General features: G+C 37.5%; 55 protein-coding genes and 1 other RNA gene (2 of these 56 running past the window's edge). 41 read left to right on the top strand and 15 right to left on the bottom strand.

Annotated features, from left to right (window positions below):
- The 3 genes from ACQKNC_RS09090 to ACQKNC_RS09080 all read left to right on the top strand — a co-directional run.
- On the top strand, positions 1-1,650 hold the 3' portion of the coding sequence (locus ACQKNC_RS09090; protein WP_427424531.1) for a DEAD/DEAH box helicase. The gene continues 618 nt to the left of window position 1, outside the view; 1,650 of the gene's 2,268 nt are visible here — the last part of the coding sequence; its start codon lies beyond the left edge, outside the window; the stop codon is at positions 1,648-1,650.
- Positions 1,651-1,944: 294 nt separating this feature from the next.
- Positions 1,945-2,409: a GNAT family N-acetyltransferase gene (locus tag ACQKNC_RS09085; protein WP_427424530.1), complete on the top strand. Its 465-nt coding sequence runs from the start codon at positions 1,945-1,947 to the stop codon at positions 2,407-2,409.
- 130 nt (positions 2,410-2,539) lie between these two features.
- Positions 2,540-2,920: a hypothetical protein gene (locus tag ACQKNC_RS09080; protein ID WP_427424529.1), complete on the top strand. Its 381-nt coding sequence runs from the start codon at positions 2,540-2,542 to the stop codon at positions 2,918-2,920.
- Positions 2,921-3,243: 323 nt separating this feature from the next.
- Here ACQKNC_RS09080 and ACQKNC_RS09075 read toward each other — a convergent pair whose 3' ends face one another.
- Positions 3,244-3,435: a hypothetical protein gene (locus tag ACQKNC_RS09075; RefSeq protein ID WP_427424528.1), complete on the bottom strand. Its 192-nt coding sequence runs from the start codon at positions 3,433-3,435 to the stop codon at positions 3,244-3,246.
- Between the two features lie 333 nt (positions 3,436-3,768).
- Here ACQKNC_RS09075 and ACQKNC_RS09070 point away from each other — a divergent pair, with 333 nt between their 5' ends.
- The 18 genes from ACQKNC_RS09070 to ACQKNC_RS08985 all read left to right on the top strand — a co-directional run bounded on the left by ACQKNC_RS09070 (position 3,769) and on the right by ACQKNC_RS08985 (position 23,223).
- Positions 3,769-4,419 carry a 4'-phosphopantetheinyl transferase family protein gene (locus tag ACQKNC_RS09070; RefSeq protein ID WP_427424527.1) on the top strand — a complete coding sequence of 217 codons (651 nt, stop codon included), beginning with the start codon at positions 3,769-3,771 and terminating at the stop codon, positions 4,417-4,419.
- A gap of 520 nt (positions 4,420-4,939) precedes the next feature.
- Positions 4,940-6,196, top strand: a complete 1,257-nt coding sequence (locus ACQKNC_RS09065; RefSeq protein ID WP_427424526.1) for a ribonuclease H-like domain-containing protein — start codon at positions 4,940-4,942, stop codon at positions 6,194-6,196.
- Between the two features lie 118 nt (positions 6,197-6,314).
- Positions 6,315-6,611, top strand: a complete 297-nt coding sequence (gene gpsB, locus ACQKNC_RS09060) for a cell division regulator GpsB (RefSeq protein WP_427424525.1) — start codon at positions 6,315-6,317, stop codon at positions 6,609-6,611.
- 62 nt (positions 6,612-6,673) lie between these two features.
- Positions 6,674-7,053: RNase P RNA component class B (gene rnpB, locus ACQKNC_RS09055), an RNA gene on the top strand.
- Between the two features lie 295 nt (positions 7,054-7,348).
- Positions 7,349-9,088, top strand: coding sequence for an EAL domain-containing protein (locus tag ACQKNC_RS09050; protein ID WP_427424524.1), 1,740 nt, complete (start codon positions 7,349-7,351; stop codon positions 9,086-9,088).
- Between the two features lie 3 nt (positions 9,089-9,091).
- Positions 9,092-10,228: a THUMP domain-containing class I SAM-dependent RNA methyltransferase gene (locus ACQKNC_RS09045; protein WP_427424523.1), complete on the top strand. Its 1,137-nt coding sequence runs from the start codon at positions 9,092-9,094 to the stop codon at positions 10,226-10,228.
- Between the two features lie 85 nt (positions 10,229-10,313).
- Positions 10,314-12,221 carry an ATP-dependent DNA helicase gene (locus ACQKNC_RS09040; protein ID WP_427424522.1) on the top strand — a complete coding sequence of 636 codons (1,908 nt, stop codon included), beginning with the start codon at positions 10,314-10,316 and terminating at the stop codon, positions 12,219-12,221.
- 255 nt (positions 12,222-12,476) lie between these two features.
- Positions 12,477-13,907, top strand: coding sequence for a sensor histidine kinase (locus ACQKNC_RS09035; protein WP_427424521.1), 1,431 nt, complete (start codon positions 12,477-12,479; stop codon positions 13,905-13,907).
- Complete coding sequence (locus tag ACQKNC_RS09030) at positions 13,900-14,478, top strand: ANTAR domain-containing response regulator (RefSeq protein ID WP_427424520.1); 579 nt, start codon at positions 13,900-13,902, stop codon at positions 14,476-14,478. Before ACQKNC_RS09035 ends, ACQKNC_RS09030 begins: the two co-directional genes overlap by 8 nt.
- A 296-nt stretch (positions 14,479-14,774) precedes the next feature.
- Positions 14,775-16,022 carry an ethanolamine utilization protein EutH gene (gene eutH / locus ACQKNC_RS09025; RefSeq protein WP_427424519.1) on the top strand — a complete coding sequence of 416 codons (1,248 nt, stop codon included), beginning with the start codon at positions 14,775-14,777 and terminating at the stop codon, positions 16,020-16,022.
- A gap of 28 nt (positions 16,023-16,050) precedes the next feature.
- Positions 16,051-16,392, top strand: coding sequence for an ethanolamine utilization microcompartment protein EutS (gene eutS, locus ACQKNC_RS09020; protein ID WP_249071697.1), 342 nt, complete (start codon positions 16,051-16,053; stop codon positions 16,390-16,392).
- A 10-nt stretch (positions 16,393-16,402) separates the two neighbouring features.
- Positions 16,403-16,900, top strand: a complete 498-nt coding sequence (locus ACQKNC_RS09015) for a EutP/PduV family microcompartment system protein (protein ID WP_427424518.1) — start codon at positions 16,403-16,405, stop codon at positions 16,898-16,900.
- 20 nt (positions 16,901-16,920) lie between these two features.
- Positions 16,921-18,345, top strand: coding sequence for an ethanolamine ammonia-lyase reactivating factor EutA (locus ACQKNC_RS09010; RefSeq protein WP_427424517.1), 1,425 nt, complete (start codon positions 16,921-16,923; stop codon positions 18,343-18,345).
- A gap of 5 nt (positions 18,346-18,350) precedes the next feature.
- On the top strand, positions 18,351-19,721 hold the full coding sequence (locus ACQKNC_RS09005; protein WP_049666575.1) for an ethanolamine ammonia-lyase subunit EutB: 1,371 nt from the start codon (positions 18,351-18,353) through the stop codon (positions 19,719-19,721).
- A gap of 9 nt (positions 19,722-19,730) precedes the next feature.
- Positions 19,731-20,762: an ethanolamine ammonia-lyase subunit EutC gene (gene eutC, locus ACQKNC_RS09000; protein ID WP_427424516.1), complete on the top strand. Its 1,032-nt coding sequence runs from the start codon at positions 19,731-19,733 to the stop codon at positions 20,760-20,762.
- 10 nt (positions 20,763-20,772) lie between these two features.
- Entirely contained in the window at positions 20,773-21,423 is a 651-nt protein-coding gene (gene eutL / locus ACQKNC_RS08995) for an ethanolamine utilization microcompartment protein EutL (protein ID WP_427424515.1), read from the top strand.
- Between the two features lie 14 nt (positions 21,424-21,437).
- On the top strand, positions 21,438-22,928 hold the full coding sequence (locus ACQKNC_RS08990; RefSeq protein ID WP_427424514.1) for an aldehyde dehydrogenase family protein: 1,491 nt from the start codon (positions 21,438-21,440) through the stop codon (positions 22,926-22,928).
- Between the two features lie 16 nt (positions 22,929-22,944).
- Complete coding sequence (locus ACQKNC_RS08985; RefSeq protein ID WP_004269321.1) at positions 22,945-23,223, top strand: BMC domain-containing protein; 279 nt, start codon at positions 22,945-22,947, stop codon at positions 23,221-23,223.
- A gap of 37 nt (positions 23,224-23,260) precedes the next feature.
- Here the strand turns inward: ACQKNC_RS08985 and ACQKNC_RS08980 are convergent, their stop codons facing one another.
- Positions 23,261-23,851 (bottom strand): hypothetical protein, encoded by a 591-nt coding sequence (locus ACQKNC_RS08980; protein WP_427424513.1) that lies wholly within the window; start codon positions 23,849-23,851, stop codon positions 23,261-23,263.
- 51 nt (positions 23,852-23,902) lie between these two features.
- Here ACQKNC_RS08980 and pduL point away from each other — a divergent pair, with 51 nt between their 5' ends.
- Genes pduL through mdh form a run of 5 tightly spaced genes read left to right on the top strand, consistent with a single transcriptional unit; the run spans position 23,903 to position 26,998 of the window.
- Complete coding sequence (pduL, locus tag ACQKNC_RS08975) at positions 23,903-24,493, top strand: phosphate propanoyltransferase (protein WP_427424512.1); 591 nt, start codon at positions 23,903-23,905, stop codon at positions 24,491-24,493.
- Between the two features lie 12 nt (positions 24,494-24,505).
- Positions 24,506-25,372 (top strand): phosphate propanoyltransferase, encoded by an 867-nt coding sequence (locus tag ACQKNC_RS08970; RefSeq protein ID WP_427424511.1) that lies wholly within the window; start codon positions 24,506-24,508, stop codon positions 25,370-25,372.
- A 39-nt stretch (positions 25,373-25,411) separates the two neighbouring features.
- A complete protein-coding gene (locus ACQKNC_RS08965) occupies positions 25,412-25,696 on the top strand; it encodes a EutN/CcmL family microcompartment protein (RefSeq protein ID WP_427424510.1) in 285 nt (94 codons plus the stop codon).
- Positions 25,689-26,054 carry a BMC domain-containing protein gene (locus ACQKNC_RS08960; protein ID WP_427424509.1) on the top strand — a complete coding sequence of 122 codons (366 nt, stop codon included), beginning with the start codon at positions 25,689-25,691 and terminating at the stop codon, positions 26,052-26,054. The genes ACQKNC_RS08965 and ACQKNC_RS08960 overlap by 8 nt, the downstream gene beginning before the upstream one ends.
- Positions 26,054-26,998 (top strand): malate dehydrogenase, encoded by a 945-nt coding sequence (mdh, locus tag ACQKNC_RS08955; protein ID WP_427424508.1) that lies wholly within the window; start codon positions 26,054-26,056, stop codon positions 26,996-26,998. Before ACQKNC_RS08960 ends, mdh begins: the two co-directional genes overlap by 1 nt.
- A gap of 276 nt (positions 26,999-27,274) precedes the next feature.
- On the opposite strand, the gene ACQKNC_RS08950 is transcribed toward mdh, so the two are convergent.
- Entirely contained in the window at positions 27,275-28,417 is a 1,143-nt protein-coding gene (locus ACQKNC_RS08950) for an MFS transporter (protein WP_427424507.1), read from the bottom strand.
- Between the two features lie 63 nt (positions 28,418-28,480).
- Complete coding sequence (locus ACQKNC_RS08945) at positions 28,481-29,077, bottom strand: TetR/AcrR family transcriptional regulator (protein ID WP_427424506.1); 597 nt, start codon at positions 29,075-29,077, stop codon at positions 28,481-28,483.
- Between the two features lie 184 nt (positions 29,078-29,261).
- Here ACQKNC_RS08945 and ACQKNC_RS08940 point away from each other — a divergent pair, with 184 nt between their 5' ends.
- The 5 genes from ACQKNC_RS08940 (at position 29,262) to ACQKNC_RS08920 (ending at position 34,654) form a co-directional block, all read left to right on the top strand.
- Positions 29,262-30,086, top strand: a complete 825-nt coding sequence (locus ACQKNC_RS08940; RefSeq protein ID WP_427424505.1) for a MerR family transcriptional regulator — start codon at positions 29,262-29,264, stop codon at positions 30,084-30,086.
- A 35-nt stretch (positions 30,087-30,121) separates the two neighbouring features.
- Positions 30,122-31,126, top strand: coding sequence for a serine hydrolase domain-containing protein (locus ACQKNC_RS08935; RefSeq protein ID WP_427424504.1), 1,005 nt, complete (start codon positions 30,122-30,124; stop codon positions 31,124-31,126).
- 268 nt (positions 31,127-31,394) lie between these two features.
- Positions 31,395-32,891 carry a carboxypeptidase M32 gene (locus ACQKNC_RS08930; RefSeq protein ID WP_427424503.1) on the top strand — a complete coding sequence of 499 codons (1,497 nt, stop codon included), beginning with the start codon at positions 31,395-31,397 and terminating at the stop codon, positions 32,889-32,891.
- A 1,121-nt stretch (positions 32,892-34,012) separates the two neighbouring features.
- Entirely contained in the window at positions 34,013-34,357 is a 345-nt protein-coding gene (locus ACQKNC_RS08925; protein WP_427424502.1) for a hypothetical protein, read from the top strand.
- A 33-nt stretch (positions 34,358-34,390) separates the two neighbouring features.
- Positions 34,391-34,654 (top strand): ribosomal protein L7/L12, encoded by a 264-nt coding sequence (locus ACQKNC_RS08920; RefSeq protein ID WP_427424501.1) that lies wholly within the window; start codon positions 34,391-34,393, stop codon positions 34,652-34,654.
- 371 nt (positions 34,655-35,025) lie between these two features.
- Here the strand turns inward: ACQKNC_RS08920 and ACQKNC_RS08915 are convergent, their stop codons facing one another.
- From ACQKNC_RS08915 to ACQKNC_RS08900, 4 genes are all read right to left on the bottom strand, one after another.
- Positions 35,026-36,687, bottom strand: coding sequence for a b(o/a)3-type cytochrome-c oxidase subunit 1 (locus tag ACQKNC_RS08915; RefSeq protein WP_427424500.1), 1,662 nt, complete (start codon positions 36,685-36,687; stop codon positions 35,026-35,028).
- The gene (locus tag ACQKNC_RS08910) at positions 36,674-37,165 is read right to left on the bottom strand and encodes a cytochrome c oxidase subunit II (protein ID WP_427424499.1); all 492 of its coding nucleotides are present in this window, start codon (positions 37,163-37,165) and stop codon (positions 36,674-36,676) included. Before ACQKNC_RS08910 ends, ACQKNC_RS08915 begins: the two co-directional genes overlap by 14 nt.
- 269 nt (positions 37,166-37,434) lie before the next feature.
- Positions 37,435-37,557, bottom strand: coding sequence for a hypothetical protein (locus tag ACQKNC_RS08905; RefSeq protein WP_255349996.1), 123 nt, complete (start codon positions 37,555-37,557; stop codon positions 37,435-37,437).
- Positions 37,558-37,919: 362 nt separating this feature from the next.
- Positions 37,920-38,375, bottom strand: a complete 456-nt coding sequence (locus ACQKNC_RS08900; protein ID WP_427424498.1) for a chemotaxis protein CheX — start codon at positions 38,373-38,375, stop codon at positions 37,920-37,922.
- Positions 38,376-39,764: 1,389 nt separating this feature from the next.
- Here ACQKNC_RS08900 and ACQKNC_RS08895 point away from each other — a divergent pair.
- Positions 39,765-43,376, top strand: a complete 3,612-nt coding sequence (locus ACQKNC_RS08895) for a dynamin family protein (protein WP_427424497.1) — start codon at positions 39,765-39,767, stop codon at positions 43,374-43,376.
- A gap of 10 nt (positions 43,377-43,386) precedes the next feature.
- Positions 43,387-44,196, top strand: coding sequence for a sulfurtransferase (locus tag ACQKNC_RS08890; RefSeq protein WP_427424496.1), 810 nt, complete (start codon positions 43,387-43,389; stop codon positions 44,194-44,196).
- A 19-nt stretch (positions 44,197-44,215) separates the two neighbouring features.
- Here ACQKNC_RS08890 and ACQKNC_RS08885 read toward each other — a convergent pair whose 3' ends face one another.
- Positions 44,216-44,392, bottom strand: coding sequence for a hypothetical protein (locus tag ACQKNC_RS08885; RefSeq protein ID WP_427424495.1), 177 nt, complete (start codon positions 44,390-44,392; stop codon positions 44,216-44,218).
- Positions 44,393-44,486: 94 nt separating this feature from the next.
- On the opposite strand from ACQKNC_RS08885, the gene ACQKNC_RS08880 reads away from it, so the two are divergent.
- From ACQKNC_RS08880 to ACQKNC_RS08860, 5 genes are all read left to right on the top strand, one after another.
- The gene (locus ACQKNC_RS08880) at positions 44,487-45,002 is read left to right on the top strand and encodes a sigma-70 family RNA polymerase sigma factor (RefSeq protein ID WP_427424494.1); all 516 of its coding nucleotides are present in this window, start codon (positions 44,487-44,489) and stop codon (positions 45,000-45,002) included.
- A complete protein-coding gene (locus ACQKNC_RS08875) occupies positions 44,999-46,105 on the top strand; it encodes a hypothetical protein (RefSeq protein ID WP_427424493.1) in 1,107 nt (368 codons plus the stop codon). Before ACQKNC_RS08880 ends, ACQKNC_RS08875 begins: the two co-directional genes overlap by 4 nt.
- Positions 46,098-46,649 (top strand): hypothetical protein, encoded by a 552-nt coding sequence (locus ACQKNC_RS08870; RefSeq protein ID WP_427424492.1) that lies wholly within the window; start codon positions 46,098-46,100, stop codon positions 46,647-46,649. Before ACQKNC_RS08875 ends, ACQKNC_RS08870 begins: the two co-directional genes overlap by 8 nt.
- Before the next feature lie 59 nt (positions 46,650-46,708).
- A complete protein-coding gene (locus ACQKNC_RS08865; protein WP_427424491.1) occupies positions 46,709-47,539 on the top strand; it encodes an MBL fold metallo-hydrolase in 831 nt (276 codons plus the stop codon).
- A 430-nt stretch (positions 47,540-47,969) separates the two neighbouring features.
- Positions 47,970-49,172 (top strand): NAD(P)-dependent malic enzyme, encoded by a 1,203-nt coding sequence (locus tag ACQKNC_RS08860; protein WP_427424490.1) that lies wholly within the window; start codon positions 47,970-47,972, stop codon positions 49,170-49,172.
- Between the two features lie 64 nt (positions 49,173-49,236).
- On the opposite strand, the gene ACQKNC_RS08855 is transcribed toward ACQKNC_RS08860, so the two are convergent.
- The 3 genes from ACQKNC_RS08855 to gdhA form a co-directional block, all read right to left on the bottom strand.
- Positions 49,237-49,890 (bottom strand): YIP1 family protein, encoded by a 654-nt coding sequence (locus ACQKNC_RS08855; RefSeq protein ID WP_427424489.1) that lies wholly within the window; start codon positions 49,888-49,890, stop codon positions 49,237-49,239.
- 178 nt (positions 49,891-50,068) lie between these two features.
- Positions 50,069-50,755: a phosphoribosylaminoimidazolesuccinocarboxamide synthase gene (locus tag ACQKNC_RS08850; protein ID WP_427424488.1), complete on the bottom strand. Its 687-nt coding sequence runs from the start codon at positions 50,753-50,755 to the stop codon at positions 50,069-50,071.
- A gap of 178 nt (positions 50,756-50,933) precedes the next feature.
- Positions 50,934-52,307: an NADP-specific glutamate dehydrogenase gene (gene gdhA / locus ACQKNC_RS08845; protein ID WP_427424487.1), complete on the bottom strand. Its 1,374-nt coding sequence runs from the start codon at positions 52,305-52,307 to the stop codon at positions 50,934-50,936.
- Between the two features lie 187 nt (positions 52,308-52,494).
- Here gdhA and ACQKNC_RS08840 point away from each other — a divergent pair, with 187 nt between their 5' ends.
- Both ACQKNC_RS08840 and ACQKNC_RS08835 read left to right on the top strand, forming a co-directional pair.
- Complete coding sequence (locus ACQKNC_RS08840) at positions 52,495-52,968, top strand: YaiI/YqxD family protein (RefSeq protein ID WP_427424486.1); 474 nt, start codon at positions 52,495-52,497, stop codon at positions 52,966-52,968.
- Positions 52,958-54,298 (top strand): D-serine ammonia-lyase, encoded by a 1,341-nt coding sequence (locus tag ACQKNC_RS08835; protein ID WP_427424485.1) that lies wholly within the window; start codon positions 52,958-52,960, stop codon positions 54,296-54,298. Before ACQKNC_RS08840 ends, ACQKNC_RS08835 begins: the two co-directional genes overlap by 11 nt.
- A 78-nt stretch (positions 54,299-54,376) precedes the next feature.
- Here the strand turns inward: ACQKNC_RS08835 and ACQKNC_RS08830 are convergent, their stop codons facing one another.
- From ACQKNC_RS08830 to ACQKNC_RS08820, 3 genes are all read right to left on the bottom strand, one after another.
- Entirely contained in the window at positions 54,377-54,568 is a 192-nt protein-coding gene (locus ACQKNC_RS08830) for a hypothetical protein (RefSeq protein ID WP_337990887.1), read from the bottom strand.
- Positions 54,569-54,837: 269 nt separating this feature from the next.
- Entirely contained in the window at positions 54,838-55,911 is a 1,074-nt protein-coding gene (locus tag ACQKNC_RS08825) for an LLM class flavin-dependent oxidoreductase (RefSeq protein WP_427424484.1), read from the bottom strand.
- A 22-nt stretch (positions 55,912-55,933) separates the two neighbouring features.
- The gene (locus ACQKNC_RS08820; protein WP_427424483.1) at positions 55,934-57,169 is read right to left on the bottom strand and encodes an MFS transporter; all 1,236 of its coding nucleotides are present in this window, start codon (positions 57,167-57,169) and stop codon (positions 55,934-55,936) included.
- A gap of 232 nt (positions 57,170-57,401) precedes the next feature.
- Here ACQKNC_RS08820 and ACQKNC_RS08815 point away from each other — a divergent pair, with 232 nt between their 5' ends.
- Positions 57,402-57,671: the 5' end (the start) of a TetR/AcrR family transcriptional regulator gene (locus tag ACQKNC_RS08815; protein ID WP_427424482.1), read on the top strand. The gene runs 312 nt beyond the window's last position; only the first 270 of its 582 coding nucleotides appear in the window; the start codon lies at positions 57,402-57,404; its stop codon lies beyond the right edge, outside the window.

Genomic DNA, 57,671 nt, shown 5'->3' with positions numbered 1-57,671 from the left:
GTTATTCGGAGATTAAAGAGGATTTGTGAATTTTATGGCAGTAACCCGGTTTTCATTTGTACGTCAGCAACCATTAAAAACCCGAAAGAGTTAGCTGAAGTTCTAACGAATGAAAGCCATGCCTTAATCAGCGATTCTGGAGCGCCAGTTGGGAAAAAGACATTTCTTTTTTATAACCCGCCTATTGTTCATAAAACATTTGGCGTGCGTCGAAGTGCTGTTTTAGAGGTAAGTGATTTAGCCAAAAGACTTTATACTGCTGGAATTCAATCCATCATTTTTGCCAAAAGTCGTGTACGTGTAGAAATGATTGTGACCTATTTAAAGGAGCTTACCCGCAATAAGCTTCTGGATGAATCGGTGCGTGGTTATCGTGGGGGTTATTTACCATCTGAGCGACGTGTTATTGAAAAAGGTTTGCGTAATGGCACAATTCAAACAGTTGTGAGTACAAATGCGTTAGAATTAGGCGTCGATATAGGCCAATTACAAGCTTGTATCATGACAGGTTACCCGGGAAATATTGCAAGTGCTTGGCAGCAGGCGGGACGTGCGGGAAGACGGCAGGATGAGGCTTTAATTATTTATGTTGCGCAATCGACCGCACTAGATCAATACGTTGTGAATCATCCGCTGTTTCTCCTTGGCAGTAACCCTGAGGAGGCGCGTATTTATCCTGAAAATATGCTGATCTTAATGGATCATTTGAAATGTGCAGCTTTTGAGCTCCCATTTTCAACATTCGATACGTATGGAGAATATGACATTCAGGAATTGTTGGATTATTTAGCAGAAGAAGGGGTGGTCTTTAAGACAAGTGATAAATGGCATTGGATGAATGACCGTTTTCCTGCACATGACATTAGTCTTCGTTCGGCTTCACAAGAAAATGTTGTGATAATTAATATGACTGTCCCTGCACAAACAAAGGTTATTGGTGAAATGGATCGCCATAGTGCTATGACATTGCTACATGAAGAGGCTATTTATTTGCATCAAGGCATTCAATTTCAAGTAGAAAAGCTTGATTGGGAAGAAAAGAAAGCCTTTGTCCGTGAAGTAGATGTTGATTATTATACAGATGCTAATCTAGCAGTTGAGATGAAAGTGTTAGAGGAAGATCGAAGTCGAGATTATAAGAGTGGTATGATTAGTTTCGGTGATGTTGGTTTAGTTGCACAGGCAACGTTATTTAAAAAAATAAAGCTCCATGAAAAACATGACAATATCGGGTCAGGTCCAATTCATTTACCACCTGACGAAATGCATACAAGTGCATCATGGTTATCATTTAAGATGCCTCATGGATGGTCAGAATTAGATTTAGATGCTGCCATGATTGGGGCTGCTTATGCTATGAATGCCTTTATTCCAATCTTTATTCAATGTGATAGTAGTGATATTGCTGTCGTGCCTCAAATTAAGGCCACACATAATGAGCTGCCAACATTTTTTGTTTATGACAAATACCCTGGTGGTATTGGTCTTAGTGAAAAAGTTTATGACTTGTGGGAGGACTTATTAACAAAGACGCAGCAACATGTCGAGAGCTGTCCTTGTGAATCGGGTTGTCCATCTTGCATTGCTCCTCAAGACTCAATATTTAATGTAAAAAGTAAAATCGTCAAACTGCTTCAAATATTAAACTAACATTAGTAAAGAGGGTGAGAGGATATAGACTAAATCTTCAATCCCTTCTTTTTGATTATTTAATAAATCATTTTACGATTAATATGGGTTAATTCCTCTAATCTGCGACCACTAGCATTAGTGGGGATGGACATAAACGGTAAATCGAAGGGGACGAAAGAATGCAAGTGGCCGAAACAAATAGTGAGCTATTTATGAATTTAGGTGATAACACGGGAATACTCGTTCTAATCGATTTATTCGATTAGGTCGTTTTTATTTTAACGGATCAATTAACGGCAAAAGGTGAGTAGCATGAATATTGATTTTTTATCAAACCATACCGATAAAATAAAAGAAGTTTCTGAAATGATTTTTAAGGAATTTGTAGTAAAAAATGAAAGTGATATGCAATTTGAAGATGTTGTTAAACATTTTTCAAATACTAAGGATAATGAATTTCCGATAACACTTGTTGCTTTAGAGAATGGAGAATGTTTAGGAACCGTATCAATCTTTGAAAACGATTTAAAGATAAGAGATATGTATAAACCTTGGCTTGCATCGCTATACACGAATCCTGAGTATCGTGGCAGAGGTGTAGGACAAATGTTGGTTGCCAAAACCATAGATGTAGTCAAAGAACTAGGATTTAATGAACTTTATTTAAGAACAGAAGATGCATCTGACTATTATAGAAATAGAGGATGGACTTATCTTGAAACTGTTTCTGATGATAAATACGAAAAAATTGATGTATTTAAAATAAAGTGCATTTGATTTAATAAACCAACTACTTTGTGAAAAATTGTACTTAAAGTAACAAGGTGCTTTAGTAAATTATCATGGGATTGCCCTAGGTAATTCTAATTTCTTTTTCATACAAGGCAACAGTTTAAGGAGGAAGTGAATGACAATATCTATTCACGATGGTGTGTTAGTTGGGTACTCAGTAAATTTTCTAGAAAATGAATTGCTATTAGATATTGAAACGGCGGCAGATGAAATTGTAACTGTTACATTCGAGAATTATTTAGCACATTATTTCGATCATGTAATGGCAGGAAGTATTTTATTCGATATTGAAGAAATAGATTTGAATACATTTTTCGTAGAGAACAGAGAACAATTTGAATCACATAAATTATATGCTTGGCCGATTTGGTACGATGATACGAATGAACTCGAACAATACTTACAAAAAAATAACTATAAATGCTATGTTATTAGTGCATCACTAGGATTAACAGGTTATGTATTTGCTAAAACGCAGAAAATCAAAAGGAAATGATAAGTTTCTTTAATTAAAGATCATTGAGTTGCATAGGCAGTTCTTTTTTTTACGAAGTATTTAGAAATGAAAAGAATAAAAATTAAAAAAAGCATTCAGGGAACAGTTTACCCTTGAATGCTTTTTCACTTCTTTTATTTAGAGTGGATTTCCTGTATACGTCCAATCTGTCCACTGTTACCTGACTTTAATACAGTAGGAAGGGTGCCTGATTTGGTAAAAATATCTTAAATGATATCTTTGGTAATCTTCCCTTTTTCGATCTTTTTTAACAATATCAACAGCTTTGCCTGTTAATACGTCTTTCCGATATTGTCCGTAAATTAGACACCCATTTTTCTACGGGTATTGCTTGTTTTTTTCGTTTGCTGGCTTTTCATTTTTTTTGTTGAAAGGTCGGCATTCTTTTTTCCTTTATTAGCTGAGGAATGGTTCTTTTTGTTTTCAAGCTGCCGTTTCACTGCCTCTTGCAGGCTGATTTTTTTTGGTACTTCAGATTGAGTATTCTCGGTCATAGGAAATGCTCCTTTTTAAATATGATAGTTAGTCCAGTATAATCTATTTTTTATTATTTGTGAAACTCTCCACTTTAACTTACAACAAGTGAAGAAGCTTTTTAACTAACGGCGCAGTTTAGTTTAAGTAAGACTGCTGGTAAAATAATAGAAAAAATGTAGTTTAGAATATGGCAGAGGGTGAATAAGTTATCTTCTTTCATGTGTGTATAAATCATTTTACGATTACAATGTTCTGTTCTTAATTTTAGCAAAATTTATACGGTTTTAAAGAGGTAACCAAAGTACTCTAACGAAATAAAAATAAGAGCATGATTCTTGAGGGAGAGAAAGATGATATTTGTATACAACTTAGAATTAAAAAACACTGATTTCAGTCATCAGACAAAGCAACTATTGAATTATGTATCAATTGATAGAATAAAAAAGATCCAATCATACAAATTTAGTGTCGACCAACTTCTTTCATTATATGGGGAATTATTAGTTCGTAAAGGAATAATGGATTTAACCGGTATGAAAAATGAGGAAATCGATTTCAATATAGGGCTTTATGGGAAGCCATATGTGATGCGACTAGATGGAATATTTTTTAATATATCCCATACAAGAGATTGCGTGTGTTGCTGTTTATCAACAAAACATCAGATTGGCATTGATGTTGAAAGAATACAAAATCCACCATATGAAATAATGAGGGATTTCTTTCATTCTAACGAAATCAAAATGATTAATTCTCGAAAAAATGATGACAGAGATAATTTATTTTATGAAATGTGGACTAGAAAAGAAGCTTATTTGAAAAGAAAGGGAATTGGAATCAATCAGGAAATCACTAAATGTGACACTTTACAAGTTGAGGATTGTTTCCATACTCTGAGAATTAAGAATTATTTCTGTACTATTTGTAGCGAGGAATCTACGCTCCATTCTTTCACAGAATTATCCGAAAGAGAATTGCACAATTATTTTATAAAAGAATAAACAGTGAAATGTTGTGGAATCCATATATCAACATCGCTACATTTATTTTGTCTTAAAACTGAGCGTCGGTTTAGGAGGCAGAAATTCGGACCTTTTCGGTATACGACATAAGTAACCTTATATCAGATTTTTTAATCGAATATACGGCTTAGTTCGTTTGTTTAATATGGTCAAGGCAGTTTTCGAACTAAAATTTTCAAGCTTTTGATGGATGTCGAATTCGAAGTTTCTTCATATATACATTAAAATCCAAACTGATGCTTTCACCTTACTATTTTGTCTATCTTGTTCTATAGATCGATTATAACCAAAATAGTATATCTTCTTGTGCAAGCTAAAAGATGCGCTATGATTAATATAGTTTATACTTGTAGTAAAAAAACAATGACAATCCTCAATTAATCAAGTTGTAACAAGCGTTTTATCCATTGTGATTCAGTACTTCCATCAAGATAGTTTTCAGGAACCAAAAAATACTACAAGTTTTAGCAATCTTACATGCAGAAAATGAGTGAAGAAAATGTCTTACGAAAATAAAATTTTACAAATGAAAAAAATGCTCGGTAAAAAAACGACAACAACTATAAAAAAAGAGAATAAACCTGCCTATCAAAAACCTGTTGCTCCAAGCTATACTGAGCGGTGGGAAAAGGCGGGACTGACAGTTGTAGAAAATGAATTCGGTATTGTTTTTAAACGACAGGTGCGTTATTCGTTTAGTTATCAGCATGGTCATTATAAGTTGCAGTCATTTTTTGAAGCATTAGTAAAATGGCAAGAGGCAAAGTTCGTACATCCATATGCCCTAGAAATGAATGAAAGGGTATTGTTTTTTGATACGGAAACGACTGGCTTAAAGGGTGTAGGCACACAAATTTTTCTTTTAGGCTTTTTAGAAGTATCGGAGGAAGATGAAAGCTTTATTCTAACTCAGTATATTCTAGCAGATCCTGCTCATGAAGCAGCGTTACTTTTTGAATCAAAGCTTTGGCAAAAAACAGCGACGGTTATTACCTACAATGGAAAAAGCTTTGATTGGCAGCAACTTGAAACACGTTGGACGCTCCACCAAAAAGAATTACCTAAACTGTGTACACAGAGGCAAATCGATTTGCTGCATAGTTCAAAGCGTTTATGGAAAGATGATATGGAACGAATGAAATTAAAGGCTGTGGAAGAAGAGAAGCTTGGCTTTTTCCGCACTGGAGATATACCTGGATATCTTGCACCTATTATTTATTTAGATGCAGTCAAAAGTGGTGTTCCAGATGCACTTATGAAAGTCCTACTTCATAATGAATGGGATTTACTTTCACTGATTACGCTTTATGTCCATTCCACAAATTTGCTATTTGAAGAGACAAGTGAAGAATCAGCAAAAACGTTTACGAATATTGGGAAATGGTATGCTGATTTAAAAGAGAGTTCACAGAGCGTAAAGGTTTTAGAGAAAGTTACGACCCAATTTGATGCGCTTGAAGCAGGAAATGCACAATATTATTTAGCAATCCAACATAAAAGAAATAAAAAGTTTAGTGAAGCGATAGATGCATTTGTAGCTTCCTTACATTTTGTTGATCAACGAAAAAAGTTGCATGTATTAGAACAGCTAGCTATGATATATGAGCATCAAATGAAAGATTATAACCAGGCCCTTTATTACACACAAGAGGGCATAAAATTAATTGAAGAGAATGAGCAATGGAGAGTGGAACAAAAGCAAAAATGGGAAATTTCCTGGGATAAGCGGTTACTCAGGTTAGGAAATAAGAAATAATTTCCCGGGTAAGCGCAAGAAACGACAAGTTTAGCCTTACATTTGAGGTTTTCAGACGATATAATGTGATGAAGTGTGCTATAATGAAACGTATGTAGTGTGAGGAAGGGCGATGTGAATGGATATTAAATTAACGTCAAAAATGATCCTTGAAAAGGAATTTAAGAAAAATTTTAAAGGCTACAATGTAGAAGACGTCGATTCATTTCTTGATGAGATAATACAAGACTATGAAACGTTTGAAAAAGTGGTGGCCCAACTTCGTGAAGAAAATAAACAGTTAAGAGAAGATATTGATAATACTCCTAAGAGACAACCAGTCGCATCGGCAGCAGCTGGTACGACAAACTTTGATATTTTAAAACGTCTTTCGAATTTAGAGAAACACGTATTTGGTAGTAAGTTGTACGAATAATTTTTTTGTCAATTATATTGTATTTATCATAAAACTCTAGTATAATCTTTTGTATCATCATGAATTTCGAGTAATCGCTGCGGCGCTAGACGTCGTAGAGGAAAGTCCATGCTCACACGGCTCTGAGATGACCGTAGTGTTCGTGCTTACTGAAAAAATAAGGTAAGGCAGCTGTAAAGGCTGACGGCGGAAGGAAAACCTAAGTCTTAATGATATGGTTGAAACTTTCTGAAAGTGCCACAGTGACGTAGCTTGCTTGGAAACATGCAAGGTGGAACGAGGTAAACCCCACGAGTGAGAAACCCAAATTATGGTAGGGGCACTCTCTAGAAGGAATTTAACGGATAGAGGGACAGAGTTCGCTCTGTAGATAGATGATTACTACCCGGCCGTACGAGGCATTAGCTGTTTGAGTACTCGGGAACAAAACATGGCTTATGAAATTTTTTGATGCTTATTTATGAAATGACAAGCGCTCTCCAATTTGGTGGAGAGCTTTTCTTTTGAATTCAATAAGAAAAAGTTACTTGTTAATCATGTCTAGGCATGTGCGATATAAGTTTGAGAATAAGGCTGTACACTGTTAGTCATGCCTCTGTCGCTACGATTTAAACATAAACATCTAAAAAACAGATATCGCAACGATGTACATATTTGTCTACTTATGAGTAGACTGGCGCAAAAAGCGCTTTTCTAAAAAATGAGGGTAGTAAAGAGAGATAGGATGGAGCGGTAACATGAACAGAGTGAACGATAGTCTGGAGAAGCTAAATTCAATTTCCAAATATCCTATTGCCTTAATGACAAAGATCTTCGAAAATGTATCTGAAGGCATCATGATTACGGATAAATATAAAAGAATAGAAATGGTCAATCCTGCATTTGAATTTGTCACTGGCTATAAGCGTGATGAAGTGAATGGAAAAACGCCAGCCGTTCTACAGTCAGGTGTACATGAATTGCAATTTTATTTAGATATGTGGCAAAAGATACGACAAGAAGGCATTTGGCAGGGGGAAATATGGAATCGTCGTAAAACTGGAGACATATATCCAGAATGGTTAACAATTGTCGGTGTAGCCAACGATGAGGGAGAGATTACAAATTACTGTGGTATTTTCACAGATTTGTCTGAAAGAAAAATAGTAGAAAATGAACTAGAAAAGCGTTTATTAACTGACTCATTAACAGATGTATCAAATCGATTTGCTTATATTGAAAGAATGGATAATCTATTAGAATCAACTTCTACTATTTCTCATTCAGTACAGCATGCAGTCTATTTTTTAGATTTAGATCGATTTAAGCAAATTAATGATACGTTAGGTCATTCAGTAGGGGATACCATTCTAGTGGAAGTGGCAAAGCGCTTAAAAACATTGTTAAAAAATAAAGATATCATTGCAAGATATGGCGGTGATGAGTTTATTATTACGTTAACAAATGTAAAGAATGCTAAAGAAGCAGCCAATTTTGCTGAAAAAATTATTGGGATTATTGAACAACCTTTGGATATTAATGGTCAAGATATTTTTATTTCTACGAGTATTGGTATCAGCATGTATCCATCAGATGGTGAAACAACGGAGCAATTGATTCATTGTGCTGACAAGGCAATGACTTATTCTAAAAAGAATGGCCTGAACGACTATGCGTTTTATTTTGATGAATTGAAGACTGACTCCCAGCGTGTTTTATTATTAGATTCGGAACTACGGAGAGCTATTGAAAATCGAGAATTTGAGCTGCATTTCCAACCTAAAATATCTATGGCAAATGAAGAGATTCAAGGTTTAGAGGCACTAGTTCGTTGGAATAGTGAAAGGTTAGGATTTGTCTCTCCAGCAGAATTTATTCCTTATGCAGAGGAAACAGGATTAATCATTCCTTTAAGCGAAGTGATTATAGAAAAAGCTTGCGAGGCAGTTATAGAGATGCGTCAATGTGGTTATAAGACTTCAGTTGCCATCAATATTTCAAGCATTCACTTTAAGCAACAAAACTTTTTAGACTCAATTCAAGCGATATTAGAGCGTTATAACACGCCTGCTAGTAATTTTGAAATAGAAGTTACAGAACGTACTGTAATGAACAGCGCAAATGAAACGGTTAGCAAGCTTGTACGACTCAAGAAAATGGGCTTTAAAATTTCTATTGATGATTTTGGGACAGGCTATTCGTCTCTTAGTTATTTAGTTCGCTTCCCCCTTGATTATTTAAAAATCGATCGAAGCTTTATTCAGCACATTGGCTCACTTGATGAAAAACAGGCAGTAGTGGATGCGATTATCCAAATGTCGCATCGCTTAAAAATGAAAGTTGTTGCTGAAGGTGTAGAACAGGGACAACAAGTGGACATACTACGTAAAATGAACTGTGATATAATCCAAGGCTATTATTACAGCAAACCGTTGCCACTTCACGAACTTATTGAGTTTATGGAGTATTGGGAAATTGAACATCTAGGAAGGAATTAGCGTATGGCAAACTATAAATTAGTAGCAACTGCTGCAATGGGATTAGAGTCCATAGTGGCACAAGAGGTACAGGCATTAGGTTATGAAACAACAGTCGATAACGGCAAAGTATATTTTGAAGGTGACGAAACGGCCATTGCACGAACAAACTTATGGCTACGTGTAGCAGACCGAGTAAAAATTGTTGTAGGACAGTTCCCTGCTAAATCTTTTGAACAGTTGTTTGAAAGTGTAAAAGCTCTACCTTGGGAAAAATATTTACCAGTTGATGCAGCTTTCCCGGTATCTGGGAAGTCTGTTAAATCCAAGTTATTTAGTGTGCCAGATTGTCAGGCAATTACTAAAAAAGCAATTGTAGAGCGCATGAAACAGCATTATAAGCGTTTAGGATTTTTAGATGAATCCGGTGCAACCTATAAAATTGAAGTTTCAATTTTAAAAGATGTGGCTACACTTACTATTGATACTTCGGGTGCGGGCTTGCATAAGCGTGGTTATCGTCAAGCGCAAGGCGAAGCACCATTAAAAGAAACATTAGCAGCGGCACTTGTACAAATTTCAAAGTGGAATCCGAATCGACCGTTCGTTGATCCATTTTGCGGTTCTGGCACAATTGCATTAGAAGCAGCAATGTTTGGACAAAATATTGCACCGGGCTATAATCGTGAATTTATTTCAGAAGATTGGCCATGGATGAAGGCAAAAATTTGGGATGCAGTGCGTGATGAAGCGGATAGCTTAGCGAACTATGATCAACCATTAGAAATTATCGGGTCTGATATAGATCATCGCATGGTGAGTATTGCACAAGAAAATGCACTAGAAGCGGGCTTTGGTGATATGATTACGTTCAAGCAAATGCAAGCACGTGATTTTACAACACAACTAACAGATGGTGTTATGATTGGTAATCCACCATACGGAGAGCGTATTGGTGATATCGAAGTCGTGGAGCAGGTAATTCGTGATTTAGGAAAGGTCATGAAAAACTATCCGACTTGGTCTGTGTACATGCTTTCTTCAATGAAAAACTTTGAGGAATTGTATGGTCGTCAAACGACGAAGAAGCGTAAATTATTTAATGGCTTTATTGAAACGAATTATTACCAGTTCTGGGGACAAAAGTCTAAAAGAGATTAACGAACGATAACGGAAGATAAGATTTTTTCTTATCTTCCGTTTCGTCGCGTATAATAGGACCAGATAGTTAGAGGGGGAACGTCAATTGCGTAAATCTTTACCATTTGTATTAACGAAGGACCGCTCATTTTTTGAGTCATTAGGTGACTGGATGGGGGACGTCCTTTATGATGAATTACCTGAAAAGGGCTTTGAATGCCGTGATGAGCAAATTTTTATGGCATATCAAATTGAGCAGGCCCTAAAAGAGAAAAATGTGCTTTTTGCAGAGGCAGGGGTAGGGACTGGGAAAACAATTGCCTATTTACTACCAGCTGTATCTTATGCACGCTATACTGGTAAACCAGCCCTTATCGCATGTGCAGATGAAACCTTAATCGACCAGCTAGTAAAAGAGGGTGGCGATATTTATAAGCTACAAAAAACGTTAGGTCTTGAAATTGATGTTCGTCTAGCGAAGTCACGAGACCAATATTTATGTTTAAAGCGTTTTGAGGAAGCTGAAAAAGTGGAAACAGATGAATGGATTGATGATATTGCGTTTTCTATACCTGATGGAGTATATGCACAGGGCTCGATGATTGCTATACAACCTTATGGTGATCGCAGTGATTATCCAACTGTCAGTGATGAAGATTGGCAAAAAGTAAACTACAACTCGATTATGCAGTGTTCAGTATGTGACCAGCGTAATCGATGTGGTCAAACATTACATCGTGCACATTATCGTAAATCGGCGGATCTCATTATCTGTTCACAAGATTTTTTGATGGAGCATTTAGCAACTAAGGAGTCTCGTGAACGCGAAGGGCAATTAGCTTTATTGCCTGAAGTGTCAATGATTGTCCTGGACGAAGGTCATTTATTAGAATATGCTGCGCAAAAAGCCATGACGTATAAAGTTCAGGCGACAACAATTGTTACATTGTTAGAGCGTTTAATGGTGGATGGTGTACGAGAACGAACATTATATGCAATGGAAAAATTACAAGATGACCATGAATTATTTTTTGACCAGCTACGAGATGATCTAGTAGCTTCTGAAGAAGAGCGTAAACGTATAAAAAAATCACCAAATCTGTTAAAATACGGTAAACAACTTATTGCTGATGTAGAAACATTACTTGAGGAATTTGTCTTTGAATCAGAAATGTATATGATTCCAGAGTATGAATTAAATATGGCAGAGGAGTATTTAGAACAATACGAGGCATCTTTACGTATTTTCATAGCGCAGGGAGATGCAGTTGATTGGTTAGAGGAAACTGATGGGGAAGAAACGCTCGTCATCATGCCGCGACTCATCACAGAAGTTTTAGCAGAAAAATTATTCTCTAAAAAACTTCCAATAGTATTTTCTTCAGCAACGTTATCAGTCAATAAAGATTTTTCATATATTGCCTATAGTTTAGGAATTCGTGAATATCAATCGTTTTCTGTTCCATCTCCATTCGATTATGAAGAAGTTATGCGAATTTATTTACATGAGCTATCTCAAAAGGCAAAAACGGCGCGTGTTCAACAGCTATTACATGATGGTGAAAAAACACTGATTTTATTTAAATCAAAACAAGCAATGTTAGATTTCAAAGCGGAATTACCTCTTATGGAACGGATGTATGTAGGATTTGAGGGGGACCGTGAACTATCAGGAATTGTTCGTGATTTCCAAGAGGGCACAATCAAAACATTATGCTCCTATCATTTATGGGAAGGTCTAGATTTGCCTGAGGAGGCACTAACAAGGGTCATTATTTATGATTTGCCATTCCCTCCACATGATCCTTTATTTGATGCGAAACGTACATTTGCAGAAAATCCATTTGAAGAAGTTGAATTACCATTTATGCAGCTTCGTTTGCAGCAAGGAATGGGGCGTTTAATTCGTACTTCAAACGACCATGGAGATATTCATATTTTGTTAAATGAAGAAGAAGCAAAGCAGCGAGGAACATTTGAAAATATATTAGCTGTTACACCAGAAATAAAGTAGAAAAAAGCGAGTTTGCATTGTTGCAATCTCGCTTTTTTTCTATATTAAAATAATATTTTTGTCGTGAGAAAATGATGAGTTTGAAAAAAGTGTTGAATATTTCTCTTTTAGGCTATATAGTTCTTTGTAATGCAATGAAAATTATTAAAATAAATTATTTTTTTTATTGAAAATGATATTGCAAAAGGTTTATAATGATGACAAGTAATTTTAAGAATAGTCAAATATAATTTTGGTTATTCCGTGATAGGGGGTTTGAGCCTGTCGAACATTCAATCGTTGTGCCAAAAATATACGAACTTATCTGCAACAGATGTAGAAAAGTTAATAGGAATAGAAGCTACATTATCGTATTATGCTGAGTTGACAGATTGTTATATGTTCATAGATTGTATGATGGAAAACTTACCACATGCAATTGTTGTAGCAGAGGCATTCCCACAAACAGAAAGTGGCTTATACGAAAAATCCGTAATTGGTAAATTTGTTTTTGAAAGTTTTGAACCAGCAGTATTTGCTGCTTTCAAAAATAAAGAAAAATCGTCAATTACTAGAGCAATTACACAGGAAGGTTTAACGGTTGAACAAAACGTTGTCCCTCTCTTTAATGACCTACAACAGGTTATTGCAGTGTTAATTCAGGAAAAAAGGGTGGAGATGCAAACTACACCTAAAGATGATTTTCGGAATATGCCTTTTGCATTAATTGAGCATATTGTAGAGCCAAATTCTCAACCGATTCCTGTTGTTTCTGATTTGCTAGTGGAATCAATTATTCTCACAAATCATGAAAACAAAGTCATCTATAGCAATCCTGCAGGCTATCGATTTATATCGGAACTATCAGGGCTGGAACGTTTTGACAATGTTGCATTGAATAAGATTTTACCTTTTTTACAGGAGGTCTATGATAAAGGCGATGATGTCTTTTTCTTAGAAATTACGATTGATCGTAAATCCTTTATAGTGAAGAAAATCCCTATTCGTGATCAAAACGATAAAGTAACACTCCTCATTATTCATGATCTTACAGAGCTTAAGTTGAAAGAAAATGAACTAATGATGAAAACATTTGCTATAAGGGAAATTCATCACCGAGTCAAAAATAATTTACAGACAGTTACAAGTCTATTGCGTTTGCAAATGCGAAATGACTTATCAGATTCTAATGCAAGTGCTTTTCAAGAGGCATTAAATCGAATATATAGTATTTCATCTGTTTATGAACTTATTTTAGAAAATGAGGATAACGCTGAAGAGAAAGTAGACGTTATCGCGTTGGCTAAAAAGATTGGATATAAAATGGTTGGGACATCTAACTCATCATCTATTCAATTAATCTTTCATCACGATAATATACAGTTATTTTGTCATTCTAAAAAAGCTGTTTCGCTCGCGTTAATCATTTGTGAGCTACTGCAAAATGCATTGAAATATGCTTTTATTGGTCGTGAGGAAGGAACAATCGATATAAAATTTCAAGAGGGTGCTTCTACTATTTCCATGCATATTTCTGACAACGGCGTTGGAATGCAAGAGGTGAAGGCATCATTAGGAATGGAGATTATTACAAGGCTTGTTGAATATGATTTAGCTGGCACATTTTCAATTATCCCTAGCGAACAAGGTACACATACTCAAATTCAGTTCCCTGTAAGTGAGGAGGTATTTATCCTAAATGACTAGGAAAGTTATGATTGTCGAAGATGAGTCGCTTATTGCAATTGATTTGAAGTTTATACTAGAAGATAATGGCTACGAAGTAGTAGCACAAACGAATAATGGAGAATCAGCAATTGAGTTGGCTTTTACACATAATCCACAGTTAATCTTAATGGACATTAAAATGCCAAAGCTAGATGGTTTAAAGGCAAGCAAAATTATAGAACAACAGCTCGGTATACCTGTGCTATTTATATCAGCTTATAGTGAAAAAGAATTGTTATTATATATGAAGCAAGACAATATTTTAGGCTATGTTATGAAACCGTTTTCTGAGAAGAATGTCCTTCCAGCGTTGGAAGTGGCATTTCACCAGATTGATAAATTCAACCGTCTGAACGGGGAATTGCTGCATAAACAAACAGAATTAGAAAAACGTAAAATAATCGAACGAGCAAAAGGTTTGCTAATGCAATCAGAGAACCTTAGTGAGGACGAAGCGTATAAAAAAATTCGCAGTGAGAGTATGCAGACCCAACAGGAAATGGCGCTTATTGCAAGGCGCATTATCAATACCTTACAAGTAAATAGTTAAAGCAAAGACGCTTTAAAGAGATTTCCTCTTTATTGCGTCTTTTTTTATTTTCACTCAGCTCCCACCGCTAAAGGTGGTGAGATGAATGTGGTTGTGGTTCCTTTACAGTGGGTGTCCAACACCTGCTGATTAAATATAAAGCCTCTGACGGATGTCATGGATTTTAAAAGGAATGAATTGTGCCTGCACAATTCAAAATCTAGACGCATTGTTTACTTATGCGAAAGCGAAGCGACATTACAATCCAGCTAAGGCGAAATAGATAAATAGATAAAAATAAAGGGGTGATGAGTAGGATGGCAATGATAGGAACGGTTATCGTTTATATTATTATGACATGTGCAGTTTTAGGGGCAATCGGAGCAATTCGAGATGCTGAATATGGAATCGGTAAAGAGTTTATGAATGGTATTCATACGGTTGGACATATTTTTGTACCTGCTGCAGGGATCATGGCTGCTATACCTTACTTAACGTGGTTTATAAGTCATTTTATTAGTCCGATTTTTGAATTGATTGGTGCTGATCCAGCAATTGCAGCAACGACAATTTTAGCTTCTGACATGGGAGGATATCAATTAGCAAATGCGTTAAAAGAGTCTTATGAAGGATGGGTCATGGCTCTAGTTGTCGGATTTATGTCAGGCGCAACAATCGTGTTCTCTATTCCAATGGGTCTTGCCATGTTAGATAAGCGAGATCATAAATATATGGCGTTAGGTATTATGGCGGGTGTTTTAACTATTCCGATTGGAGCATTTATTTCTTCGATCATGATTGTGACGTTTAATACAGATGTTCGTGAAGTGATTAGTACAACAGCTGCACCAACATACGTGTTTGCCATTTCTGTTTTACAAATATTAATTAATTTATTACCTTTATTCATTTTCGTAGTGTTAATTGCGTTAGGTCTTAAGCTAATTCCAAATGGCATGATCAAAGGTTTCATGATTTTTGGACGCGTGATGGATGCTGCTATCAAGCTTGTGCTAGTGTTCTCGATTGTAGAAATTTTCACAGGTGTTTTTACAAAGATCTTCGGTGCATGGGGCTTTGATCCGATCATGGCAGATAAAGTCGATCAATTCCGAGCATTAGAAACAGCAGGATATATCGGTATTATGCTATCGGGTGCATTCCCTATGGTGTACTTAATAAGAAAATATGCATCGAAACCTCTAGAAGCGCTAGGGAATAAATTAGGCTTATCGTCAGTAGGAAGCGCGGGTCTTTTAGCGACAATTGCTAATATTTTAGCGATGTTTACACTTATTCGACATATGCCACCAAAAGATAAAGTTATCAACATTGCCTTTGGTGTTTGTTCAGCATTCCTTCTAGGAGATCATTTATCGTTTACGGCTAACTTCCAGCCGACAATTATTTTACCTGTTATTACTGGTAAGTTTTTAGCTGGTGTGATCGCTATTATTTTAGCCTATAAACTATCTGTTCCAACAGCTCTAAGGCTAGAACAAGAGGATCGTAAGGCAGGCATTATTAAAGAAGGTGAATATCTAACAGATCAAAAGTCTGATTAGATCAAAAAATTGAAAGAGGTGATGACGTGTGAGTGAAGAAAAGAAACGGTTTATTCAGGAGTTTGTGCCAGGTAAGCAACTAACATTGAGTCATCTAATAGCGAATCCAGATCCAGATATGTTTCAAAAACTGGGCATCCAAGAAGCAGGTGCACTTGGCATCATGACATGTACACCGAGTGAGACAGTTATTATCGCAGGGGATTTAGCAACAAAGTCAGCCAATGTAAAACTAGGATTTTTAGATCGCTTTACTGGCAGTCTCGTTATTGTTGGAAGTGTCTCAGAGGTTGAAATGGCGATGCTAGAGATTAATCGTTTTCTATCAGAGATGCTAGGCTATACGCCATCAAAAATAACTAAGTCATAGGATGTGCCGTATGAAAAATCGAGTAATGATCATAGGTGGTGTGCAAGCAGGTAAGTCGACACTGATGAATGCGTTATTGGGGAAAGATAGACAAGCCAATAAAACACAGGCGCTCGTTTATGATGATTGGATTGTTGATACACCCGGAGAATATATTGAAAATCCGATGTATTACAGAAACATTATGGCAACATCGCTTGAAGTGACACATGTGATTTATTTGCAGGATGCCACCTCATCAAAGAGTGTTTTTCCTCCGCAATTTAGCTTAGGAATTCCTAAAATACAAATTGGTGTCATTACAAAAATTGATGCACCCCATGCAGATGTAGAAAGAGCAATAACGTTATTACAAAATGTCATGACGCATGGTCCTATTGTGAAAACTTCTTCATGGCAAAAGCTTGGTGTTGAGTTTATTGCGCCACTTATTCAGCTCAATTCTGACGAAGAAATTCGTCAGTATGTGAAGGATCGTGATAGTCCTTATCTCAAGTATTGCCCGTAGTGGTGAGAGGGGAGAGTAAGTTGAAGACGGAAAAAATTTATAGTGCAGGCATTGACATTGGTACAAGTACAACAAAGATGGTTGTCAGTAGTTTTCTGTTGAAAAACGTAGCAGGTGTAACGCATGTGCCACGAATAGAAATTATTGAAAAAACGGTTTTGCATCAAAGTCCTATTATTAAAACACCGTTTATCAATAAAGAAATTATCGATATGGAAAAAATCGAGCAATTTATTTTTCAGCAATATCAATTGGCCCAAATATCACCAGCAGATATTTCAACAGGTGCCATTATCATTACCGGTGAGTCTGCAACAAAGGAAAATGCCAGTGAAGTTGTTCATGCGATTTCAGAGACAGCCGGACACTTTTTAGTTGCTACTGCTGGCCCGGATTTGGAAGGCATTATTGCAGCAAAAGGCGCAGGTACCTTACAGCAATCTAAAAATACTGCCAAAATTATCGCTAACATCGATATCGGTGGTGGTACAGCAAATATTGCGGTAATGCAGTTTGGAGAAGTAATTGGTACATGTACATTGCATGTCGGTGGAAGACTTATAGAATTTAACAATGGCATTATCCAATCGATTTCACCACCCATAATGAAACTTATGGAGAAATGGTCAAATCCATTAAATGTTGGTGATTCAGCAGAAGATGTACGAGTTACACAACTAATCCAAGAATTGGTGGATATAGTAGCGAAGACGCTAAGCGGACAATTAACAGACGAACAGCATCCATTATTGCTAGGACATTTACCAACTTGGGATAAACCGGTTGAAGCAATCGTTTTTTCCGGTGGAGTAGCTGCTTGTATTTATGAAGATGAATGTACAAATCGACAGTATGATGATATTGGCGAAAAATTGGCAAAAAATCTTTTGCAGCATGAACAGCTACAATCCTTTTTATGGCTAAAACCAGAGGAAACAGCGCGGGCAACAGTGACTGGTGCAGGTACGCAAACAACTGAGATTAGTGGTGCGACGATCCAAGTAGATGCGGAATCATTGCCTTTAAAAAATGTGCCTGTTTTCAATTGCCATATAGACACGCACAGTAAAGAATTTGACTATGCAGTGAAAACAGCTGTTGCACAAGCTGATGCTCTATTTTCTATACAGGAGAATCGCTCACCGTTTGCACTCTATTTTAGTCAGTTACCATATTTAAGCTTCCGGGATGTCCATACATTATGTGAGGCTATTTTGAAACACTTAGCGACGAGAAGCTCCAAGGAAATACCAATTATCATAGTCATTCAATCAGATTATGCAAAGGTTATTGGGCAAACGATACAAGCGATCAATCAAACAGTTCCCATCATTTGCATCGATCAAATCAAAGTAGAAACAGGTGATTATATTGACGTTGGGGAAGTACTACCATCTGGTGTTGTCCCCGTCGTTGTAAAAACACTTGCTTTCCACTCAAAGTAAGGAGGATGAATGTGAATCTATCGGTGATATTTGGTGGAGAAAAATATAATTTTAATTCATTAAAGGATGTAATGGCCAAGGCCAATGAAGAAAAATCAGGAGATCAGTTAGCTGGAATTGCAGCTGAATCTGTACAGCAGCGAATTGCGGCCAAAGCCGTTTTAAGTGAGCTATTAGTAAAGGATATAAGAGAAAATCCGTTAGTTCCTCAAGAAAATGATGAAGTATCACGCATTATTGAAGGTGATATCAATGAGCAAATTTACGGAGAAATTAAAAACTGGAGCATCGAGCAGCTAAGAGAATATATTTTATCCAATGAAACAGGCGATCGTGAATTAAAACGATTAAGCAAGGGCATGAATTCAGAAATAATTGCTGCCGTTACAAAGCTGATGTCCAACTTAGATCTTGTCCATGCTGCCAATAAAGTAGAAATACTGTCTACTTGCAATATTACGATTGGACAAAAGGGCACACTGTCCTCGAGATTGCAGCCAAATCATCCAACAGACAATATTGACGGTATTATTGCCTCATTAAAAGAAGGATTGTCCTATGGTATTGGTGATGCAGTTATTGGTATTAATCCAGTAGATGATTCCGTTGAAAGTGTGAAAAAAGTATTGCATGCGACAAAGGAGTTTATCAATGATTGGTCGATTCCTACACAAAACTGTGTATTAGCACATATTACAACACAAATGAAAGCCATTAAACAAGGTGCACCAGCCGATATGATTTTCCAAAGTATTGCTGGAACGGAAATTGCTAATCGTTCGTTCGGTATTTCTGCTGACCTAATAAGAGAAGCAGAGGAACTTGTGAAAAAGCATGGAACAGGAACTGGTCCGAACTTATTCTACTTCGAAACAGGACAAGGTTCGGAGCTATCTGCTGAGGCACATATGGGCATTGACCAAGTAACACTCGAATCACGTAATTATGGATTTGCTAGACATTTTAATCCGTATATTGTGAATACCGTTGTTGGCTTTATTGGACCTGAGTATTTATACAATAACAAACAGGTAATACGTGCTGGCCTTGAAGATCATTTCATGGGTAAAATGCACGGTCTCCCAATGGGCGTGGATATTTGTTACACGAACCATATTAAGGCAGACCAAAATGATATTGAAGATTTAAGTGTTTTACTAACAGCAGCGGGTGTCAACTTTATTATCGCTGCAGCTATGGGCGACGATGTCATGCTGAACTATCAATCAATGAGCTTCCATGATGTCGCAACATTACTGCAAACGTTTGGTAAAAAACCAGCTCCTGAATATCTAGCGTGGTTAGAAAAAATGGGCATTTATGAAAATGGTCGTCTATCTGCAAGAGCTGGCGATTTATCTATATTTGAAAGGTAGGTGAATCCATTGAATGAACAACTAGTTTCGATGATCACACAGTTAGTTATGGAAAAGATGGGCAATAATGCGTCAGACAAATCTTCTCATGACACAGCTGTGCCAACAGAAAACCAAAAGGAAACACTTATTAAGTTTCACAATACGGTAGCTAATGCTAATTATGCAGATGAAGTAGTAAGCCCGAGCACAATTGAACAATCAAATGAACCATTAATTAAGCTTTATCATACTGAATCAAGTAATCATGAACAATCATATTACAGCGCAAGTAATGATGAATCGACTTATACTTCAGTACCTATCACAGAATTTAAATTTGAAGAGGACGAAGTGTCTGAAAGTGTTCAAGCTGCTAAAAAGCATACACCAGCAAGAATAGGTGTTGGAAGAGCTGGGACAAGGCCTAAAACTAAAACTTGGCTAAAGTTCCGACTCGATCATGCAGCGGCAGTAGATGCAGTATATGGAGAAGTGACAGAAGGGTTACTACAAAAGCTTGATGTCTTTCAAGTAACAACAAGGGTTACAGATAAAGAAGAATACATTACTAGACCGGATTTAGGTCGTCGTTTATCAGATGAAGCAAAGACAATTATTCAATCAAAGTGTAAGAAAAATCCAAAGGTACAAATCATTATTTCTAATGGATTAAGTGCAAGTGCGATTGAAGAAAATGTGCAAGATGTTTATTTAGCGTTACAGCAAAGCCTTGGCAATTTAAATATTGAAATAGGCACTACTTTCTATATTGATAAAGGGCGTGTTGCTCTTATGGATGAAATTGGCGAGCTTTTACAAGCAGAAGTGATCGTTTATTTAATTGGTGAGCGTCCTGGCCTTGTATCAGCTGAGTCAATGAGTGCCTATATATGCTATCAACCTAGAATTGGCACAGTAGAAGCTGATCGAATGGTCGTTTCGAACATTCATAAAGGTGGTATCCCGCCATTAGAGGCAGGTGCTTATTTAGGAACAGTGGTTCAAAAAATATTGCATTACAAGGCAAGTGGAGTAGGTCTTGTGGCAAAAGAAGGTTAGGGGGCCAACAATGAATCCTCAAAAAATTATGGCAGAAATTTTGGCAATGCAAATCATTCCAAGAGTGAATAGTGAATTGGCGGAGCAATTAGACTTAAAGCCATATCACAATAGCATTGGACTCGTAACTCTAACAATAGATGATGTTGGATATGTAGCTTTAGACGAGGCTACGAAAAAAGCAGATGTTGATGTTGTTTATGCAAAAAGCTTTTATGCTGGAGCGGCACATGCATCTGGGCCATTATCTGGTGAGGTCATTGGTATCATTGCTGGTAGATCGCCTGATGAAATACGCAGTGGTTTAGATGCGATTCAACAGAAGATTCAGTTTGATACGTATTTTGAAGCCATTCATCAAAATGAAAACCACGCTCTTTTTGCACATACTGTAGCAAGCTGTGGTACGTATCTGGCAGAGCAAGCAAACGTTAAGGTTGGAACAGCCCTTGCTTATTTAATTGCACCGCCACTTGAAGCTGTAGTTGGTTTAGATGCAGCATTAAAGGCGGCAGATGTAGAGCTAAAGGTTTTCTTTGGTCCACCATCTGAAACCAATTTCGGTGGCGGTTTAGTAAGTGGTAGCCAATCTTCCTGCCAAGCCGCTGCAAATGCTTTTAGAGAAGCTATTGAGAATTTAGCGAGAAATCCAGTTGTTTAGAAAGGAGGGGCTTTATGGCCACACTAGATAAAGATTTATTAGCAATTCAAGAAATGAGAGACGCCGTGAGAAGTGCCAATATTGCACAGGCTGCTTACATGCAGTATTCACAACAGCAAGTAGATAATATCGTCAAGGCTGTTGCAGATGCCGCATTTAAAGAGGCAGAACGTTTGGCAAATATGGCCGTTCAGGAAACGGGGATGGGTATACCTAATCATAAAAAAATGAAAAATGAGGTTGCCTCGAGAGATGTCTATGAAGATATTAAAGATTTAAAAACTGTTGGTGTCGTTGGTTTCGATCGAATGAAGAAAGTTACAGAGATAGCTAGTCCGTTTGGAGTAGTCGCGGGCATTGTACCAACGACAAATCCAACATCAACAGCAATTTTTAAAACACTTATATCATTGAAAACTAGAAATGGTCTTGTATTAAGTCCACACCCATATGCTGTTGAATGTACAAAGGAAGCTTTAGAGATTTGTAGAGTAGCTGCGGAAAAAGCAGGAGCACCAGAAGGATTGCTACACTGTTTAACAATGTCTTCTATGGAGGCTACGCAACAATTAATGAAGCATCCAGATATTCATTTAATTTTAGCGACTGGTGGCGGTGCGCTAGTAAAAGCAGCCTATAGTTCAGGCAAACCTGCTTATGGTGTAGGACCAGGAAATGTTCCAGCTTACATTGAAAAATCAGCGAATATATCCAAATCTGTTCGCCAGCTTGTACAAAGTAAGTCTTTTGATAACGGCACAATTTGTGCTACAGAGCAGTCAATTATTGTTGACAAAGTCATTGCAGAGCAAGTGTTAACAGAGTTAAAGAAAAACAATGCTTATATTTTGAGTGATGAAGAGAAGGTGAAGATGGAGAAGTTGATTTCTCCTGTTCCTGGTAAGGTAAATCCTCAAATTGTAGGTAAATCAGCAGCTTGCTTAGCAGATTCTATCGGAATTACCGTGCCGGAAGATACAAAAGTACTTGTTGGTATGGAAAAGATGATCGGCAAAAACATTCCATTTTCACTTGAAAAACTGTCACCGATATTTGCGTTATACACAGTCGAGGACAGTACAGAGGCAAAACAGGTGATGATTGATTTACTAAACATTGGTGGACGCGGACATTCCTGTTCGATTCATACAGAAAATACAGCTTTAGCTGAGCAGTTTTCAGTAGAACTACCAGTATCCAGAATTGTTGTCAATACATTATCATCTATTGGCGCTGTTGGTGGAACTACTGGATTAGCACCATCCTTTACATTAGGATGTGGTACGTTTGGTGGCAATATTACGTCCGATAACATTACAGCGAGACATTTATTGAATATTAAACGTATGGCTTATGGCATTAAAGATGTAGAGGTACCAAAACCAGAATTTTTAGCAAATCCAGTAGTAGAGAATATTAAGGCACAAGATCCATCTTTGGATACAGCAGTAGTGCAACAAATTGTTGATCAAGTATTAAAACAAATCACATTACAAAATAAATAATTTGGAGGAATGACAAATGAGTACAGCATTAGGAATGGTAGAAACAAAAGGATTAGTAGGAGCAATTGAAGCAGCAGATGCAATGGTGAAGGCTGCTAGCGTTAATTTAGTAGGAAAAGTACATGTTGGTGGCGGTATTGTCACTGTATTAGTTCGAGGTGATGTAGGTGCAGTAAAAGCAGCTACTGATGCAGGTGCAGCAGCAGCACAACGTGTTGGAGAACTATTATCTGTTCATGTAATCCCACGTCCACACCATGAATTAGAAATGATTTTACCTAAAGCAGAAGCTTAATTTTTTTCAGTCCGAACAAAAGCGATGGAAAGAAACTCTAGAGCGACTGGAGAAGAGCCGAAGTGGCTGAAGAAGAGCCGAAGCGACGGAAGGAAGAGCCGAAGCGACGGAAGGAAGAGCCGAAGCGACGGAAGGAAGAGCCGAAGCGACGGAAAGAAGAGCCGAAGCGACGGAAGGAAGAGCCGAAGCGACGGAAGGAAGAGCCGAAGCGACGGAAAGAAGAGCCGAAGCGACGGATAGAAGCCAGAGCGACGGAAAGAAGCCAGAGCGACGGAAAGAAGGTCTGAACCGACGAAATGAAGAACCGAAGTGACGGAAAGAAAAGCCGAAGTGACGGATAGAAGCCAGAGCGACGGAAAGAAAGTCCGAAACGACGGAAGGAAAATCGAACCGACGGAAAGATTACTCGAAGCGACGGAAAGAAAAGCCGAAGCGACGGATAGAAGCCAGAGCGACGGAAAGAAGGTCCGAAACGACGGAATGAAGAACCGAAGTGACGGAAAGAAAAGCCAGAGCGACGGAAAGAAGGTCCGAAACGACGGAAGGAAAATCGAACCGACGGAAAAATTACCCAAAGCGATGGATAGAACACATAAAGAGAAGGGCAGGATGCTACACATTGTGCCACATCCTGTCCATTCATTTTCAACAGTAATAAAGATATCGAGGTGGCTAGCGCGTGAATACAGCGACAAAAACATTTCCTGTGGCCATTTCGGCTCGTCATATACATGTAAGTGAAGAGGATTTACAGGCGCTTTTTGGTCCAAATGCGACGCTAACGAAGGATTTTGATCTTTCGCAGCCAGGACAGTTTGCAGCCAAGGAGCGTGTCTCTATTGAAGGACCAAAAGGTGTTCTTCACAATGTACGTGTATTAGGTCCAGTAAGAGCGGCAACACAGGTGGAAATTAGTCGAACAGATGCAATGAAATTAGGATTAACCCCTCCTTTGAGACAATCGGGTGATATCGAAAGTTCAGCTGGCATCAAATTAATCAATCAAGAACAAGAAATAAACATTAAGCAGGGAGTCATTATTGCGCAGGCACATATTCATATGACGGAAGAAGATGCGATCGCATTGGACGTACAAAATAATGAATTAGTATCTGTTGAAGTTGATAGTGAGCGACCTGTGACATTTCGTGGGGTTGTAGTTCGTGTATCAAACGATTTTAGTTTAGAGATGCATATCGATACAGATGAAGCGAATGCAGGTTTTATTGAACAGCAAGCTCAAGGAAGAATAATCAGATCATTGACATAAGGAGGAGGTTAGATGCAGGAAAATTTAGTTCAAAAAATCGTCGAAGAAGTATTGCAACAAGTTTTAAAAAATCAGCCTTCCTCTCAACATGACGGAAAAATCCCTATTGGTGTATCAGCACGACATGTACATCTTGCTCAAGCGGAAGTGGAGCAACTTTTTGGTGAGAACTATCAATTAACACCAAAGTTTGAGCTTTCACAGCCAGGACAGTTTGCTGCTGAGGAAACAGTTGTTATTGCTGGTCCAAAGGGTTCTATTGAGCGGGTACGCATTTTAGGTCCAGCACGTTCATTATCTCAAGTAGAAATTAGCTGGACAGACGCGATGAAAATAGGGGTTAAGCCACCTTTAAGGGTATCAGGAGATATAAAAGGCTCTAGCCCCGTTACACTTATTGGTCCAAAGGGCAGTGTCGTGCTAAATGAGGGACTCATTATTGCACAAGCACATATTCATATGTCGCCGACTGACAGTGCTCGGTTCCAAGTAGTGGACGGACAATCGGTACAAATGAAAGTAGAAGGTATAAGACCGATTATTTTATCAAATGTAATGATTCGCGTTTCAGAGCGTTATCGATTGGAGATGCATATCGATACAGATGAGGCAAATGCCGGTTTAATCCAACAAGGTGCATTTGCGGAAATTGTCAATGCTCAAGCTAAGGAACAAACGAATGTCAAAGAACTTCCGCCAGTCGTAAGTCAGGTTGAAAAACCAGTAAGCTATCAATTTGATAAGAAACTACTTTCGCAAGTAGAAGTACTTGAAATAGAAGCACAGGAAATTGTTGTTCCTAAAAAAACAATTGTGACAGCATTGGCTTATGACAAAATACGAGAGTTGAATAAGACGTTAACAATTCGCTCTGAGTAATTTAAGTATAGTCCATGCAGGATAAAGAGGGTGAAGTTCATGCAGATGGGACGAGTGATAGGTAGTGTATGGGCAACACGTAAGGAAGAAGGGTTGAATGGTTTGAAATTATTAATTATTCAACCAATTGATTCCAATCAGCAGCCAATTCGCACGGAAATAGTAGCAGCTGACCGAATCGGGGCGGGAATTGGAGATGATGTGCTCATTACAAGTGGTGGATCATCCCGATATATTATGAAAGAAAATCCGTTGCCTATCGATTCAGTTGTAATAGGTATTATAGATTCTACGGAAGTTATGCGAGGTGAAGAGAATGAGTAGCGCAATTGGAATGATTGAGACAAAAGGTTTAGTTGGTTCTTACGAGGCAGCAGATGCGATGATTAAGTCATCAGATGTAACTATCGTCAAGCAAGAATTCGTTGATGGTGGGATTGTGACAGTCGTCGTGAAAGGTGATGTTGGTTCTGTCCAAGCAGCAGTAGAAGCTGGAAAAGCCGCTGCAATGCGCGTTGGAGAACTATTAGGCGCTCACGTAATTCCGCGGCCAGATGAAGATGTTTTTCAAATGATTAAAGGACCAGAAGCACCAAAGAAAAAGCCAGCATCAACACCAACATCAACGCGTGCTAAAAAAACGACGGAAACAGTAGCTACTGAAAATCGAGGTGAGGCATAATGACATTTCGAAAAAGTAAAATCGCTGTTATTGGAGCTGGTCATACAGGCGCGACATTAAGCTTATTTTTAGCCCAAAAAGAGCTAGGAGATGTTGTGCTGTTAGACATTCCAGAAGCGGAGAATCCGACAAAAGGAAAAGCGTTGGATTTATTACAAACAGGACCAATCGAAAAGTTTAATGTTTCTATTAAAGGAACGAGCAATTATGAGGATATAGCTGGAGCAAGTATTGTTATTATTACAGCTGGTATTCCTCGTAAACCAGGCATGAGCCGAGATGACTTAGTGACGACGAATGCAAAAATTATTCAACAAGTTTCTAGACAAATAAAACACTATGCTCCAAACAGCATAGTCCTTATATTAAGCAATCCAGTTGATGCCATGACCTATGTTTGCTATAAGGAAACAGGCTTTCCCAAAAATCGTGTCATTGGTCAATCAGGTGTGTTAGATACAGCGCGTTTTAATACATTTGTAGCACAAGAACTGCAAATTGCACCAGAGGATGTATCAGGATTCGTCTTAGGTGGACATGGCGACGAAATGGTCCCTTTAATTCGATATTCCTATGCTGGAGGTATCCCGTTAGAAAAACTGATTCCTCAAGACAGACTACAGCAAATTGTAGAACGTACACGTAAAGGTGGCGGAGAAATTGTTGGTTTGTTAGGCAATGGTAGTGCTTATTATGCGCCAGCCGCTGCATGTGCACAGATGGTTGAAATCATCATGAAAGATCAACGTAAAATAATTCCTTCTATCGCCCTTTTAGAAGGAGAGTACGGTTACCACGAATTATTTTTAGGTGTACCGACAATATTAGGTGGCAATGGCATTGAATCAGTTATTGAATTGCACCTGACAAATGAAGAAAAAATGGCGCTTCATCAATCGGCAGAAGCCGTTAAACAAGTATTAACAATCTGTGAAAACATTTAACTTCTTTGATATGTAGGATCCCCAACTATATATCTGTTGTTAAAAATTTAGCTCTTAAAAATGTTTGACTGGAAACCGAACATTACACTTGAAAGCTAGTTAAAATTCCCCCGTTTTTATATAAAAGTAGAAGCTCTCCTTGATCGTGAAAATGATGAGGAGAGCTTCTTTAGTATATACAACTCAAATTGAGCAAATTAAGATAGGGTGAATGTTTAGGTACACCTACTGAAAAACGGCTTGGTAGTCACCGGAACACATGTGATGCAGTACCCATTAATTTTCCTTCCTTTTATGTAAATACGGGAATAATGAAAGTAGCCCTAAGGTAGCTAAACAAACGCCAATCCACAGTGGTGATATATAGCCATATCCTTTACTGATACCTAAGCCGCCTAGTGATGAACCAATAACAATACCAAGCGTAATAAAAGAACTATGAATGGTATTTATCATCGTGCCATTATTAGCTGTTTTCATCACTCTCGCCACCATAGCTGGATTCATTGCTACACCAGTAAAGCCAATAAAAATAGTAGTAATAACTGCAATATATTTATTTTCAGCTCCTAAAGCAAATAAAGACAATGCAACGATTAAAATAATCAATCCACTCAAAAGTGTTTCCATTGTGTATTTATCAGCAAACTTACCAATCACTATATTCCCAATGACTGTTGCACCACCATAGAGAGCAAGTAAATAGGGAATACTTGCGCCTGAAAAGCCTGTGATATTTGTAAAGATAGGTGTGAAATAACTAAATGCTGCAAACGTACCACCTATAATAAACATACTTGTTATGTACGCTGCCCAAAGATGAATATTTTTAAAGCGCATGAGCTCGTCTTTCCAGTTTAATAGTTCTTTGTTTGGCGATGATGGTAGTAACAATTGAATTAAAATCCCGGAAATTAGTACGAGAATAGAAACGAACCAAAAACTCGTACGCCAGCCAAAATTTTGCGAGATAACTGTTGTTAGAGGTAAGCCTAAAACTGTTGCGATCATTAAACCTGCAAGAACAATAGATGCAGCTTTTCCCCTAGAATGAGGGGGAACCAATGTTGCAGAAAAGGATATGGCAACACCAAATGCTGAGGATGAAGCAATCCCGGTAATAATACGCGAAACCATCATACTATCATAGTTCCAAGCGATAGCTCCGAGGGATTGGCCGATTAAAAATACAAACATTAAAAATAACAATGCTTGTTTACTGCGTATTCGTAGAAGAGTTGCAGTTAAAATAGGTCCTCCTACTACCATTGCTCCTGCATAAGCTGTAATTAAATACCCGATTGAAGATACAGAATCCTGAAATGCAAGAGCAAGCTCGTTCATCATACCTGCAACCATAAATTCAGATGTAGTCATACAAAATATCGCTAAAGCTAGTAAATATATAATCGATGGCATAAAAACACTCCTTAATTCATTATTGTAACGTCCGGTACAAAAATCATGCTAAAAAAGAGCGCACTAAGCGCCAAAAATAGATTCCAATGTTCCTTTCATAATCTGCTCAGACAACATCCGATTTTGCATCGAAACATTCAAAACACGGAACCCGTAATAACTACTTAAAAATAGACTAGCTAATTCCTCAGCTGTTTGCTTTTTTGAAATTTCGCCAGTTTGCAATCCTTCCGCCATTACTTTTTCAATAGCTTGTTTAAGAAGCTCGACATGCCGTGAGAAAATATCTTGAACCATTACATCGTTTTTAGCTCTTTCTACACCGGCATTAATTAATAAACAACCCTTTTGATCAATATTCTCAAAGTCTTCTTTCAGCGCCCATTCGAAAAGATTACTTAACCGTTCTTTCAATGCAATAGGAGCTTTTAATAATTCCTGCTGTTCCTTAATTCCAAACTCATGATAGCGTTCTAATACTTTCGTATACAGTTCATGTTTACTACCAAAAGTATTGTATAAGCTACCTTTCCCAAGTCCAGTATCATTGCATAAATCCTGTGTAGAACAGCCTTCATATCCTTTTATCCAAAAAGTTTTCATGGCGACATCTACAATTGAGGAATAATCAAACTCTCGGGGTCTGCCTCGTTTAGTCAAATTTATCCACCTCTCGTTTACATTAATAGAATATCTTTTTTGTACTAAACGGTCAATAAAATTTTTCAGTCAAGCAAAGTTAAAGATAAAGGTAGTAAAGCATAAGTCTTGATTGACTTTGCCCTAAGGGAAAGGTGTATAAATGAATTGTAGCAAGTAACAAATCAAAGAGTGAGGTGGTTTTGTGCTATCAATAGGAGAATTCTCAAAAATATGTGGTGTTTCCACAAAAACACTTCGATATTACGATGAGATTGGATTAATTAACCCAGATGAGATTAATGCAGAAAACGGTTATAGGTATTATTCCATCGAACAACTTAAAAGGATGCTTTATATTAACCGTTTAAAATCTTATCATTTTTCTCTTGAAGAAATTAAAATGATGCTGGCATTAGAAGAGGATCAATCCGAAGAAATGCTTTGTTCAGTGCTTAACCAGAAGAGAAACGAGATTCAAGAGAAGCTAAAGGCTTTTGAATTCCTTGTAAAACAACTAAGTTATGATATTTCAAACTTAGAAAAGGGAGTACCAATCATGTCGTACCTTGACTATATCGAAGTACAGCTTGTTGAGACAAAGCCAAAGAATATCCTTTATAAGCGATTGATATTGAGCAGTGATGATTATGCATCGGGATATGGTCACTATTTTAGCAAGCTTTATGAAAGAATTGCGATGGAGAAGCTCACTATACTTGGCCAGCCAATGACGATTTACCATAGCCCTGAATTTAATCCTGCTGGCAATGATACCGAGTTTGCTATTCAAATAGCTGAGTCTGTCAAAGGAACTAGAGATTTGCCTGGTAGCCTCTGTGCTAAATCTGTTTTAAAGGGGGCTTATCCAGAATTGACATCTGTCTATGCTAATTTGATGAAGTGGATTGAAAACGAGGGTTATGAACTGATATTGCCACCATATGAAATATACATAACAGACCCAAATCAAGCAAACGATCCTGAGAATTATGTTACTGAGGTATATTTTCCTGTAAAGAAAAAATGACACCCGCTGAAAGAAGTTAAAATTAGGAGGTTCCTATGCAATCAACGATTAATTGGCAAACGGTAAAATCTGAAAGCATATATATGAACATTGAAAAGCTTTCCGAGCTAGAGCAGACGATAACAAGTGATTATAACAATATAAATGGTATTGTTATAATAAGAAATGGTCATGTAGCATATGAAAAATATTTTAACGGCAAAGGTCCTGATGATTGCCACAATGTTGCATCTGTTACCAAAAGTGTACTATCTGCACTAATAGGCATCGCTATCGATAGAGGATATATTAAAAGCGTTGAAGAAAAGGTGTTAGATTTTTTCCCTAAATATAATTCTGATGCTGATAAGCAGAAACAACAGATTACTATACGACATCTTCTCACGATGACAGTACCATATCCATTTGAGGATTGGCATGAGCCGTTAGATGTTCTTTGTCAACAGCAGGATTGGATAAAATATACACTTGATATAATGGGTGAAAATGGGGATATAGGCGCATTCAAATATTCCACAGCAGGAGCACATTTATTGTCAGCAATTCTTACTAAAAGTACTGGTAAGAGTGCACGAACGTTCGCCAATGAACATTTGTTTACACCGCTTGGCATGAAAGAAATTCCCTACTATCAAATGAACGCATATGGGTTTGATGATTTATTCGGGAAAAACGTTAAGGGGTGGGTTCATGATCCAAACGGTCATTCGACAGGTGGATGGGGACTAACATTAACTACTCGTGATATGGCACGATTTGGCTACCTCTATTTAAACAATGGCATTTGGGATAATAATAAGGTTCTTTCAGAGACATGGATTCGTGAATCAACAGAGATGAACCCAAACAAATACGGTTATTTATGGTGGCTACGAAAAGAAGATGGACTTTCTACGTATTCAGCTATCGGGGATGGAGGCAATATGATTTGTTGTATACCGAAAATGAATATGGTTGTAGCAATTAGTTCAGAATTCATCATGAATCCACGTGATAGATGGCCATTAATTAAAGAGAATATAATCCCAACAATAATATAAATTTTATGCTGTACATAAAAGAGAAATATAGAGTTATCTAAATAACAACTACTGATTTCCAACAGAAAATTGGTACAGAGGATCGAACGCAAGCCGTTGTATACGCTATTCGCAATAGGATAGTTTTGTAGATAAACTGAGGAAGAATGTATAACAAATTATAAATTGTGAGTAGCTACTATATGCTGCAACAAATACTATAAAGTCCATAATATACAAAATTTTCGAAAATATGATAAACTAGTAGCGGGAAAAGGAGGTTGTTAGCATGACTGTACAACAATTTACTGACTATGTGAAAAAAATGCAGCACTACGGAGAAGCACTGAGTGTGATTTATTGGGATATGCGAACAGGTGCGCCTAAGAAAGGGTTAGCACAACGTTCAGAGGTAGTTGGAACATTATCTGCCTCCTTATTTGAGATGCAGACTAGTGAAGAATTAGGGGAATTACTAACGGATCTAGAGGGGCAAAAGGGAGATCTCGATTATGTTACGCTGCGTGTAGTAGAGGAAGTACGTAAAGAGTATGATCAAAATAAAAAAATTCCGGCTGATGAATATAAGGAATTCGTAATTTTACAATCTAAAGCGGAAACAGCATGGGAAGAAGCAAAGGCAACTAATAATTTTGCTTTATTCCTACCTTATTTAGAGGAAATTATAAGCTGGCAGAAGAAATTTATTCAATATTGGGGTATTAAAAACGGTTCTCCATACAATACATTACTAGATTTATATGAACCTGATATGACGACTGATGTTTTAGATCAAGTTTTTGGTGAATTACGTGAAACAATCGTTTCTCTTGTGCAAAAAATCGCAGCTTCATCAAATAAACCAGATACAAGTATATTATTTAAACATTTCCCTCGTGAATCTCAGCGTGCATTATCATTAGAAATGCTAGCACAACTTGGCTATGATTTTGATGCAGGTCGCTTAGACGAGAGTGTGCATCCATTTATGATTGGCTTAAATCTTGGAGATAATCGTATTACAACGAAATATGATGAAAACGATTTCCGCTCAGCAATTTTTGGAACAATCCATGAGTGTGGGCATGCTATGTATGAACAAAATATCGATGCAAAGCTTGATGGTTTACCATTAGCAACAGGTACATCCATGGGTATACACGAATCCCAATCTTTATTTTATGAAAATTTTGTAGGTAGGAACGAAAAGTTCTGGGAGCATAACTACGAGCGACTGCAAAAGTATTCACCTGAGCAATTTGGTGATGTAGCATTAGCTGACTTCCTGCGAGCAATTAATATGGTGGAGCCATCGTTTATTCGTATTGAAGCAGATGAGTTAACATATCCACTACATATTATGATTCGCTATGAAATTGAACGTGACCTATTCAACGGCGATCTTCAAGCAAAAGATCTTCCACAAGTATGGAATGATAAATACGAGGAATATTTAGGCATTCGTCCTGAAACAGATGCAAAAGGAGTACTACAAGATATGCACTGGTCGGGGGGCATGTTTGGCTATTTCCCATCCTATGCATTAGGGATGATTTATGCGGCGCAATGGAAGCATGCAATGGATAAAGATATTCCAAACTTTGATGAACTGTTAGAAAAGGGTGAGCTTCTTCCAATTCGAGAGTGGTTAACAGACAAAGTCCATCAATATGGTGCGCTGAAGAAGCCGTTTGAGCTACTTCAAGAGGCGACAGGGGAAGGCTTAAATGCCAAGTATCTTGCAAACTACTTACAAGAAAAATATACAAAGCTATATCAGCTCTAAAGGAAAGAGGCTGGGACAAAACCTCAATAAATAATTTAATTATAGTAAGAAGCCCGGGGGATTTTACGAACAGTAAAGTTTTCCGGGCTTTGTATTTGAGGTATTCCACGTAAACAAGTTCAGAGACTCCAATTAAAACCATTATATCTTTCCATAATCGCGCCCTTTTATGGAATAGCTAAAATATGGACTAAAAAACGGACATAAAATGCCAATAAGACAAATCTAATTTTTTTTTTATTATACAATTCCAATGACTCTTCAACTTCGTCCCATTTTACATTCACTTGTATAACTTCATCTTCACTTACTTTTGCCCCGCCTTTTGAACATCCTACCGAGGTAAATGTCAAATTTTTAGGTGGTTCAGTGAAATCCTCTGTTTTATTCCCACTGATTGTAGGTCATCTTTCCCGTGGGATTTTGTATGTGTTGGTGAATAATCTAGGTAGAACTATGTGGAGAACGAAATGATAGGTATATCGCTTTAAAAAGGATGAAATTCTTATACAAGATAGTAATAAGAATGGTCTATAAAATTTAAGAGTGCCCATCTAAGCAACTTCGAAAATTCGATGTACTTAACAGGCATAAAATCGGTTCTGATTTTTGACCTCTGGCGATTTAATTAAAGCATTGAGGAAGGATAGAGGAGCAATCTTTACAAACATTTACTAAGCTTTATCCCCGTTACATTTTTTTGGTCAATATTCTGTATGGTTTGAAGATATTTATAATATCTTTGAATCATACATTTTCTGGCTTTTATCAATTTTTGTTCAATTACCAACAAAAATTGATTTTGAAATTTTTATAGCTAATGATAAGTTTAATATACTCCGGAGAAAGTAAAAAAAGAGAAAATACCAATATTATATTTTAAAAATTTAGATAACTAGAGATGGAGCATCTTGAAAAATTTAATTGGAGGTATCGGTATGAATGTTAAATCAAGGAATAAAGTATGTAAACCTTTAATTTGGCTCATGTCAATTGCCTTAATGCTTTCTATCTTTCCACCTAGCATAGCTAGTGCTCAATAAAATTATGATGATTCCACACCAAAAGAACTTAAACAACCGATCGAAACATTAAAAGCTATAGAAGAAATCCCTGATGAATTGTTAGAATCAGGGGACTCTGAAGCTATTAATCAATACTTCAATGATAGAGGTATTACATCTCGTGTTTACAATCCCGAAATCGGGGAAAAAGCACCTATGATTAAACAGCCACGTGGATGGTGGAATTGTAGTTTAGCTATTGGAGAATTAGTTTTAATGAACGCTATTCCTATTGCCAAATTAACTAAAATTAAAAAGTATATTAAAGAATTAGGTGGCGCAATAGAAACAGCTAAATTATTAGTTGGAGCAACAACAGCTAAAGAAAAAATTGCTGCTTTAACTGCATTAATTGCAGAACTAACTGGATTTACAAATGTAAAAAATGCATGTAATCTATAAAAATAAGTAATAGAAGGAGGGTTCAAGAGAGATATGACTACACAATTATCTTTATTTATAATAACCCTATGTGCAGTTTGTATTATAGGTGTTCTTTTAAGTAAAAATAAAAAATTAAATCAAACAAAACTTGTCACTATCAATTCTGAAAACCCTGAACTTATTTCAGAAATCCGAAACATGGTTAAATCTAACATAGATAATACCAAAATAGTAAAGCATGTTAGAGAAAAAACTGGCTTAGGACTAGTCGAAGCAAAAAAGTATATAGACAATATTAAAACTAAAAAAGAGTAGCTTAATGTTATGTCAACCTATAATGTATAAATAAGATTTTACGCCATAACTCGTAAGTCAGAGAATCCATCATAATCGCCGGTAATACGAACACTACCAGCTATTAGCGCTCGCTTTCGCTATTTTTCCGAATCCAACAGATACGCGTACAGGACCTACGTGGGTTACTTTTTTTGATCGAATGGAAGAGGAGTATTTTGAATTACCCACCATATTGTCGCAGATACCTGTTAGCAGAGAAGTGGGGTAGAGAAATAAGAATAGCTCAATGAATCCAAGAAAAAAGAGAACTCGAATGACTTCGATTTCTCTTTTTTTGGATATCCGCTAGTTATGTCCCATCCGCTTTTTCATGAAGTTACAAAACATTGTTACCAAAGCTTAAAGCCTTTAGAGCCAGGAGGGGAGTTAGAAATAATATCGATAATTGGAATAGTATAAGCAAATAAAATTAATGCTACTAAAATAACAAGCCATACTTTAAAGTTCTCTAAGATAGCTGGTGTCGTACCACCGTTTTCATGTACTTCACCAACTGGGAATTCCTCTTCGCCTTTTGGTGCAAACCATGCTAATTTCACTACAATATAAATTATGAGTAAAATAGCGATGAATAGGATTGTGCCACCAACAGCTTGTGCGATTTGATAAGGAATCCAATCATAAGCTTGTTGAGCACCGCCATACTCAGAGTAATCGGATCGACGAGGTGCACCGATTAGACCAGCGATATGCATAGCTGTAGACATAATTGTCATACCAGTAGCCCATAAAATAGCTGCAAAATTACCAAGATTGTTTAAAGGTTTAGTCAGTGTGCGACCTGTTAAATGTGGAATTAACCAAAATGCCGCACTGAAATAAGTTAATACGACTGTTGTTGCAATTGTTAAATGGAAATGTCCTGTAACCCAAATGGTATTATGGATTAATTGGTTCATTTGGTAAGAAGCATTGATGATACCGCCTGCGCCACCAGGAATAAATGCTACCATACCGATAAATGGCACGAAGAAACGAGCATCTTTCCATGGTAATTTTTTAAACCAGCCGTAAAGCCCTTTCCCACCTAATTCACGTCCACGTAATTCAAACATTGCAAACATCGAAAAGGCAGTCATTAAAGATGGTACAATTACGGCAAATGTTAAAACAACTTGTATGAATTTCCATGTGCCAGTAATACCTGGCTCTGTTAATTGGTGATGGATCCCAACTGGTACAGAGAAAATTAAGAACAGCATGAATGATAGTCTTGCTAAAGAATCAGAGAAAATTTTTCCGCCAATAACATTAGGAATAATGACATACCAAATCATGTAAGCTGGTAATAACCAGAAGTACACAAGAGCATGGCCAAAATACCAGAATAATGTACGGGATAGTGCTACGTCAACACGCTCGATAAAGCCTAAGGACCATGGAAGTAGCTGGAATAGAACAGAAACAGCTACACCTAGAGTTGCTACGAACCACATTAAATTATTGACAACAACCATAAATGATAATAATGGGCTTCGTTGTCCGCTTCCTTTGTTTTCTTTACGCCACTGTGCATATCGTAAAATTTGGCCAGCGCCGCCAACCCAAGAACCAACAACGACTAATGTAAGGCCTAGATAGAATACCCAGTGAGCTTTTAGTGGAGCATAGAACGTATATAAAACAGATGCTTCGTTAAGTAGAACCATTATTGCAGCAGCTGCTGTACCAATAGTCATTAACCAGAAGCCAATCCAGCCAAGGCGACGTTGACCAGCTGTAAAAGTCCCTGACGTACGGCTAACACTGGCAATTTGGAAACCAAAAATAAAGAAAGTTGTTAAAATAAGACCAAGTAAAACGCCATGTACGGTTAAAACTTGATAGTAACCAATGCCTGCTGGTAATGTAAATTGACCAGAACGAACAAAAACTTGTAATAAACCTGCGAGACCCCCTAATAACAATGCGATGAATGCCACATAAATATGTGCCATTGCTAGCTTCGCATCACGACGATCCACTTTTGTCAAATTATTATTTAGACTCATTTGGATCCACCACCTTTAGCATAGAGTGCATCATCGTATGTCCTGTACCACAGTATTCATTACATACGATTAAAAACTCTCCTACTTTATTTACTTTTGTCACATATTCAGAAATGTAACCAGGTTCAAGCATCATATTAATATTTGTACCGGCAACTTCAAAACCGTGCATTACATCTGCACTTGTTGCGATAAATTTCACCTTAGCTCCTAGTGGAACTTCAATTTCTGGAGGATTGTAATTAAATGCTGATGCTAAAACAACCACTTCATAATCCCAATCCTTACCTTCTACTTTATGAACACCCGGATTATCGAAGGGGGCAAATTCTTTTACTTTCTCATAATCTAGTGTTTTTTTACCATTGTTCGGATGTGAGCCTTGATGGAATGCGCCGATGCCAAGAATGATAAGGAATGCTACTAAAGTAGCAACTCCGAACACAAGCCAATACTTCTCATATTTATGTAAGTGCATATGTCTCTGTCCTTTCTTAGTAGAATCAATTATGCCTCGGCATAATTGCGTCCGGAATCGGCTTTGTGCTTAGGCCTGCGTGAGGGCCGACAAGATGTCGGTCATTTCGGTAATGCCACAGGACGTGGTGCTTTTACCGATGCAGGTCAGTTAGCCGTTATCGCATGGATGCGATGATTTTAGGCTAACATCCTTTATTAACTCCTTTCCGATTCCGTGTCAACCGCCGGAGGCTTTAATTTCTTTCAGTGGAAACCCGCTGAAAGAAGTTAAAAACGATTGATGAACAAATCGAAGCAGTACGCCCAAAGCAGAATTATAATGATTCCTACTCCAAATACCGCATAGAGTGAACCTTTTAAATTTTCATCTGACTTTTTTTTATTTGCCATTTTTGCTCCTCCTACGCTTTTATTGTGTCTTTCTAATTGCCATGATATATAAATAAATTTCATTTTGATGTGAAAAAAATCACACATCTTGCCGGATTTTGTGAAATATATGTGAAAAATTGAGGGGGGAATAAAAAAATAGCCACCTCAATAGTCATTGAGATGGCCACTTATGCGTTGGAATTGGGGTAATTTTTATTAAAATTTCTTATTTTTCAAGAAATTTTACTATTTGAAATTTAGACCTGAGCCTTATGGGGCATCCACTGTTACTTAATGCGAATGACAAAAGCTCGATCATAAATGTTAAATGTATTGGCATAGGATATATCATTTGGTACAGTCTGGTATTCTAGAAAACTCTATTCTTCTTCAATTGTTAAAAGAACTGTCAGTGCACCAATGCTTGGAATTGTAACAGGGAGTATAAATGCCTTATCAAAGCCATATAACTTTGTATTGCCAACCATTACTGTTGGCGGTGTGATATCGATTTCTAAGCTTTCTTGTCCTACGGTTGTACATAAATTTCCTGCAATCATATTTCCAAATTCCCCTGTGAAGGATTCCAACATTTCTCCCTCAAGAGGCATACCAAACATAGTATTGCCGATGCCACTAAATACTTCAGGAGAGGAATCAATGATTACACGGCCCTTTAAATCTCCTATTAAACCAATTAAAACACCCATTTGCTGTTGTTGAAAAGGTTCAGAAATAATACTAGGCGTTTTCACTTCAATATCCATAGGTAGGATCGATTTTAAAGCGTGAATTGTCCCGTTTAAAATAGTTTGAAAGTACTTCGAATTACTCATCATTACCGCATCCTTTTTCCGACTTTTCTACATCTTACCATGTTGAAAGGGTAAGATGAAAGTATGTCTTGACGAATTAGTGGGAAATTTATATTATATTAATGAGAATGATTTTCAAAATCAATGAATTGACGTTTCAGTCTATTTTTAAATACAAATTTTTATTAAAAAGGAGCGGTTAGCGATGACATTCGTATTCATTGGAGCGACAGTGCTTATTTATATTGGAGTGGGGAAACACGTCATGAAACAGGCGACTGCACATTTAAAATAAGAGGATATCAATAACAATAATATTCATACTAGTAGAGCATGGTCCGAGTAATTTTGGGATTATGCTTTTTTTTTATGAATACTATTTATTTATCTTTATGCAATCATATTATGTATAAAGGGCTAGTTTACGCAAAGCAACATAGAGAGGGCGGTGAAGGTAATCGCACACCAAACTTAATTTTCTTTACCTTAAAATATGAAGAGAATTATTATTTGCATAGTTGTGCAGCTATTTTGCAATAGAAAATAGTAGTTTTTTAGAACAATAATAGCCTATCAAATTGAGGATGATGACATTTGTTAAAACGTATGCAATACATAAGTTGATCTTCGTTCCGATTGGGCGATTCCTTGGGGATTAACGATAGAGGAACGAAGGCTAAAATCATCACATCCTGTGATAACTCCTTCGTGACCAACATCGGTGCTGTTGCTGTTGCTACGTTGCACTACGCTTTCGCACAGACAAAAACACTTTGCTGCCGCTACGTTAACACTACGCTTTCTCGCAAAAGACATCTGTTGGCTAGACGCCCACAGGAAGCTCTGCTCTGCGCGAAAGTGAAGCGGCAGCGATAAAAGCGCCCAGTCGGAACGGAAACAACCCCCACGTTTTGATAGTGAGCCCAAATAATACTTTAATTTATTTGTTAAACAGGACGATATGGATGAATATGGCGTCTGAAACCCCGATATCTATGCTTTTCAAAGTAAATTAGTGTTATACATTGCGTGTCGAATAAGGTAGAATATTATTTATGATATCTTCATTCATAAAAACTACTTCCGGCTGAGTGGGTAGGTGAATGCGGATATAGTTCTTTTCCAAATAAGACTGAAATAGAGGAACTCAGTCTAAGAACGCCACGTCCTGTGGCAACGACTGAGTGACCAACATCGTGTTGCTGACGCTACGTTAGCACTGCGCTTTCGCACAGAAAACATTTGTTGGCCTAATGCCTCCGGCGGATGTCACGGATTATTAAAGGAGTGAATTGTGCTCGCACAATTCAAAATCCGGACGCATTGTTTATCTGTAGCGAAAGCAAAGCGTCAGCTACAATTACGCCAAGGCGAAATTGATTAATATAAATAAAGGGGTTACTGGTTTTTATGAATGATTTTGAACAACAGTTGGAGGCGCTATTAAAGCAAGCGTCGTTACAATACATAATTTATCAGCATAATGGTGATACAGAGCGTATGGATAAGACATCACTTTTTGCACGTAAAATACAGCAAAAAGAATATGTCATTGGCTTTGCAGGCCATTTCTCTGCTGGTAAGTCGAGTATGATTAACGCATTATCAGGTGAAGATTTACTTGCCGCAAGCCCTATTCCAACGAGTGCCAATATCGTTAAAGTCCATAAATCAGATGAAGACTTTGCGGTTGTCTATATGCACAATGAAAAGCCTGTAAAATTTGAAGCAGGCTATGATTTTAAAACAGTTAAAGAGCTTAGTAAAAATGGGGATCTAGTGTCACAAATTGAAATCGGTCATAGCACATCGACATTACCACTAGGCGTTACAGTTATGGATACACCAGGTGTCGACTCGACAGATGATGCACACCGAATGTCCACAGAGTCAGCCCTTCATATTGCTGATATCGTATTTTATACAATGGACTACAATCACGTGCAATCGGAATTGAATTTTCAATTTACAAAGCAATTAATGAAGTACAATCCAAACGTTTATTTAATCGTTAACATGATTGATAAGCATAATGATAATGAATTAAGCTTTGAGGATTTTAAAGCAACAGTTCACAACTCCTTTGCAGCTTGGGGAGTTGTCCCAAAGGGCATATTTTTCACTTCATTAAGAGAGCCTGAGCTCCCATATAACGATTTTGAGGCTGTAAAGAAAATCGTTATGGATAGTATGAACGATTGGCAGGATCAACTAGTACAGACTTCTTCAAATACGCTACGCTTATTACAAAGTGAGCATGATAATTATTTAACGGAGGAAAGACAAGATCGTTTAGACATCGATGAAGATGTATTAAGTGCCGATGACTGGGCAAACCATAAAGATATTTTAGAGCAGTACAATAAGTTAAATCGTCAAGTTGAATTGTTCTCGATTGAGGCATGGAATGAAACGTTCGAAGAGCAACGTAAAGAACTTCTTACGAATGCTGCCATTATGCCAGCTGATTTACGTGATAAATTACGTCTATATTTAGAGAGTCAGCAGGATGGTTTCAAGGTAGGGGGCTTATTTACTGCTAAGAAAAAAACAGAGGAAGAGCGTAATCGCCGTAAAGAGGATGCCTATAGTGCCTATCAAAATGTTGTCCATGCACAGATTACTGGACATTTAAAAGGGCTAATGAAAAAGGTGTTAAAGGATGTCAGTGCATTAAATGAAGAACGTGCTACAACTATTGATGCCTACGCCTTTGAATTACCATTCTCACTTATTGAGCAGCAGGTACAAGTTGGTGCTATATTAACCGGAGATGCCGTTCTAAACTTCGCAAACCGTGTGGCAGAGGCAACAAAACGCTACTTCATCCAGGAAACAGATAATTGGAAGGATGCGCAAGCAACAACTTTAGAAGCGGTGGCTACTGAAATAGCTGCTCCATCTAAATTAAAAATGGCAGGGATGCAGGAGAAAGTTGATGCCATTCAGGCAGTACTTGAAATCGAGGGCTATCAGCAATATAGTGCTAGTATTATGCATCAGGCAAGCAATGAAATACGTCAACTAGCAAATCAACAGCTTACAAATTGGGATAATGCCTTTAAGCAAGATTTAGCTGATATTCGATTATTTGATGAATCGATGTTAAAACCAAAAGAGGTAGTGTTACAACAGGAAGAGGCACAGCAAGCAATTAGTGCTACAAGCCTTCCTATTGAAGGTGTAGTTAAGCGTGCACTTCATACGGCAAATGCTGTAAAAGACGTACAAGGCTTTGCTGAAGTAGCAACTTACTTAGAAAATAAAGTAGAACGATTACAGAAAAAGGATTTCACAATCGCGCTGTTCGGTGCATTTAGTGCAGGGAAATCCTCGTTCTCTAATGCGTTAATGGGTGCCAAAGTTTTACCTGTATCACCAAACCCTACAACAGCAGCTATTAATAAAATTCGTCCTGTGACACCAGAGCATCCGCATGAAACAGCAGATGTATTGTTAAAAACAGCTGACCAAATGCTAGAGGATATTCAAGCTTCATATGCAGCAGTTGGTTTATCGGTTTCTTCTTTAGTAGAAGCGTTTAATCGTGCAGATGAGGGACTTGCGGTCCAACTATCAGACGAACGCTTAAATGTGCATAAATCATTTATTCGAGCATATAAAGAAGGATTCCCAACATTTAAGTCTGAACTTGGAAAAGTATTACGTGTTAACCGTGAAGAGTTCGAAAAATTTGTAGCGCAGGAAAATAAATCATGCTTTGTAGATAACATTGATTTCTATTATGATAGTCCGTTAACACGCATGGGTGTGACACTTGTTGACACACCAGGAGCAGATTCTATAAATGCGCGTCATACAGGTGTTGCGTTTGAATATATTCGTAATGCTGATGCAATCTTGTTTATTACTTATTATAATCATGCTTTTGCTAAAGCTGACCGTGAGTTTTTAATCCAGTTAGGGCGTGTGAAGGATGCTTTCGAACTTGATAAGATGTTCTTTATCGTCAATGCAATTGATTTAGCGACTACAGAAGAAGAACAGGAAGATGTAAAAGGCTATGTCCGTTCGGAGCTACAACGCTTTGGTATTCGTTTCCCTCGACTATACGGTGTGTCAAGCTTATTGGCATTGAAAGAAAAAGTAGAGGGTGCTGATTTAACATCAGGTATGCCACCTTTCGAAGAAGACTTCCACACATTCTTAAATGATGAATTAAGTGCATTGGCTGTTCAGGCACTCGCAGAGGAAGTCGATAAAACGGAGCAACGTTTAGGTGACTTAATTGCACAAACAGAAGATAACTTAAAGCGTAAGGATGAGCGTTTAGAAGAATTAACAACTCTTGAACAGCATATAAAATCGAAGTTCAATTCGCTTAATACAAGTATGTTAGAAAGTGAAACGAAGCAAGAGCTTGATGAATTACTGTATTATGTTCTTCAGCGTGTATATTATCGTTACCCAGAGTTCTTTAAGGAAGGCTATAATCCGTCAACATTTGCAGCAATGCCAGCTCAGCAAGCATTAGAACATGCATTAAAGGAAGTAATGCAAAGTTTGCGATTTGACTTTACACAAGAAATGCGTGTAACAAACTTCCGTTTATCACAGTTTATTAGTAAGAAGATGCAACTGCGCTTTAAAGATGAGGTACGTGAGCTCAAAGAATTGAACCGTAGCTTCTCATTCTTAACGTTTGAATCTTCTGAGCCAGATTTACTTGATTTTGAAGGGCCATTTACAGATATCACGAAATATTCGGGTGTGAAATCACACTTCCGCAATCAAAAGGCATTCTTTGAGAAGAATGAAAAAATGAAGCTAAGTGAAGCGCTTGAAGTATTAACTAAACCAGATGCGCAAAACTATTTAGATTCACAGAAAGTATCCCTAATGACATGGGCTATTACTTATATTGCTGAGGAAGCGGAGAATTTACGTCTGCATATTTTCCATCAGGCACTTGAACAAATCGCAACAGAAAGACTTGCACTTCAGGAAGAAAGTCGATTAGCTTCTTGGAAAGCTATTTACGAACAATTACAATACGCATGAGGTGATTCATTTGGGAAAAGTATTCAAATCAGTTGAGGAAATTCAGTTAGATGGAGTCCGTTTCGTAGATGCTCGTTTTGATTTACAAAAAAAAGAGGCAGGTTATAAAATATTTGAAGAGGGTCATGCACCAGGAGCAATTTATATCGATCTAGAGCAGGATCTATCAGATATGGGGTCCAGCGATGGTCGCCATCCTATGCCAAATAAGGAAAAGCTATCGGCAGTATTTCAAGGATTAGGATTAAACTACGAGGATCAAATTGTCGTTTACGATCAAGGAGCTGCACCATTTGCACCACGTGCTTGGTGGATGCTGACATATGCGGGCTTTCCAAATGTAGTGATTGTGAATGGTGGCGCACCTGCTCTCGAGGAAAAAATATCTTTCACAAAAGACATTATAAAATATCCACCGACTACGATTGAATTTGTTTGGCGAGATGAGCTGTATGCCCCACGTGAAGCAGTTAAAACCATTGTTGATGGCGAAGTCGAAGCGACGTTGCTAGATGCACGTGCAGCAGCTCGCTATCGTGGTGACGTGGAGCCTCTTGATACGGTAGCTGGGCATATTCCAACAGCGAAAAACTTTGACTGGGAGCAATTAAAGTCAGATGGTCATCTGCAAGCCAATGATGAGTTACGCAGCAAAGTTGCCCGCGACGAGCACGTTGTTGTGTATTGCGGCAGCGGTGTTACAGCATCACCATTGTATGCAGTCCTAGCAGATGAAGGTTATGAAAATATTCAACTGTATGTAGGCAGCTATAGTGACTGGATTACACAATATAATGTAGAAAAAGGGACAAATGAATAATTGATTGAAGAAGAAACGCTCACTTTGGTGAGCGTTTTTTTCTTGGAGTGGGATGGAAAGAGTAGTGAAAGCGACGGAAAGAATGATCAAAGCGACGGAAAGGGCAGTGAGAGTGACGGATAGAATGGTCAAAGCGACGGAAAGAATGGCCAGAGTGATGGAAAGAGCAGCCAAAGCGATGGATGGAACGATACAAATATTATAAGAACCTCGACTATTTTAAATTATTTTTTGATATTTAAAGCTAAATTTCCCACTTTAAGGTCTAATAGGTAAAGGGGGGTGAGTTAGTGCAGGAAATACTCGTCCAACGAGCAAAAGAGGGCGATGCTGAAGCGTTCGCACAATTATTTTCACAGTATGAAATAGACGTATATAAAATGGCTTATGTATATGTAGGAAATGAGGCTGATGCACTTGATGTTGTGCAAGAGGTCGCTTACCGCAGCTTTAAATACATACATTCATTACAGAGCGTCACTTATGTAAAAACATGGTTAATAAGGATTGCTATTAATTGTGCGACAGATTTGCTAAAAAAGCGGGGAGAGATCTTACCGTTTGAGGCGGGATTAGAAATAATTGAAGAGCCACTTGAGGAGCTTCCGGAAAAATGGGCGTTGGAAGATGTCATGACAAAGCTCACAAAAGAGGAAAAAGACGTTATATTACTTCGATTTTATCATGATTATACGTTGTCTCAAGTAGCTCATTTTTTGCAACTAAAATTAGGAACTACGAAAACCATTTTGTATCGTGCATTAAAAAAATTAAAGCAAGCGCTTGAACAGGAGGTACAAGGATGAACGATTTTAAGAAGCAGTTGGATCAAATTGATATTCCAAAATCGTTGCATAAGCGTAGCCTACAAGGTATTGAACAGGCAAAAAATGAGCTACAAAAGCCTAAACGTTGGATGCCTAAAATATTGACAGTTGCTGTGACAATCGCAGCGGGAGGCTTTATAGCTTTAAGTGTCGGAAAGCACGATACACGACAACAGCAGTCGAGCAGTTTATTAGATGGAAGTCTGTCCTCACCTATTGTGTATTGGAGCATAGCAATTTTCCTCATGGTTATGACTATTTTCATTGTGAAAATGGCAATTCGAAAAGGGATTGATAAAAAGGTGAGTATAGCAATGGGCTTCATTATGACGCTATTGCTCGGTAATAGTGCATTTTATTTGCAAAATCAATTGCCAAGACCAATCGCGGTTCCACTTGTGCAAACCTTCTTTAGTAACAATGAGACCTATGACTTTACAATCCATTATATTACAAATAAAGATGATCGGCGTTTTGTGAAATATTTACAGGGCGACAATCTTACATTGCTAGCAAGTTACTATGGCGATAGAGAAAATAAAGGAATCTCATATTATCCAGCAGATGTCAGAAATGAAAGTGCTCATCAGTTTATGCGCACAGCTTATTTTGTTGGGATTAAAGAAGAGATACAGGCACTGATTAACAGTAAGGAAGTGTTTCTGGTGCTTGATGATGGTGAGAAGTTACCGACGACATTGCAATTTGATTTCGACCATTCAGATAAAGAGCTAAAGGAGCCTAGGGGGACAACTGGTAGCTTTGATGGTGACGAAACAGCGACTTTTGATATGGTACAAGATGTAGTGCTGGATACAGTAAATATACCTGAAGTATTAAAGCGTAGTGTCAGTTTTACGAACATTATGGTCAATGAAATTGCATATACGGAAAAGGATCTTCCTATTACTGTGAAAAAGGGGCAGCAAGTAACAATCTCATTCCATGTTAGTGGGACTGGAATGGATGTACATGCGGAGGTTGGAGTTAGTGGTTCAGATGGAATACTACCAATATGGATGCATAGAGAAGCTTCATTCAATATTCCAAAAATACGAGAGGAGATTGAGAGGTATGATTGATTTGGCAGAGAAACAACGGCAATTGAAATTACTAAAGTGGCTAACGATTGCTCTATCTTTAAAACTAGTATTTTTAAATGTATATCCATACGTCTTTTATGTTCAGCAAATATTGATTTACTTAGCATTTATGAAGAGTCTGTCTTATTTTAAAGGTAAATCATTGATCAAAAAATATATTTTCCTTGGAATCATACTTTTAATTGCAAATATTGTAACCTCAAATTTGCTTTCAATTACATGGCACTTAGTGTTAACGGTAAGTGTTGATTTACTCATTATTTTAGAATTCGGCAAGATTTTAGTAGAAATTGAGAGAAGAAATAATATGCTCGAATCTACTGCAAGAATTATGAAAAAATATATGTGGATTGTACTCTGCGTTACTGCAAGCTGGACTTTTATTGTGAATATAGAATACGATGCGATGGTATCTCTATTAATAGTAGGAGCGGTTTTGATATTAATCGTCAATTTACGTTTACTTTTCCATTTGCGTAGCTTGAAAAAGAACATTAAATTAACGATGAGAGTTGTTATGTAATCATAAAATGACTGGTTATTCATTTTGTGCTACACTTTTTTACAAAGGGGTGAAAAAGGGTGTTTAAACGAGAAAAAAGTATAGAGATTCAACAAAATCGTGATGTGCAATGTGCTCACGGTAAAGTGGCAGTTCATGGTATTGGTATGAGTGTTTTTAGCTTTTTTGTAGATGGGTTACTAATTGATGCAGGTTCATACTCGCTTTCGCAGGAGTTCCAATCCTTTTTTAACGAAATACCGTTTGAACAATTGGCGCTCACTCATTCTCATGAGGATCATTCAGGAAATGCAGCATGGATTCAACAACAAAAGGGGATACCTATCTATATTCATCGTGATTCGGTAGGTTTTTGTGCAAAGGATGGAGAGTATCCTTTGTATCGACAGGCATTATGGGGTGAGCGACCAGCATTTATTGCTCAACCGTTAGGCGATACATTACAAACGAAATCAGCTACATGGGACGTTATTGAAACACCAGGGCATACGACAGATCATCTATCATTTTATAATCGAGAAACAGGTGCTATGTTTACAGGTGATTTGTATATACAGACGAAAACTAAGGTTGTCCTTGATGAAGAAAATATCGTACATACCTTGGCTTCTTTAAAGAAAATATTAAACTATGATTTCGAGGTAGTGTATTGTTGTCATGCAGGCTTTCTAGCGGATGGTCGAGCGAAAATACAAGAAAAAATTGCTTATTTAGAAGATATGGAGAGTAATATAAGGCAATTATTTTATAAAGGTTATTCGGAAGAAGAAATTACTAAATCAATATTTCCTCGTGATTATCCGATTACAAAAGTATCGGGGGATCAGTGGTCATCCAAGCATATTATCACCGCATTTATAAATCAATTTACGCAAGAGTCCTTAAAATAAGGGCTCTTTTTGTTGTTTAGAGTAATTTTGTTTAGGAATCGAAGGAAACGAAAAAAAGAATACTTTAATCTACATAATAAAAACTTTGTGAAAAAATGTGAAGGAAATGTGACGAATCTAGATGGAATAATGGATACGCTTACATTAGTTTGTGAAAAATTTCTCATTTACATAAGAAAAATACTATGTGAAAAGTTGAACAGGTTTAATGGCGGTAATTGTACGTTCTTATAAAAGGAAATTAGTGCTAAGGTTATACTGAAATAATTGATTGTGAAGTAAATAACAAAATGAAAAAGTTGGTTAGACGATTATAGATGGCGCTATTTCGAAGAAAAAATAAAATTGACAGAAAATTCGTTGACTTTACTTTCACAAAGTATTATGATTCTGGAATATATAATAATTCAGAAGAAAAGGATGGGATCGAATGGACGTTATGAAAAAAGCTTTAGAAATGCACGAGTATTATAGTGGAAAATTAGAGGTGATTTCTAAGGTGCCTGTGCAAGATTCATATGATCTAAGTCTTGCGTATTCTCCAGGGGTTGCTGCGCCTTGTATAGAGATTGAAAGAAATCCTTCACTTGTTTACGACTATACAATGAAAGGTAATATGGTGGCTGTTGTTTCAGACGGTACTGCGGTATTAGGATTAGGAGATATTGGTCCGAAGGCGGCATTACCAGTAATGGAGGGAAAGGCTATTTTATTAAAGCGTTTTGCCAATGTTGATGCTTTTCCTATTTGTTTAGATACAAAGAATACGGATGAAATCGTCAACATTGTGAAGGCGCTTGCTCCCACTTTTGGAGCTGTAAATTTAGAAGATATCTCAGCGCCAAGATGCTTTGAAATTGAAGATCGTCTGCGCCAAGAATGTGATATTCCTATATTCCATGATGATCAGCATGGTACAGCGATTGTTGTAGGTGCAGGGATGATTAATGCCAATCGTATTGTGAAAAAAGATGTGGCAACGATGAAGGTCGTCATTAATGGTGCAGGTGCAGCGGGTATTGCTATTTTACGTATTCTTGTGCAAATGGGCTATAAAAATATTTATATGTGTGATACAAAAGGTCTCATTTATGAAGGTCGTGCTGAAGGTATGAACCCAATTAAAGAAACGGTTGCCCATTTAACAAATCCAGAAAAATTACATGGCACATTGGAAGATGCCCTTAAAGGTGCTGATGTCTTTATCGGCGTATCAGTTGCCAATTTATTAACAGAAGCACATATTGCTTCAATGAATGAAAATCCAGTCGTGTTTGCACTAGCAAATCCAAATCCTGAAATTACGTATGAAAACGCCAAGGCATGGGGTGTTCGTGTTATGGGGACAGGACGCTCAGATTATCCAAATCAAATTAACAATGTGCTTGCTTTCCCTGGTATTTTCCGTGGGGCATTAGATGTCAGAGCAACAGATATTAATGAGGCGATGAAGATAGCCGCAGTGGAAGCGATTGCCTCACTTGTAAGTGATGAAGAATTAACGGAGGAATATATTGTACCTAAATCATTAGATGAGCGAGTTGTTGAAATCGTTTCGCAAGCGGTAAGTGGTGCAGCTGTTGAGTCAGGTGTGTCGGAGTTATTCCAACAAAATACAGTGCTTTCGGTTTAATCTACTCTACTTATACAAGTGAATCAAAAAAATCTCCCACTCTCATTAGAGAGGGGAGATTTTTTTACATCGTTCCGAAAAAAATACCGAAAACGAAAATGAGAACAATAATCAGAATAATGATTAAGACAAAGAAAATAATGCTTGGAATTAAGAGTGTAAAGAAGGCCATCCAATTGGATATTTGATGTGCCTCTGCAACAACTCCTACAGTAATGACGATTGCCCAAACTCCAATCACAATTGTTACTAAAATGGCTAGCCAAAAAATCCAAGGGTAAGGTCCAGCAAAGTCAGGATCCATTAAAGACTCAGGTGATGTAAATAACCAAATTAAATAAAAAGGAATAAGTACTATAAAGGGAATCGCAGTTAAACTTAGCCCTTTGAATAACTGTGAGTACTTAGCTGTTCCTTTAAAAAGTTTACCGAACAGCCAAGTGACTAGTGCAGCAAAAGCCGTACCGATTATTCCTGAAATTGGAGATAGAATAACACATAGTAGTACGATTAGCCAAGGAGACCAGTCTATAAAAGATATCCTATCAATAAGGTCTGAAAGTGTAACACCAATATAACCAATTGACATAAGAAGAATCGCAAAGCCTATTGATTTTTTTTCTATCATGTAACGGGTTGTTTGCTTTGGATGCAACCAAATAGACAAAAATGGATTAACCTTTAGCCTTTCTTGTGATGTTTCATTAAAGTCATCCATTAATTTACCTCCAAAATAATAGTATAAATACATTAAGCGTATAAATAGTATACGAATGATTCAATGGAAAGTTTCGAAAGAAAAAAATTATTTTACTAACAAAAAAGAGCCGCAAGTAAGCGACTCCTCTTGATTATTCGTATCTAGTCAGACGTGGCATATTAATAGAATGGATTTTTTATTCAGCTAACATAATTTTTTCAAGTTCTAATGGTTCAATGTATTGTTCGCCTTTGTAAGCGCGCATATTACCACCTGAAATTTCATCTATTAATAAAATTTCGTTTGTTTTAGCATCACGACCAAATTCTAATTTAATATCATAAAGTGTCAACTCTTTTTTTGCAAGCTCTACCGCAACAAATTTAGCAATTTCAATTGTACGTTGCTTTAAAATTGCGTATTCTTCGTGTGTTAACAGGTTTAACATTGCTAAAGCATCTTCAGAAATAGGAGGATCTAATCGATCGTCATCTTTGATGGTAACTTCTACAAAAGAATCTAAGTCTTGACCTTCTTTCACGTAAGCACCATAGCGACGTAGGAAAGAGCCCACTGCCTTGAAGCGGCAAATGACCTCTAAACCTTTACCGAAAACAGTTGCAGGCTTTACCGTCATTGTTGCATCGTTGAAGTTTGCATCAACATAGTGAGTAGGAACACCTTGTTCGTTTAGTTTTGAGTAGAAATAAGAAGTTAAGCGAAGTCCAGCTAAACCAGCACCGTCGATTGTTAATCCGACAGTATTAGCACCTGGGTCGAATACGCCGTTTTCACCAGTTACATCGTCTTTAAATTTTAATAAATAATGACCATCTTCTAATTGAAACACATTTTTCGTTTTACCTGTATACAATAATTCCACAAAAAACCCTCCAATATTTCGTAGTACTTCATTATTATAACACGAATATTTTAAATGTTTAATAGTAAAAATGTTCGTTTTAAGAAATATTATTTGTGTTTTTTAACTCTGCTGCTAACTAAAAACAAGATGATAACGAATATTTGTTATCATCTTGTGAAAGGGATTTTAAATTTTTTTAATAAACGCCTTCAGCTAGCATACCATCAGCAACTTTTATGAAGCCAGCGATGTTCGCGCCAACTACAAGGTTCCCAGGGTAACCATATTTTTCAGCAGCTGCTTTACTATCCGCGTAAATGTTTTTCATAATTTCATGTAATTTAGCATCTACTTTTTCAAATGACCAGAATACGCGACTAGAATCTTGCGCCATTTCAAGAGCAGATACAGCAACACCTCCGGCATTAGCAGCTTTAGCTGGACCGAATAATACGCCCGCATTTAAGAATTCGTTAATTGCTTCAAGGTCTGATGGCATGTTTGCACCTTCACCAATAGCTTTCACACCGTTAGAGATTAAAGTACGAGCTGAATCGCCATTAATTTCATTTTGAGTAGCGCATGGAAGGGCGATGTCACAAGGAATAGTCCAGATACCAGTGCAGCCTTCTGTAAATGTAGCATTAGGACGATAGTTTAAGTAAGTGGAGATACGATCGCCTTTTACTTCTTTAATTTCTTTAATTGCAGCAAGATCTAAACCTTCTGGATCGTAAACATAACCCGAAGAGTCAGAGCAAGCAACGACTTTTGCGCCATAGGCTTGTGCTTTTTCAATTGCATATGTTGAAACGTTACCAGAGCCAGAAACTACAACTGTTTTACCCTCAAATGAATCGTTGGCGTCTTTAAGCATTTCTTTTACAAAATATACAGTACCATAACCAGTTGCCTCTTTACGGGCTAAAGAACCACCGTAGCCAGGAGTTTTACCAGTTAATACACCAGATTCGTTTGCTTTTGTTAAACGCTTATATTGACCCCATAAATAGCCTACTTCTCGAGCTCCAACACCGATATCACCTGCTGGAACATCGACATCTGGACCAATATGGCGGTATAATTCAGTCATGAATGCTTGACAGAAACGCATGATTTCCGAATCTGATTTACCTTTAGGATTGAAGTTTGATCCACCTTTACCACCACCGATAGGTTGGCCAGTTAAAGCATTTTTAAAAATTTGTTCAAAGCCTAAGAATTTGATAATTGATTCATTTACGGAAGGGTGGAAGCGAAGACCGCCTTTATATGGCCCCATTACATTGCTGTATTGCACACGGTAACCACGGTTTACTTGAACTTGATTGTTATCATCTTGCCAAGCTACACGGAAGGAAATGATACGATCTGGCTCAACGATACGAGATAGAATATTGGCTTTAATATATTCAGGGTGTTGTGCAAATACAGGCACTAATGAAATGAAAATTTCTTCAGCTGCTTGTAAGAACTCCGCTTGATAACTATTTTGTTGTTTTAGTTGCTCGAATACACCATCAACGTATTCTTTTGCTAATTGGTCGTTGCTTACAGTTGTAGTTGTCATAGTAAAAAACCTCCAGTTATTTGATATGTGTATCGTATATCTATTTTTCGCACTATTCAATAAAATACTTTTCTCAAAAGTCTTAAGTTTGTGAAAAATTGAACAAGGCGAGGGTGGAATTTGTTATATTAAAATAATAATGAGATGAGTGACTTATCTAATTATGAGAAAGGAATGATGCTTTATTGTGAAGGTTTTAATTGACGCTGATGCCTGTCCAGTCGTGGATTTAGCGCTATCTATATCATCTGAGTTTGAGATAGAAACAATCTTGTTTTGCGATACGTCCCACCGTATTGAACGTGATAATGTAATAACAATTATTGTTCCTAAGGGTCCAGATTCGGTTGACTTTACGCTAGTGAATGCGCTTTCAAAGCATGATATTGTCATTACACAGGATTACGGTTTAGCGGCTATGGTTTTGGCAAGAGGAGGTTATCCAATCGATCAAAATGGACGAGAAATGTCCGATGAAAATATCGAACGTTTGCTCGATATGCGCCATGTTGGTCAAAAAATTAGACGTGCTGGTGGGCGTACGAGAGGACCTAAAAAACGAACACAAGAAAACAATATTTCGTTCGAATTGAAATTTCGACAAATTTGTGAACGAGCAATTTTAGCACAAAAAATGGAGGCAACTGAAGATGAAAAATGAACTTAAACACGAACTATTAAATGAATTTCCAAGGCTAAAAGAATTAGCAAATCATGATACTGTGCTTTGGGAAAATGCAAGTCGAAAAAATCAGGCGAAGACAAATCTTTTCTCAATGGAGGAAGTTGAGGAGGCAGAAGAAACACTTCAACGCTTTTCTTCCTATTTAACAGTAGCATTTCCAGAACTTTTGGAAAGCAATGGAATTATTGAATCATCGATACAAGATATATCTTTGATAAAGAAAGCTCTTGAAAAGGAATTTGAAGTTTTAATACCAGGTCAATTTATCTTAAAATGCGATCATGCCTTGCCAATTTCCGGCTCTATTAAAGCCCGTGGTGGTATTTTTGAAGTATTAAGACATGCAGAGCGGCTTGCAATCGCTAGTGGAAAACTAACAAAAGAGGATAATTATGCAGTATTGGCAACAGAGGACTTTCAAGCGTTCTTCCAGCAATACACAATTGCCGTAGGTTCTACAGGTAATTTAGGATTAAGTATCGGCATTATGGGCAAAAAACTCGGCTTTAATGTCGTTGTACATATGTCGAGTGATGCAAAAGAGTGGAAAAAAGCATTGCTGCGTGAAAAAGGTGCGACAGTTATTGAATATGAAGCTGATTATAGCGTTGCTGTAGAACAAGGTCGTCGAGAGGCTGAACAAGATCCTATGTGTCATTTTATTGATGATGAGAATTCAAAGGACTTATTTGCTGGTTATGCAGTGGCGGCGAAGCGTTTAAAAGCACAGTTTGAAAAGACGAACATTAATGTGGATGAAGCTAATCCATTGTTCGTATATTTGCCGTGTGGTGTAGGTGGAGGACCAGGGGGAGTTGCGTACGGCATTCGCGAAATTTTTGGAGAGCATGCCCATATCTTCTTCGCTGAGCCCGTAGCATCCCCTTGTATGACAATTGGCTTAATGACAGGTTTGCATGACGCCATTAGTGTAGAAGATATTGGTCTTAATAATAAAACCGAAGCAGATGGCCTTGCTGTTGGCCGTGCTTCTAAATTTGTTGGCAAAGTAATGGAGACTTATGTGAGTGGTTGCTACACAGTGAAAGATGAAGAATTATTTAAATCACTATCATTAGTTATGGGGGTAGAAGGATTATTTTTAGAGCCATCTGCACATGCAGGGATGTTCGGACCGATACAGTTAATGAAAAATGGACAAAGTTATTTAGAAAAGCATGATTTAGTTGATAAGATGGAGCAAGCTACTCATCTTGTATGGGCAACGGGTGGAAGTATGGTGCCGGTGGAAATGCGTGAGGAATACATGGCAAAAGCAGTGCAAATAGCAAGAATTAATGATTAAGGTAGTTAGTTAATAAGAAAACGCAAGAATGCTATCAAAATCAACATTCTTGCGTTTATTACTTTTGCTCATTTAGAGTTATTTATATAAATAGTCCAACGCTTGATAATCTTCCTGATAGCGTCCACCGTCCGCTACTTCAGCGTGATATAGAGCTTTTAAAGCATAATTTTTTTGCAAATCCATTTCGGACATTAATTCTTTTAGGCGATCATGTAATTCACGGTTTTCTTTCACAAGTTGCTGCATTTGTGGTTTAAAATATTTCATACTGTCTAACTCCTCAATTTATAACGTGCTTATTAGTATAACACTTTTAGCTTTTGAAAATGCACTTATATTCATAATTCTGGCTGTAAAAGATTATTCGGTCGATCATGCCGTGAAGTATTGGCCTAAATTGTAATTTTACTTCAGATTTCCTAAGTCCTTGTTTTAGGTGTATCGGCTTGGCAACAATTCAAAACTGCTAAAATCTCTTCACGCAAGGAGGAAAGGGTGGAGATTTGTATAAATTCCTCCTGTTAAATAAAGATATCTTAAAGAAATGGATGTCCCTCTAGTGCCGTTTCCGCCTCCCATTTGGCAACTTCCTCACGTACTCGAGGAGCAACTTTTGTTCCGAGCAATTCTATAGCTTGCATAACTTGATCATGTGGCATTGTACTTAACGGTACGTACAGCATAAAACGTGTAATCCCTACATGTTTTCGAAGATGGATGATTTTTTCAGCAACTGTATCTGGATCACCTACATATAACGCACCTTCAAAACTTCGTGCAGCATCATAGCTAGAGCGATCATAATATCGCCAACCCCGTTCTTTGCCCAATTTATTCATGCCCGCCTTTGTTGATGGGAAAAACGTATCCGCTGCCCATTCAGTATTCGGGCCAACAAAACCTATTGAATGAGATCCCACCTGAAGTTTTGATAAATCATGCCCTGCTTGAGCAGCTGCCTTTTTATAGAGCTGTACGATAGGTGCAAACTGCAATGGACTGCCACCAATGATTGCTAGCATAAGTGGTAATCCTAAAAGTCCTGCACGGATGGCAGATTGTTGATTTCCTCCACTACCAACCCATATTGGTAAGGAGTTTTGAACAGGTCTTGGATACACACCTAAATTATTGATTGCTGGTCGATGTCTACCTTCCCATACTACTTTTTCTGACTCTCGAATTTTGAGGAGTAAGTCCAAATGTTCCTCAAATAGTTCATCATAATCATTTAAATTGTAGCCAAACAAGGGGAAGGATTCGATAAAGGAACCACGACCTGCCATAATCTCAGCACGCCCATTTGATAGTCCATCTAATGTAGAAAAATCCTGAAAGACACGCACAGGATCAGCTGAAGATAGAACTGTTACTGCACTTGTAAGCCTAATCTTTTTTGTTTGTTGAGCTGCAGCAGATAGCACCATTGCTGGAGAGGATGCAGCATAATCCTCTCGATGGTGCTCACCAACACCAAACACATCCAGCCCCACTTGATCTGCAAGAATGATTTCTTCAACCACTTCACGCAAACGTTGTGCATGACTAATCACTTCACCACTATGAACATCTGGTTTTGTTTCTACAAAAGAAGTAATTCCTATTTCCATTTGTTATCTCTCCAAATCAACTTTAATATTTTGTTAACCGTTTAGTCGTAGCCCAAAAAATAAGAGTAATTGTACTGATTGAAGCTCCGAGGAAACAAACCCCTCCCCAGCCAAAGTGTGCATACATCTGTGTAGAAGCAATTGAGCCGCCAGCACTGCCGATGGAATAAAACATCATATATCCAGCAGTAAGTCGACTCCGTGCCTCTGTACGTAATGGAAGAATCATCGTCTGATTAGTGACATGTACTGCCTGTACGGCAAAATCAAGCAACACAATACCTACAATTAATGCCAATAACGACTGTTCTAGATAGTTGATAAACAACCATGAAATGAGTAATAGAACTAATGCAATACCTGTCGTTCTTTGTCCGTAACCTCGATCGGCCAGTTTCCCGGCCTGTGCTGCAGCTAGTGCACCAGCCACTCCAACGAGACCAAATGTGCCAATTACACTATGTGAAAGAGCTAATGGTTGCGCACTAAGTGGCAGAACAAGTGGAGTCCATAAAATACTAAAGTCAGCAAAAATTAGCATGGCTAGAACTGAGCGGATGCGTAATGTTCTTTCTTGCATAAACAGAGCGAACACGGATTTAATTAGCTGATGATAGGGGAGGGAGTTTACTTCACGCTCCACTTTTGGTAACACCTTAAGAAATATACAAATCATTACAAGAGTGAGGGCGGCAGAGACTAGATAGACGGAACGCCATCCTGTAAGGTCTGTTAATAGGCCAGCAAAGGTTCGAGCGAGCAGGATGCCAATGACAATCCCGCTTGTAACAATGCCAACAACACGTCCACGTTCTGTAGGGGAAGCCATAGTTGCTGCAAAAGCAACAAGTGTCTGTGTCACAACTGCAAGTAGACCTACTAAGGCAATACCTGTAAAAAGCACCACGCTAAAAGAAGCAGTACTAACTACAACCAAAGCTGTTGTGGATAATAGCATCTGTCCGATAATCAAGCGTCGTTGGTTTAGTAAATCTCCGAGAGGTACCAGAAGTAATAAGCCCAACCCATAAAAGATCTGCGTGATGGTAATTACAACACCTATTGTCGAGTGATCAATATTAAATTCATTAGATAATTGATCAAGCAACGGCTGTGCGAAATAAATATTGGCGACAGACATTCCGCAGGCTGTTGCGAATAATAAAGTTACAGTTCTAGACATAGAAGATTGTAGATTCATCACAGATGCATCAACTTCTTGCCTCAGATCATTGTCCACACCATATCCTCCGTTCATTATTGGATTTTAATTATAACATACCGTTCGGTACAATATAATTATTGGTAAATATATCTTAGTGTTGTTTGTGGTGTCAAGGGATTATTTGAAATTATTTTACTCAACATTTACCTAATACTATGAAAATTGACAATAAAAGCAGCTGATTATACAATGTTTACATACCGATTGGTATTAAAATTCATAGGGACAAACTCAATAACTCTTAAACAATGGAGGTGGATTTTTTATGGCAAGAACCCGTGAATTTGATGAGGAAAAAGTATTAGAGGCTGCCATGCAGTTATTTTGGGAGAAGGGCTATGAAGCTACTTCTTTAAGTGATCTCACTGCTAGAATGGGGATTCAACGTCCGAGTATTTATTCAACCTTTGGTGATAAAAAGGAACTATTCGAAGCAGCACTTCGCAGATATACGACATCTCGAGCAGCTGATATACGATCTAGACTTCAAAGTCATACCTCTGTAAAACAGGCATTTGCTATTTTTTTTGAAGAA

The organism is Lysinibacillus sp. NPDC094177 (genome assembly GCF_050279145.1).
Classification (GTDB): domain Bacteria; phylum Bacillota; class Bacilli; order Bacillales_A; family Planococcaceae; genus Lysinibacillus.
The sequence above is the reverse complement of the archived record's forward strand: the minus strand, read 5'-3'. Positions and strand labels throughout refer to the sequence as shown.

Bases quoted from the DNA above. Each gene is read 5' to 3' on its own strand.
- ACQKNC_RS09045 (WP_427424523.1), top strand. From the start codon at position 9,092: ATGGCAAACTATAAATTAGTAGCAACTGCTGCAATGGGATTAGAGTCC.
- ACQKNC_RS08855 (WP_427424489.1), bottom strand. From the start codon at position 49,890: ATGGATGACTTTAATGAAACATCACAAGAAAGGCTAAAGGTTAATCCA.
- ACQKNC_RS08985 (WP_004269321.1), top strand. From the start codon at position 22,945: ATGAGTACAGCATTAGGAATGGTAGAAACAAAAGGATTAGTAGGAGCA.
- ACQKNC_RS08935 (WP_427424504.1), top strand. From the start codon at position 30,122: ATGCAATCAACGATTAATTGGCAAACGGTAAAATCTGAAAGCATATAT.
- ACQKNC_RS09015 (WP_427424518.1), top strand. From the start codon at position 16,403: ATGAAAAATCGAGTAATGATCATAGGTGGTGTGCAAGCAGGTAAGTCG.
- ACQKNC_RS08830 (WP_337990887.1), bottom strand. From the start codon at position 54,568: ATGAAATATTTTAAACCACAAATGCAGCAACTTGTGAAAGAAAACCGT.
- ACQKNC_RS08930 (WP_427424503.1), top strand. From the start codon at position 31,395: ATGACTGTACAACAATTTACTGACTATGTGAAAAAAATGCAGCACTAC.
- gdhA (WP_427424487.1), bottom strand. From the start codon at position 52,307: ATGACAACTACAACTGTAAGCAACGACCAATTAGCAAAAGAATACGTT.
- ACQKNC_RS09065 (WP_427424526.1), top strand. From the start codon at position 4,940: ATGTCTTACGAAAATAAAATTTTACAAATGAAAAAAATGCTCGGTAAA.
- ACQKNC_RS09080 (WP_427424529.1), top strand. From the start codon at position 2,540: ATGACAATATCTATTCACGATGGTGTGTTAGTTGGGTACTCAGTAAAT.
- ACQKNC_RS09070 (WP_427424527.1), top strand. From the start codon at position 3,769: ATGATATTTGTATACAACTTAGAATTAAAAAACACTGATTTCAGTCAT.
- ACQKNC_RS08970 (WP_427424511.1), top strand. From the start codon at position 24,506: ATGCAGGAAAATTTAGTTCAAAAAATCGTCGAAGAAGTATTGCAACAA.
- ACQKNC_RS08990 (WP_427424514.1), top strand. From the start codon at position 21,438: ATGGCCACACTAGATAAAGATTTATTAGCAATTCAAGAAATGAGAGAC.
- ACQKNC_RS08900 (WP_427424498.1), bottom strand. From the start codon at position 38,375: ATGAGTAATTCGAAGTACTTTCAAACTATTTTAAACGGGACAATTCAC.
- ACQKNC_RS08910 (WP_427424499.1), bottom strand. From the start codon at position 37,165: ATGCACTTACATAAATATGAGAAGTATTGGCTTGTGTTCGGAGTTGCT.
- ACQKNC_RS08870 (WP_427424492.1), top strand. From the start codon at position 46,098: ATGATTGATTTGGCAGAGAAACAACGGCAATTGAAATTACTAAAGTGG.
- ACQKNC_RS08920 (WP_427424501.1), top strand. From the start codon at position 34,391: ATGACTACACAATTATCTTTATTTATAATAACCCTATGTGCAGTTTGT.
- ACQKNC_RS09005 (WP_049666575.1), top strand. From the start codon at position 18,351: ATGAATGTGAATCTATCGGTGATATTTGGTGGAGAAAAATATAATTTT.
- ACQKNC_RS09075 (WP_427424528.1), bottom strand. From the start codon at position 3,435: ATGACCGAGAATACTCAATCTGAAGTACCAAAAAAAATCAGCCTGCAA.
- eutH (WP_427424519.1), top strand. From the start codon at position 14,775: ATGGCAATGATAGGAACGGTTATCGTTTATATTATTATGACATGTGCA.
- ACQKNC_RS08820 (WP_427424483.1), bottom strand. From the start codon at position 57,169: ATGAACGGAGGATATGGTGTGGACAATGATCTGAGGCAAGAAGTTGAT.
- ACQKNC_RS08825 (WP_427424484.1), bottom strand. From the start codon at position 55,911: ATGGAAATAGGAATTACTTCTTTTGTAGAAACAAAACCAGATGTTCAT.
- ACQKNC_RS08895 (WP_427424497.1), top strand. From the start codon at position 39,765: ATGAATGATTTTGAACAACAGTTGGAGGCGCTATTAAAGCAAGCGTCG.
- ACQKNC_RS08860 (WP_427424490.1), top strand. From the start codon at position 47,970: ATGGACGTTATGAAAAAAGCTTTAGAAATGCACGAGTATTATAGTGGA.
- ACQKNC_RS09085 (WP_427424530.1), top strand. From the start codon at position 1,945: ATGAATATTGATTTTTTATCAAACCATACCGATAAAATAAAAGAAGTT.
- ACQKNC_RS08950 (WP_427424507.1), bottom strand. From the start codon at position 28,417: ATGCCATCGATTATATATTTACTAGCTTTAGCGATATTTTGTATGACT.
- ACQKNC_RS08905 (WP_255349996.1), bottom strand. From the start codon at position 37,557: ATGGCAAATAAAAAAAAGTCAGATGAAAATTTAAAAGGTTCACTCTAT.
- ACQKNC_RS09030 (WP_427424520.1), top strand. From the start codon at position 13,900: ATGACTAGGAAAGTTATGATTGTCGAAGATGAGTCGCTTATTGCAATT.
- ACQKNC_RS08875 (WP_427424493.1), top strand. From the start codon at position 44,999: ATGAACGATTTTAAGAAGCAGTTGGATCAAATTGATATTCCAAAATCG.
- ACQKNC_RS08965 (WP_427424510.1), top strand. From the start codon at position 25,412: ATGCAGATGGGACGAGTGATAGGTAGTGTATGGGCAACACGTAAGGAA.
- ACQKNC_RS09050 (WP_427424524.1), top strand. From the start codon at position 7,349: ATGAACAGAGTGAACGATAGTCTGGAGAAGCTAAATTCAATTTCCAAA.
- ACQKNC_RS08835 (WP_427424485.1), top strand. From the start codon at position 52,958: ATGAAAAATGAACTTAAACACGAACTATTAAATGAATTTCCAAGGCTA.
- eutL (WP_427424515.1), top strand. From the start codon at position 20,773: ATGAATCCTCAAAAAATTATGGCAGAAATTTTGGCAATGCAAATCATT.
- gpsB (WP_427424525.1), top strand. From the start codon at position 6,315: ATGGATATTAAATTAACGTCAAAAATGATCCTTGAAAAGGAATTTAAG.
- ACQKNC_RS08960 (WP_427424509.1), top strand. From the start codon at position 25,689: ATGAGTAGCGCAATTGGAATGATTGAGACAAAAGGTTTAGTTGGTTCT.
- ACQKNC_RS08915 (WP_427424500.1), bottom strand. From the start codon at position 36,687: ATGAGTCTAAATAATAATTTGACAAAAGTGGATCGTCGTGATGCGAAG.
- mdh (WP_427424508.1), top strand. From the start codon at position 26,054: ATGACATTTCGAAAAAGTAAAATCGCTGTTATTGGAGCTGGTCATACA.